Source organism: Elongatibacter sediminis (assembly GCF_037892215.1).
GTDB classification, from domain to species: Bacteria; Pseudomonadota; Gammaproteobacteria; order Xanthomonadales; family SZUA-36; genus Elongatibacter; species Elongatibacter sediminis.
In genome coordinates, this window is the sequence record NZ_JAZHOG010000009.1 from 1 (window position 1) to 44,604 (window position 44,604).

At 63.9% G+C, this 44,604-nt stretch carries 28 protein-coding genes; 7 read left to right on the forward strand and 21 right to left on the reverse strand.

Translation table 11 applies throughout. The features are described 5' to 3' along the window. The first annotated feature begins 80 nt into the window (after positions 1-80). Positions 81-281 carry a GIY-YIG domain-containing protein gene (locus V3330_RS19630; protein ID WP_494400659.1) on the forward strand — a complete coding sequence of 67 codons (201 nt, stop codon included), beginning with the start codon at positions 81-83 and terminating at the stop codon, positions 279-281. Next, complete coding sequence (locus tag V3330_RS13415; RefSeq protein ID WP_354695944.1) at positions 278-1,300, forward strand: hypothetical protein; 1,023 nt, start codon at positions 278-280, stop codon at positions 1,298-1,300. The genes V3330_RS19630 and V3330_RS13415 overlap by 4 nt, the downstream gene beginning before the upstream one ends. Positions 1,301-1,491: 191 nt before the next feature. Here V3330_RS13415 and V3330_RS13420 read toward each other — a convergent pair whose 3' ends face one another. The 15 genes from V3330_RS13420 to V3330_RS13490 all read right to left on the reverse strand — a co-directional run bounded on the left by V3330_RS13420 (position 1,492) and on the right by V3330_RS13490 (position 25,872). Next, the gene (locus V3330_RS13420; RefSeq protein ID WP_354695945.1) at positions 1,492-2,436 is read right to left on the reverse strand and encodes a hypothetical protein; all 945 of its coding nucleotides are present in this window, start codon (positions 2,434-2,436) and stop codon (positions 1,492-1,494) included. Positions 2,437-2,530: 94 nt separating this feature from the next. Continuing rightward, complete coding sequence (locus V3330_RS13425; protein WP_354695946.1) at positions 2,531-3,526, reverse strand: HNH endonuclease; 996 nt, start codon at positions 3,524-3,526, stop codon at positions 2,531-2,533. Between the two features lie 65 nt (positions 3,527-3,591). Further along, positions 3,592-4,176 carry a hypothetical protein gene (locus V3330_RS13430; RefSeq protein ID WP_354695947.1) on the reverse strand — a complete coding sequence of 195 codons (585 nt, stop codon included), beginning with the start codon at positions 4,174-4,176 and terminating at the stop codon, positions 3,592-3,594. Next, positions 4,173-7,331: a type I restriction endonuclease subunit R gene (locus tag V3330_RS13435; RefSeq protein ID WP_354695948.1), complete on the reverse strand. Its 3,159-nt coding sequence runs from the start codon at positions 7,329-7,331 to the stop codon at positions 4,173-4,175. The genes V3330_RS13430 and V3330_RS13435 overlap by 4 nt, the downstream gene beginning before the upstream one ends. Then, on the reverse strand, positions 7,324-8,223 hold the full coding sequence (locus tag V3330_RS13440) for a Kiwa anti-phage protein KwaB-like domain-containing protein (protein WP_354695949.1): 900 nt from the start codon (positions 8,221-8,223) through the stop codon (positions 7,324-7,326). The genes V3330_RS13435 and V3330_RS13440 overlap by 8 nt, the downstream gene beginning before the upstream one ends. Further along, entirely contained in the window at positions 8,220-8,738 is a 519-nt protein-coding gene (locus V3330_RS13445) for a KwaA family protein (protein WP_354695950.1), read from the reverse strand. The genes V3330_RS13440 and V3330_RS13445 overlap by 4 nt, the downstream gene beginning before the upstream one ends. A gap of 220 nt (positions 8,739-8,958) precedes the next feature. Beyond that, positions 8,959-10,107, reverse strand: coding sequence for an abortive infection family protein (locus tag V3330_RS13450; protein WP_354695951.1), 1,149 nt, complete (start codon positions 10,105-10,107; stop codon positions 8,959-8,961). Continuing rightward, on the reverse strand, positions 10,107-11,414 hold the full coding sequence (locus V3330_RS13455) for a restriction endonuclease subunit S (protein ID WP_354695952.1): 1,308 nt from the start codon (positions 11,412-11,414) through the stop codon (positions 10,107-10,109). The genes V3330_RS13450 and V3330_RS13455 overlap by 1 nt, the downstream gene beginning before the upstream one ends. Next, positions 11,404-12,966, reverse strand: a complete 1,563-nt coding sequence (locus tag V3330_RS13460; protein ID WP_354695953.1) for a class I SAM-dependent DNA methyltransferase — start codon at positions 12,964-12,966, stop codon at positions 11,404-11,406. The genes V3330_RS13455 and V3330_RS13460 overlap by 11 nt, the downstream gene beginning before the upstream one ends. A 67-nt stretch (positions 12,967-13,033) precedes the next feature. Next, positions 13,034-13,975, reverse strand: coding sequence for a hypothetical protein (locus V3330_RS13465; RefSeq protein ID WP_354695954.1), 942 nt, complete (start codon positions 13,973-13,975; stop codon positions 13,034-13,036). Between the two features lie 295 nt (positions 13,976-14,270). Continuing rightward, on the reverse strand, positions 14,271-14,810 hold the full coding sequence (locus tag V3330_RS13470; RefSeq protein WP_354695955.1) for a hypothetical protein: 540 nt from the start codon (positions 14,808-14,810) through the stop codon (positions 14,271-14,273). Positions 14,811-15,041: 231 nt separating this feature from the next. Then, entirely contained in the window at positions 15,042-18,773 is a 3,732-nt protein-coding gene (locus V3330_RS13475; protein ID WP_354695956.1) for a hypothetical protein, read from the reverse strand. A 466-nt stretch (positions 18,774-19,239) separates the two neighbouring features. Then, positions 19,240-22,161, reverse strand: a complete 2,922-nt coding sequence (locus tag V3330_RS13480) for a hypothetical protein (RefSeq protein ID WP_354695957.1) — start codon at positions 22,159-22,161, stop codon at positions 19,240-19,242. Then, positions 22,158-23,048 carry an RNA polymerase sigma factor gene (locus tag V3330_RS13485; protein WP_354695958.1) on the reverse strand — a complete coding sequence of 297 codons (891 nt, stop codon included), beginning with the start codon at positions 23,046-23,048 and terminating at the stop codon, positions 22,158-22,160. Before V3330_RS13485 ends, V3330_RS13480 begins: the two co-directional genes overlap by 4 nt. 268 nt (positions 23,049-23,316) lie before the next feature. Next, positions 23,317-25,872, reverse strand: a complete 2,556-nt coding sequence (locus tag V3330_RS13490) for a hypothetical protein (protein WP_354695959.1) — start codon at positions 25,870-25,872, stop codon at positions 23,317-23,319. A gap of 150 nt (positions 25,873-26,022) precedes the next feature. On the opposite strand from V3330_RS13490, the gene V3330_RS13495 reads away from it, so the two are divergent. The 3 genes from V3330_RS13495 (at position 26,023) to V3330_RS13505 (ending at position 30,321) form a co-directional block, all read left to right on the forward strand. Beyond that, positions 26,023-28,197: a hypothetical protein gene (locus V3330_RS13495; RefSeq protein WP_354695960.1), complete on the forward strand. Its 2,175-nt coding sequence runs from the start codon at positions 26,023-26,025 to the stop codon at positions 28,195-28,197. 130 nt (positions 28,198-28,327) lie between these two features. Continuing rightward, on the forward strand, positions 28,328-29,170 hold the full coding sequence (locus V3330_RS13500) for a class II glutamine amidotransferase (RefSeq protein WP_354695961.1): 843 nt from the start codon (positions 28,328-28,330) through the stop codon (positions 29,168-29,170). Between the two features lie 863 nt (positions 29,171-30,033). After that, the gene (locus tag V3330_RS13505) at positions 30,034-30,321 is read left to right on the forward strand and encodes a GIY-YIG nuclease family protein (protein WP_354695962.1); all 288 of its coding nucleotides are present in this window, start codon (positions 30,034-30,036) and stop codon (positions 30,319-30,321) included. Positions 30,322-31,150: 829 nt separating this feature from the next. Here the strand turns inward: V3330_RS13505 and V3330_RS13510 are convergent. From V3330_RS13510 to V3330_RS13525, 4 genes are all read right to left on the reverse strand, one after another. Continuing rightward, complete coding sequence (locus tag V3330_RS13510) at positions 31,151-33,112, reverse strand: NAD(P)-binding protein (protein WP_354695963.1); 1,962 nt, start codon at positions 33,110-33,112, stop codon at positions 31,151-31,153. After that, the gene (locus V3330_RS13515) at positions 33,109-33,672 is read right to left on the reverse strand and encodes a hypothetical protein (protein WP_354695964.1); all 564 of its coding nucleotides are present in this window, start codon (positions 33,670-33,672) and stop codon (positions 33,109-33,111) included. Before V3330_RS13515 ends, V3330_RS13510 begins: the two co-directional genes overlap by 4 nt. A 78-nt stretch (positions 33,673-33,750) precedes the next feature. Beyond that, complete coding sequence (locus V3330_RS13520; RefSeq protein ID WP_354695965.1) at positions 33,751-35,589, reverse strand: tetratricopeptide repeat protein; 1,839 nt, start codon at positions 35,587-35,589, stop codon at positions 33,751-33,753. 151 nt (positions 35,590-35,740) lie between these two features. Beyond that, complete coding sequence (locus tag V3330_RS13525) at positions 35,741-35,890, reverse strand: hypothetical protein (RefSeq protein ID WP_354695966.1); 150 nt, start codon at positions 35,888-35,890, stop codon at positions 35,741-35,743. A 456-nt stretch (positions 35,891-36,346) separates the two neighbouring features. On the opposite strand from V3330_RS13525, the gene V3330_RS13530 reads away from it, so the two are divergent. Both V3330_RS13530 and V3330_RS13535 read left to right on the forward strand, forming a co-directional pair. After that, positions 36,347-39,439 carry a DUF2339 domain-containing protein gene (locus tag V3330_RS13530; RefSeq protein ID WP_354695967.1) on the forward strand — a complete coding sequence of 1,031 codons (3,093 nt, stop codon included), beginning with the start codon at positions 36,347-36,349 and terminating at the stop codon, positions 39,437-39,439. Continuing rightward, complete coding sequence (locus tag V3330_RS13535) at positions 39,436-40,860, forward strand: DUF3999 family protein (RefSeq protein ID WP_354695968.1); 1,425 nt, start codon at positions 39,436-39,438, stop codon at positions 40,858-40,860. Before V3330_RS13530 ends, V3330_RS13535 begins: the two co-directional genes overlap by 4 nt. Here the strand turns inward: V3330_RS13535 and V3330_RS13540 are convergent. Together V3330_RS13540 and V3330_RS13545 are read right to left on the reverse strand one after the other, a co-directional pair. After that, positions 40,845-41,561 (reverse strand): SIMPL domain-containing protein, encoded by a 717-nt coding sequence (locus V3330_RS13540; RefSeq protein WP_354695969.1) that lies wholly within the window; start codon positions 41,559-41,561, stop codon positions 40,845-40,847. The two genes, V3330_RS13535 and V3330_RS13540, sit on opposite strands and share 16 nt — an antisense overlap. Positions 41,562-41,636: 75 nt before the next feature. Next, on the reverse strand, positions 41,637-43,730 hold the full coding sequence (locus V3330_RS13545) for a hypothetical protein (RefSeq protein ID WP_354695970.1): 2,094 nt from the start codon (positions 43,728-43,730) through the stop codon (positions 41,637-41,639). Positions 43,731-44,604 lie beyond the last annotated feature (874 nt).

Consider the following 44,604-nt stretch of genomic DNA (forward strand, 5'->3'; position numbering starts at 1 on the left):
CAAGGCATTGCGCTCTCCGATCACCGCGACAATGCCATCAAAAATAAGTGTTACCCATGTACCCGAACAAACTGTTACCTATGTCCCCGGTCTGTACACTTAGCAACTATGACCGCGACTCAATGGATCAACCTTCCGCCGGGTGGTTGGACCATTTTTGCGATCGAAACCGGGTCCGACATTCGGGACTGTGGAACTCCAATCACGTTGACGAGCGACATGATCCCGGTTTTCTCGACCAAATGGAGCAACTTGTTGCGAATGCAGGACTAAAGCAATGATGGTTGTGATTCAGTGCGCGGCAAGTAAACACCCGAACGCGGGATTCATGCGAACTGCGGCGGGCAAGCAAGCAATCTTTGTGGCTGATCCCCTCCAGGCACCGCCATACCGAAACACACTGTACGCGCGTCCGGATGACCCGGCGCAAGGCAGCCGAACCTGGCGCGATCTATTGGTCGAATACAACGCCACGAACACAGGGAATCCGTATGGCTTGCTTGAGGCCTACGAACTTTACCGCAACCCCGTCTACTCCGAGCTGGTCGAAAAATTTGGCCTGCATAGCACATTCATTTTGTCCGCCGGCTGGGGTTTGATTTCGGCTGATTTTCTCACCCCCCAGTACGACATCACCTTCAGTTCAGCGGCGGCTTCATACAAGCGACGCAGAAAATCTGACCGCTATCAGGATTTTTGCATGCTGCCTACTCAGAGCGCAGCAGACCTTTACTTCCTGGGGGGCAAGGACTACGTCCCGCTGTTCGCCAAGACTGCCTCAGAACACGGCGGCAAAAAAATTGTGTTCTATAACTCAGCAACTCCACCGCATGCTCCGGGATGCGAGCTAAGACGATTCGAGACGAGCACCCGCACGAACTGGCATTATGAATGTGCCCGCGCGATGATCTCTGGCGAACAAGAGCAATTGCTAGCGACAACCACTACTAATACTCCGCCGGCTCGTAAGTCCAATCTGTCCAGATTTCTTGAATCAAGACTTACAATTAAGCGGGCCGGCGAGACGGTGAAACCGAGCATCGAAACTGTCTGGGCCAGATTGCAAAAGCTCCAAGGTCAGTATTTTGAGACCAAAACCGGGAAAGCATTTACTTTCGAGATATCGGGGCGCGTATTGAAAACCAATCGAACCAACTTCAACTTGCCTCAATCCGAGTTTGCCAAGGCTCTAAATCACGTTCCCATTGAAGGCCCAGGGGAAATCAATAACTTGGTGCGCGGACCTTCATACATCTGGGCTATTCTTCACGATCCACGGGTGCGGCGGGGTGAGTGGTAGTCGGGTGTCCAGCCATGGCCATTCTCAATGGCCGAGGGAGGGCCCCATTAACTGCAGTCGTCTGGCATTACTTTCCATTCGAATCCAGTCAAAATGCGTAACTGTGCAAAACACAAGTGACTCCGCAAAAGAGTTGGCACAGATTTCGCGTTTCCCCGGGAACGTCACCCAAATGGGTGAGCTAAAACCAACTATTCGCTTACCCCATCGAGCGTCTTGCAATAGCCCACCAAATCAGGAGCCAACCTTTGGATCGGAACTTGGCCTTGTTCACCAATCGAAGGAAGATCGAATGAGATCTGTCCGGACTCACAGTTCGAAAACTCCACAGTGATTGTGCCCCCAGCACTTTGGCTAGGCTTGGGATTGGGGGCATTAAAAACTCCGCCTTTTGTGAGCTCAACGTCGAGCACGGCCTGACTTCCATCATACGGTCCAAAGGCTGTCAACCAACGGTGCCCAGGATCTGCGAGATGCGCTTGAACATTTGCCGGCGGCCGTTCGGTGTCAAAAGTAAACCAAGCTAGAAACATCATTCTGATTTCTGGAAATACATTGACGAAGAACCCCTGGCCACTTGTTGAGGGGTTATACCAGGCATCGTTTAACCCTTCGTTTATTCTAAATAAAGAATCTCCGAATATCGTGTACTTATTCGGGTCGTAGGCAAACATTTCGAATTGCTCGTCTACTCTGCCCGTGTCCCAATGCACAACAAAGCGCTCTTGAAATGCTATGGGGGAGTCGTCCGTTCGGGGTATTAACGCAAAACTGGTTGGTCGGACAAGCGCTTGGCACCAGGACGGTTGACTGTTGTATGGATCCTCAGTCAGTTCCGGCGAATCATCCAGGTTGGTGTCACCCTGCGTCAAAATGATTTGGGCAGAGCAAACAAATGGATCGGCCTTATCAAGCGGCACCACGGTCATAACTACGTAGCTGAATTCCTGGCTACAAGGGTATCGCCACGCTGTTACTTGATACATATCGTCATACCACGCCCAAGTATTCACAATTTGAGGGCCAAAGGGACGAGTTGGCAGTGGCAACGGATCACAGGCTTGTTCCTGTGCCAAAACTTCTTGGCAAGCGAGAAAACTGATTATTATCGCGCTAAGCAGATGTTGTGCCTTCATATGCTTGTTCCTAATGGGTATTAGTTGCCACATAATCTCACACTTGGATTTTTGATAGGACCGGCAAATCTAGCCCGCACCATCCGTGCACTAGTCATCGCGCAACCTTCGCCTGCAGAAACACCTGATCCCGATGAAATTCCATGTATGCCCTTTGATCATCACCGAATTGACCGACATTAACGACTCGTGTTGTGTCAATACCCATACGCTGCAGCGATTGCGAATGCGCAACAGGTGAGACCAACAGCTCACCGTTGTTCTCAAATGAGATAAATCCGCGATCAAACAAGTGATCAATGGAAGGTGTCAGAAGTAGTCCATTACTGCCATCCAGCCGCTGTCGATGATCCTCGCAATCGCGCCAGGGCTTGATGTGACTGGCCCTTAAGTGCTCGATGCGGTCCACGCCGGTAATGCGGCAGCGACGCTCCTGCTGCATTACCGCCTCTTTGAACTTGCCCTGACCCCGGCGCGCCACGATGATGGCCTCGCGTTCGGTTTCAGGCACGCTTTCATCGTTACGGATTTGGGCCGACAAGTGCTCTTCCCACTCGACCTGGCCGACAGCCACGTCGCGCGTGCCTGCCTCGTTTTCCACCAGCAGTCCGGACCGGACCGAGGCAACGAGATGGTGGGCTTCCGTGCCAATCAGTTCGACCAGGACACGCGCGAGATTGTCCCTGACCGCCGTTAGGTAAACCCCCTGGTTGCCGCGCCCCGATGCCTGCAACGGTGAGTAGCGTTCAGGCAACACGCGTCGTAGCAGATGCATATGATCGGCCGGCCGAATCTGCCGGCTCAGCGGATAGAAGTGAACATCCACACGCCAGCCAATGTGACTCCAGTTCGGCCCCGCAGCTCCGAACTCTCGCGGCTTGGGCGCCTCATAGGCGGTGGAGCGTGCAACACCTATGGCGCGAATGTAGGTGCCCTGGAATGAGAACACCAGGTCGCCCGGCGCCACTTCGCGCATGAATTCGTAAAAGGGGTTGCGGCCGCCGTGGGCGTTGCGTTTTGGAGACCACAGGTAACCGCCTTCAGTCTCTTGCTGAAAGGTTTGGTTTTGATTGACCCACCAGTAGTTCATTCACACTTACCGTAGTACGTATGGTTCAGTATCTGCCGGTTGTTGACCAACACCTTTCGACAGATCTAATCACCAGAAACTTTTGTGCAGTTCGGGCCTGCTAGTGGTTTCCAGCCAAGCTCTTGTTCAATCATCGAGCGCAAAGTTGTTCGAATTTGAGATGGTGCTCCACGAATGTATTCTTCAGCCGCCCCAGATCTCCCATTTTCCTTGAGATCTCTCAGGTAGTTGAGACGGGCTTCGTAGTCCCATTCCCCCTGGTGGCCCTCAGGGCGCTTTGATCCCAACCCTGTCCAGACAGCGCCATCGAGCCCCTTAACCAACGCCCAGTCCCACACAGTCTTTGCGACGCCAAGTGCCGGTGGCTCAGAATTCGAATCGACAGCAATGAAATGAATGTAACGCGATGCTGTTCCTTCACGTTCTCTAAGGTTTTCTTTCGCTAACTCCATAGTCGCTGTTGATGAAAGCGCCCACAGTACCTGTAGGATTTTCGCCCCCTCTTCGAGGATCAAAGTAAGCCGATCTCCCATTGAAACACGTCCAAACTCAACTGGAAGTTTGGGCCCGTCCAATTGCCACTGCGATTGAATTGCAAGGTTTCTTGAATCCCATATCAATGACCCCCAACCAAGCACTGCGATCTTCATGGTTGCGCGCCCTCCACCCACTGCTCGGACAGCACCTCCGCCTGCTCCAACACCGTCTGAGTTGCCTTTTCTTGCTTGTCAGGTGGATACCCGTGCTTGCGGAGAATGCGTTTGATGTACACGCGCAATTGTGCGCGGACGCTTTCGCGAATAGTCCAGTCAATTGTGATGTTGTTCCTGACGGTATCTACTAACTCTCTTGCGATGGTTCTGAGAGTCTCATCCCCTAGCACTTCAACCGCGCTCTCGTTTACACCAAGCGCATCATAGAACGCCACCTCATCATCGCTCAGTCCGAGTTCTTCACCGCGATGCGCTGCTGCACGGAGATCCTTCGCTAGCTGGATAAGTTCCTCGATGACCTGCGCAGTTTCTATTGCACGACTCTGATATCGGCGCACGGACTGCTCTAACATCTCGGAGAAGGAGCGTGCCTGGACAACGTTGCGCTGACGCCGATTCTTTATTTCGCCCTTGAGCAGCTTTTGAAGCAGCTCAACGGCCAGGTTTCGGTGAGGCATACCGCGCACCTCAGCAAGAAACTCATCGGAGAGGATGGAAATGTCTGGTTTCTGCAATCCGGCGGCGGCAAAGATATCCACGACTTCATCGGAAACCACCGCTCGTGAAACAATTTGCCGAATCGCGTGTTCGAGCTCTTCGTCTGTTCTTCTCTGTCCCAGCGTGCCCTTCGCAAGTACCGCACGGACGGCTTGGTAGAAGGCCACTTCGTCGCGGACCGCCAAAGCATCCGGATGCGGCACGGACAGTGCGAAAGCCTTGGACAACTCAGTCACGTGTTGCAGCAGCCGAGACTTTCCGTCCTCCTGAGTCAGAACATGCTCCTGGGCTGCAGGGAGTACCGCGAGTCGCTCTTGCGGATTGCCATCGGCCCAGTGATGCCAATCGAACCCGTGGAACAAGCCGCGGCAGATTTCCAGTTTCTCCAGCATCACCGCGACCGCTTCAGCCTGGTTGAATGCGGCCGAGCCCTTTCCGCCCGCCTCTGTGTAGGTTGCCAGAGCCTTCTTTAGTTGATCCGCGAGCCCCAGGTAGTCAACAACCAATCCGCCCGGCTTGTCTTTGAATACCCGATTCACCCGAGCTATGGCCTGCATCAAACCGTGACCCTGCATGGGCTTGTCGATGTACATCGTGTGCAGGCTCGGCGCATCAAATCCCGTCAGCCACATGTCCCGAACGATGACCATCCGAAACGGATCGTCCGGCTTTCGAAACCGCTTGGCCAGTTCCTCTCGTCGAGGCTTGTTGCGGATGTGCGATTGCCACTCCAGAGGGTCAGAGGCGGAGCCGGTCATCACAACTTTCAATGCGCCTAGTTCATCATCGTCCTTCGCCCACTCAGGGCGAAGTAACGCAATTTCTTTGTAGAGGTCAACGGCAATTCGACGGCTCATCACTACCACCATCGCTTTACCTTCCAATGCCTCGCAGCGCTTTTCGTAGTGCTCCACCAGGTCACGGGCAATCAACTTTAACCGCTTCTCGGTGCCAACAACGGCCTCGAGCTGGGCCCACTTGCTCTTCAGCTTGTCTTTTCGATCCGCTTCCTCTCCTTCAGTCGCTTCCTCAAATTCGGGATCGATAAGCGGCTTCTCTTGTTCCGACAGTTCCACGCGAGCCAGTCGGCTCTCATAGTAGATAGGCACCGTTGCACGATCGGCTACAGCACGTTGGATGTCGTAGACACTGATGTATTCGCCAAAGACGGCACGCGTATTCGCGTCGGTCTTTTCGATCGGAGTGCCGGTAAAGCCGATGAAGGAGGCATTGGGCAGGGCGTCGCGCATGTGGCGCGCAAATCCGTCGACAAAGTCGTACTGGCTGCGATGGGCCTCATCGGCGATGACAACGATGTTGCGCCGCTCCGAAAGTATCGGGTGTTGATCGCCTTTTTCCTCGGGAAAGAACTTTTGGATCGTCGTGAACACCACGCCCCCGGAGGCGACTTTCAACTTATCTCGCAGATCTGAGCGGTCAGCGGCCTGGACCGGCGGCTGGCGCAGCAAATCTCGGCAGCGCGCAAAGGTACCAAAGAGCTGGTCATCCAGGTCATTGCGGTCGGTAAGAACCACCAACGTGGGGTTTTCCATCGCGGGGTGCAAAATCACGCGGCCAGCGTAGAAGGCCATGCTCAGGCTCTTACCGGATCCCTGTGTGTGCCAGACCACGCCCACGCGGCGGTCTCCAGGCTCGCCGCCCGCGCGCTTTCGAGTGGCGTAGCGCCCATCCTCATCCGCGACCGGGCCGCTCGCGCCGATTCGTGCTGCCCTAAGTGTTTCCTCGACCGCTGCGTTGACCGCATGGAACTGATGGTAGCCCGCCATCTTTTTGACCACCTTGCCCCCGCCTTCATCCTCAAAGACGATAAAATGGCGGATAAGATCGAGGAAACGGCGCTTATGAAATGCCCCCTCAAGGACGACCTGGAGCTGAGACATTGATGTCGGTGCGTCACCCTCGCCAGAAATCGTGCGCCATGGCTTGAACCATTCCTTACCCGCGCCCAACGCACCGATGCGTGCCTCAACACCATCAGAAACGACCAACGCAGCATTGGTGGTAAACAATGAAGGTATCTGCGCTTGGTAGGTCTGCAACTGCCGCCATGCGGACCAGACGGTAGCATTCTCACTCGCCGCATTCTTGAGCTCGATCACCGCTAGCGGGAGCCCGTTCACAAACAACACGACATCTGGTCGGCGGGTGTGTTGCCCTTGCGACACTGTGAACTGATTGACGGCTAACCAGTCGTTGTTGACGGGGTTGTCGAAATCGATGATTCGCGCCTGGTCGCCTGCGATCGTTCCGTCTGGCCGGCGGTATTCCACAGTTACACCATCCACCAACATACGGTGAGCTAAGCGGTTGCTCTCGATAAGTGATGGCGCCGTAAGCTGGACAATTTTTTTGAAAGCATCGTCCAAAGCCTCTGGCGGAATCGTGGGATTGAGCAATTCAATCGCCTGCCGGAGGCGGCCCTCAAGCAATATGTCTCGATAGTTAGGGTCGCATCTCTCTGAGCTAGGCGCGCCTGCGGCAATGTCGGGACCGTGTTTTACTTCAAAGCCTGCCGCGTGGAGCCACGCTAAAGTGGCATCCTCTACAATGCTCTCAGTAAACGAGTTAGCCACGGATCTTGGTTCGACTGGCCGCACGGTATTGTTCTGGCGCTTCTGCTACAAGAGTCACCTCATACCGACGTCGGTCCAAAACCTCTAAGAAGCCCATTTCGTGGCCATCGCCTACCGACAGTTTTCCGCCCGATTCCTGGACCTCCACTCCAGTTTTTCTACATAGATTTGCCAATCGAGCCTTATCGATATTCTTCGTTTCAGATTGCCCACGTACGGATGCCAAGTAGCGGGCCGCTCGGGGGCGCTTCACTGCATACGCTTCAATGTTGTCAAAATCGACGAAGGGGAGATCCTGACGAATTGCCTTAATATTCTCTGGCACCGCCTCCAATATGGCCTGCTGGAGCTTCCCTGCAAACTCGAATCCGCTCGGTCGAAGGATGTGAACGATTTCAGAATCAATGAGTAAATCAAAATCGTTGTCCAGCTTGAAAACTGTGTCTCCCACAATCTTCATCGTATCGTCCAACATTCGGAGCAGCCGCTTTTTGAGCACGCCTTTGAACTGAGTTGCCCTCCGCAAAGCGGTTAAGCGACGGCCTTGGCCATCTGTAAGCCGACAGAAGTAGCAAAAAATGGAAGAAGGGTCATAGCATGTAGCAATCTGTAAATTTGTTGCGTCGTGCAAGGCTCGAACTGCAGCCGCCAAGTCATCGATAATCGGGAGGTAGAGATACTCTGTGCTGCCATGCTTTTCAGAGGGTTCGTATTTTGTTGGGCCTTCTTCGTCTCGCTCTAGCATTTCCCAAGTTGATCGCACCATCTCGAGCAGTGCTTGTTGTACGTCTTGATCAACTGGAATCGAAAAAAACGTCTGCCCATCGCCATCGTCGATGCCGACACCAAACTCCGTAACCTTCACATCTTCAACAGAAAACTCGAGATTCATTCACTGACCTCCAAGTAAACGGTATCGCTCAGTCGATAAGCAACGATTCGGTCTCCCGAGCTGAAATTGACGCGGCGAGTGATCACAGCATGGCGTGATTTTCCCGAAAGTGGGTTGCTGTCAAGCGGCGGATATACGGTGAAAACGCGGTAATTAAATGCAGCAAAAAATAGATTCATGTAGTGCAGATTGAGGTGCCAGAACAGGAAAACGATGAAAGCCAATGCACCCACGGTTGCTGCCAGGTCTCGCCAGGTTTCAATGGCCTCGGAGTAGAAAGGAAGCAGCATGGCGAATAGATAAACAAGAATATGATCTCGATGATCTTCCGCATGTCCAACTGCAATTTCGCGCTTGTCAGATCGTTTCTTAGCAATCCTTATGCGAATCCAAAGAAAAAGGTTTGGGAGAACGACCATCGCGAGACAAACTGTCGCGAACCAGCGATCGGGAATTAGGCTATTACCTCGGATGGCCCATAGGATGAATAGAGGCGAAATGCTGCTGAGCACCATTAATAGCCTGGAAATCCTCAGCCCTTCCCGATGCGGTTTACCCCGTGTAGTCACGCCATCACCTCTTACTTACACTGCACTTCAGGTCCTTGAGAAAGGCGCCAAACAATGGAGTGATTCGGCACAACGAAGTATTGGCTCGCGGACGATAGGTTGAGCCAAACGCACGTTGGAGCTATGAGAACCGCTTCATCAATATGGGGAGTAACCATGTAGTCACCTAAGCAACGTCGGCTGGCACTTCCGCTTCCGCTAATCGACTTCCCGCTTGTACTCGAAGCCACACCATCAGGCGACCGGCGATCTCGTCTGCCTGGGGAGCATCCAATCCAAAATGTACAAAGGCCCGTTTGCAGGCCACCTTAAGACGCGCCTGAATCCGCGCCCTCTCCGTCCAGTCAAGGCCGGCATTTTGGTCGATAGTCGCAAGCAGTGAGTCGACCAGAAAATTCCCATCAGAATCCTCCTGCCGGGGCGAAACCTTCTCTCCTTTAAGAAAATCAACCAGGCCTTCTCGGTGTAGCTCTAGTCGGCCCGTGTACTTAGAAACGAACACCACCTGCGGTCCGGGTTCCGTAGTGACCCAGGGGATCTCCACGATCTTTGTTGCTTGGGTAGACTCGATGTCGGATATCTCGTCTTCATCCTCCGCTTCGGAAGCTGCGAGATCGGCACTCTTAAGAACTTCGATGTATGCCTCCCGATCGATTCCATAAAGAAGACGGCTGGGCTCCACCCGAAGTTCGATCACCTCCCCGCGCGGTCCCATCGCGACAGAGAACACTACGACGGCCCGATCTCCGTCCTCATCCACCCTCGCCACCACGCTCACAGCTCGGTCGATCCGTTCGTTCAAGTGTGGAAAGCTCTCGTAGGGCTCCCGGGTCGCGCTGAGATCCGGTTCCCGTCCCTCGAGCGCATTGAGCAAGAGACCCACGATTGCATCACCCACCGCGAGGAATGCCCGCGCGTGGTCCGTCCTCACAGCGTCGAGAAAGCCATCCTTCCCGTGCGCGACGGGTCCGGTCTCATTTCGCATATCGGCTAACGCGTCTGCCAGTCGGTTAAAGCCAGATAAAACCTTGTCGAGTTTGCTCGAACCCTTTGTGTTCCGCAGTCCCAGCGGGCCGAGCGCCGCGACGAGTAGTTCAGTCGTTGAGGGCGCCGAAGAGGGCATTGGCTCTCGCAGCTCCCCCATAATCGTTACGCAGACACTCTCGAGGAACGACTTCACGTGCTCGACTAGACCGAACCCCCCTCCTACAAAGCAGCTGGCTAGCGCGTTATAGTGTTGCGCAAGGCTTGGCGCGTCCGGCCACCTTCGCTGGGCGCGTCGGTAGTTCGGGGTGAGTTCGTCGAGCTCAGCCATCACTCAACCCCGGAGAGGAACCGCCCCGCGTCCTCGATGCGCAGCTCGCCCGAGATGAGCTTGGGGAGTAGGGCATCGCGGAGGGAGACGAGTGTGCGGCACTGCACATCGTTTGCAACAGTTCGATCCACCAATCCAGAGAACAATGGGCTCGCAGCAACTAGTAGGTCGTCGCCAGGTACGACGCACAATGCGCTCGTTAGGTGGTGGCGCTGAATATGTCCCATCGTCGTGGCTTTGCCGGCCGCTATCCGCTGAAACTCAGGCAAATGGAACAGAATCGCGTCCAGGTAGAACCACCGCGGGTAATCCTCAGACGTGACCTTGAAAAGGTGCTGGTTCAAAGCAGCGCGACCGCCGCACCAGATCCTGACGAGAAGGCTTCCAGACCACGAAAAGACAATGTCGCCATCGTCGATCACGCACTCAGGTTTCAGTTTTGCTGTCGCCCATTCTCCACTGTCCGCTTGACCACTTCGCAACTGAGCAATCTTGACGACCGGCAGCCGTGCCTCTCCCACCCTGGGGCGGTACTTCTGCAGGGCAAGACCGTTTTGAAAGTGCGCGATCTCATCGAGAGGCTTCACCTCCCACCCTTTCGGAATCCTGCCCAGCTCCGAGTCCTCGAAGGAGTCGGGGAAGAGGTTGGCAAGGGGTTTGGGGAGACCGGGGTCACGGCCTTCGGCTTTGGCGCGGACGGGGTCGAAGCTCACGAACCACGACTTGAAGAGCGCCCGCGTCATCGCCTCCAAGGTCTCGCTCATCCGCCGGTTCAGCTCGATCTTGTCGTCCAACGTGCCGAGGATGCGGGCGATGGCGCGTTGTTCGGCAGGGCTTGGCAAAGTAATGTGCATTCGCCGCTGGTCAGTAAGGCTGACGTATTCCGCCATGTCAGTCTGCCCTGCAACGCCTTTGAACTGGACAAAAAACTCGCGGCCAAACATCCAGTAATAGAGGAAGCGAGAATGGATCAACTCTTTATCACATGATCGCCAAAAGCACAGCTGTGGTGAGTAGACGAAGCGGGGGGTTTCCGGACGAACAAATGCGAAACGGCCGACGGTGCCTTTGGAGGTGAAAACTACATCGCCAGGCTGGCTCACCTTGTTGCCGACACGAGGCAATTCTTCAGCTGGAAAGCAGTCGCCACTCAAAAACTGGAATCCATCGTTGATATTGCCAGCACGAGCGAATGGCAAACCGTCACGAGCCAATTCGCTGATCTTGGCCCTGTACCCATCGCCGACGATGAGCTTTCCTTCGCTAATAAGCTCGCTCACCTCATGGCGGTGCCAGTCAGCGGGCATACCCAAGCTCCTTAAGGTTGGCGGCTATGGCGGCATCCAGCTTTGCTGCCTCGTTCTGCTGCGCGCGCAATGTAGTGATGAGCCGCTGCATTTTCTCCTCGAACGGCTCGCTGTCGTCCTCGACTTCCTCGGCGCCGACGTAGCGGCCCGGCGTGAGCACGTGCCCATGCTCGCGGATGTCCCCCAGCGGCGCGCTCTTGCAGTACCCGGGTATGTCCTCGTACGCGCCCACGCCTTTGTCGCCTCGCCAGGCGTGATAGGTGCCGGTAATCCTCTGGATGTCCTCCTCAGTCAGCTCGCGATGCGTGCGGTCCACCATAGTGCCGAGCTTGCGGGCGTCAAGGAAAAGCGTCTCGCCGCGGCGATCACGGAAGCGACCATTCTTCTTCTCACGCGCGAGGAACCAAAGGCAGACGGGGATTTGCGTCGAGTAGAAGAGCTGGCCGGGCAGAGCGACCATGCAGTCCACAAGGTCTGCCTCGATGATGGTCTTGCGGATCTCACCCTCACCGGACTGGTTGGACGACATTGATCCGTTGGCGAGCACGAACCCGGCAATGCCGTTGGGCGCCAGGTGGTGAAGGAAGTGCTGTACCCAAGCGAAGTTGGCATTTCCCGCTGGCGGGGTGCCGTAGGCCCAGCGCTTGTCGTCCTTCAGCAGCTCACCGCGCCAGTCACTGCTATTGAACGGCGGGTTGGCTAGGACGTAGTCGGCTTTCAGGTCCGGGTGCAGATCGTTATGAAAGGTGTCGCCATGCGCGATTTGTGCGTCAATCCCTCGAATCGCAAGATTCATTTTCGCCAGGCGCCAAGTGGTGTAGTTGGACTCCTGACCAAAGATTGAGATGTCACCCAAGCGCCCCGAGTGGGCTTCGATAAACCGCTCGCTCTGCACGAACATGCCGCCCGATCCGCAGCACGGGTCGTAAACACGGCCTTTGTAAGGTGCCAGCATCTCCACCAGGACGCGCACGACGTGGGTTGGTGTGTAGAACTGCCCGCCTTTCTTGCCCTCTGCGCTGGCGAACTGTGAGAGAAAATATTCGTAGACTCGACCCAGCGTGTCCTTGGCGCGTTCGGCGGGATCGCCTAGCGCGATGTCGCTGACCAGGTTGATGAGTTGCCCCAGGCGCTCCTTGTCGAGGCCCGGACGGGCGTACTCCTTTGGCAATACGCCTTTCAGCGACGGGTTGTCCCCTTCGATGGCGGCCATCGCTTCATCCACGATTTTACCGATCGTCGGCTGCGGGGCATTAGCTTTGAGGTGCGCCCAACGTGCTTCCTTCGGCACCCAGAAGATGCTGACGGCTCGATACTCGTCGGGATCCTCGGGGTCTGCACCCTCTGCACGCTGCGCGTCAAGTTCGGCGTGCTTGGCTTCAAAGGCGTCCGAAATGTATTTGAGGAAGATCAGACCGAGAACAACATGCTTGTACTCGGCTGCGTCCATGTTGTTCCGAAGCGCATCGGCTGCTGCCCACAGTTTTGCTTCGAATCCGATGGTGCCGGTGCTGGACGACTTCTTAGCTATGGCTTTCTTCTTTCTGGGCATCTCGATTATTGGCTCGCTGTTCATCAAAGTTGGCCGGTCATTTTAGCCAACGTTCCGGAAACCGGAGTTATCGGCACATTTGCCGCATTGGGTAGTAGAAATCTTGATCGCTGACCGGGCAGCCATCTTCAATAGCTTCACGCCGGAATCGGCAGTAACTTTTCCGCCAAGTGCTCTCGTATGGAACATCCGCCGCCGCCAAGTCACGCTCTATTTCCAAAGCCTTGCCCACCGGGAACTTGCATTCAGCGGGCAGGCCGGGAGGTGGTGGTTTGCCTGTCAGACGGAGGTTGGGTTTTTCTGGGGGCTTCGACTGGGCGAGCTGTCGGTTTGAGCGGCTGTTGCCCGCCTGGTTCTGTGGGCTCTGGTACGCGGCGTTGCCGTACTGCGCCTGGCCCGGATTGATGGGGACAGGCTGGGCGTAGGACATGCGGTTGGCGAGGTCGGCGCCTTCGCAGGTGGCGGCGTTGGTGTAGTACTCGCCCATTTCCGGGTCGTGGCAGCGCAGGATGGTGCGGGTTCGGGGGGCTGCGGGTTGGGGTTTGGGCCGGGTGGATCCCGGATCGCCGCTGCGCGGCGTCCGGGATGACGGGTATTGGGGGTGTTGCGGCGTCCGGGATGACAGGTGCTGTGTGTACTGCGACGTCCCGGATGATGGGTATTGGGGGTGTTGCGGCGGCCGGGATGACGGGTGTTGTGTGTACTGCGAGGTCCCGGATGACGGGTATTGGGTGTACTGCAGCGTCCCGGATGACGGGTGTTGGGGGTATTGCGGCGTTTGGGATGCCGGGTTGTTCAGGGGGGTTGGGGTGCCTTTATTTGTTGGGTTTGAGTTTTTGGGGGGCACGGCTGCGCTGGTGGCTTTTTCGCCGGCCACGGGCTTGGCCGGGCGGATGACACCTGCATAGTAGGTGCCGCCGAACAGGGCGGCTGTGATGAGGATGGCGAACACGAGCGCGGCTGTATTGTTTTGCATGACCCCTTTTGGCCGCATTCCCTTGCGGCGCAATTCATTCTATCTAGTCTATTGGTAGTGCGGCTTCGAAGCAATATCTCTCACCTGCGGGCGAAATCAGTTGAGCAACGTCACATTGCGCAACAAGTCGAGTGTCGGGTTCTTCCAGGCTGAGGCCGGGAAGCACTACACGAAGTACCAGCAGTTGATCAGGGATTTACTAGGCGCCTACACCCACACGCACAGCAGGCAGAATCGGCGACGGTGAACGGAACGGGGTGTACAGGCCACTTATGCCGGGACTGGATTGCCGGGCGGCTTTTGCTTCTGATCATCCTCGGCTGGTCGTTTAGTCCGAGCGGCTGTTGCCGGCGTCCTGCTCGGGGGTGGTGTAGTTCTGGCCGCTGTAGGTGTTCTCCGCGGAGTGGGTCACCAGTGGCTCGGCGATGGTGATGCGGTTGTGTGGATCGGCGGCGGCGCAGGTGGGGGCGTTGGTGTAGAAGTCGCCGATTTCGGGGTCGTGGCAGCGGAGGATGGTTTCGGGGTTGGGGGTGGTGCGGGGTGATGGGCTGGTGGATTCCGGATCGCCGCTTTGCGGCGTCCGGAATGACGGGTTGGTGGTTGGCGGTGCCTGCGATGATGGGTTGGTGGTTGGCGGCGCCTGCGATGACGGGTTGGTAGTTGGCGTCGTTTGGGATGATGTCGAGCCGGGTTTGAGGGTGGTCCAGGTGGCTTCGGCCGGGTCGTGCGGTGTGGGGGCGCGCTCGTTGGCGACGTACCAGGTGCCGGCCAGCAGGGCCGCAGTGAGCAGGACGGCGCTCAGGAGGGTCAGTTGCTGGCGGCGGTCCGGTTTCTTGCGGCGCAGTCTGTAGGTGCGGATCAGCGGCATGGTGATTTCGCCTGGGTGTCTGGGGTTCAGGGTAATCCCTGGGAGCGGAAGTTTCCATTCGCGGCCGGGATTCTCAGCCACTGCGCCATTTGCGCCAATTCCCCGGCCAATAATTGGGGTCAGAGTAAAAATTTAGATCAAATTTTTACTCTGACCCCAATTATTTCTGCTGGCCGATGTCGTGGCGAGCCGGGATCTCGATGACGACATCGTTCGCGAGGGCATCGTGGCCTAGGCGCGTATTCTCCTCCAGTTTGTCCAGCCCACCAGGCCGAGCCCGATGGCTAGCGACAGAATCGAGGGCGGCAGGGTGCTGGCGCTCAAGGTGGTCAGCGATACCGTGAGCGCGATGGCGCCGGCCGTGAGCAGGAGCCAGGGGGTGGCGGCCGGGCTGTTCGAGCTCAGGGCGGAGAGCCGTTCCGCGTTGTCACTCTGGCCCAAACTCTGGCCCGAGCCGTGGTCCAATCTCTGGCCCGAGCTATCGCACTCAGCCCGCATCGCGTTGCGGACCCACAGCAGGGCGATGCCGGCCCAGATGGCGAGGGTGGCCAGCAGGCTGAGCCACAGGCCGGCGAAGCCGGCGGTGGGGTGCACGTAGCGCAGGCGGAAGCGGGCGTCCTCGGGGGACTGGTTGGCGTAGAGCTTGGCGAAGCGGTAGCGGATGCCCTGGGTGGGCAGTTCGATGTGCAGGGGCTCGCCGGTGATGACGCTTTTCAGGGCGCCGTCAACGGCGCCGCGCAGCAGTTCGGCCGAGGCGTCGCGCAGGGTGGCGGCGACGCCGGCGGTGATCAGGTCCATGTTGGTCTTCGGTGCCGCGTAGCGCGGGTCGGCCGGCACGTACACGTCCCAACTGGTGCGGGTGACGATCATGTCCGGGCGCGGCAGGCGGCCTTCCAGCGCGCCGAAGGCGTGCATGCCCTCGCCGCGGGTGGCGTAGACCAGTTCCACCGGGAAGGGGGTGGATGAGTTGATCATGCGAATCAGCACGTCGGTGGAGGCGTCGCCGTTGGGCCGTTGCGTGACGTTGGTCTTGCCGCGGGTCACATCTCTCTCGCTCGCTGGCATGTCAGGGCTGGCCGGCATGCCGGGATGCGTGCCCGGTGCGGCGCCGGAATCCCTGGCGTAGGCCGGCTTTTCGGCTTCGCCGTTGACGAATACCGACCACACTTCCGAGCCGGGCGGCAGGGCCAGGCGCAGGAACTGGCGGCGGGCGTTGCGCACTTCGAAGCGCACCCGGGTCACGGCCAGGCCGTCGGCGGTGTACAGGGTCTGGTAGTGGGCGCTGTCGATGGCGGCCACCTGCACGTCGATCTCGCGGTGGCGGGTGATGCGCAGCCGCAGGTCGATGGGGGTGTCGGTGCGCACGTAGCGGTAGGCCAGCAGGATGGGGTTGGTGGTTTTCAGCACCAGTTGGCGCGGCAGTTCGGCGATGTCCAGGGTGGAGAGCTGGGTGGTGGTGGCCGGCTGCACTTCCAGCGCGGCCAGGGCTTCGATGGCGATGCGGCCCTGCACCACGTCGGCGCCCTCCACGTCCACGCGCGGCACGGCCACCGGGGCGGTGTCGGCCTCGGCGGCGCCGTCGATCAGGATGCGCTCGTAGTTCAGTTCGATGCGGAAGCGGCCGTCCATCTCGCGGGTGAATTCGATGTCGACGGCCTGGCGGCCGTTGTCCTGCGTCACCGCGTGGTTGCGGATCGACGGACCGCTCACGCCCAGGATGTTGAGGTCGGCCGGCAGCCACAGGCGCAGTTCGCGCAGCACGCCGGATTTCACGTCGTTGTCGATGGCCACCTGGCCCTTGAGGGTGACCTCGCCAATGGAGACCAGGGTGTCGACCTGGGCGTTGAACTTGCCCTGGCGGCGCTCGGGGGTGACCGTCGCGACGCTGAGCCGGGCCCGGTCGCTGTGGTATTTGAAGGTGTGCGAAACGGTCTGCGCCAGGCGGTTGCGGAAGAACCCCGGGAGCTGGTTCTCGCCCACTTCCGACATGTCCGGGTGCGCGGCCGGGGCCAGCGCCAGATCGGTGTTCGCCAGCAGGGCGATCATGCCTTTCTGGCGGGTCACGCCCAGCGCGCGCAGCAACGGAGCGGTGATAGGGGGTGATGCGGGTGGGGCGCCGGGGGTCGCGCCGGGCGGCGTTGCCGGCTCCTCGCTGGCGGCCTGCGGCGCGGTCCTTGCGCGGTCTTCCAGCAACTGCTCGTAGGTCACGTCGAGCACGAACTCACCGCTGACGTCGCGGTTGAGGAACACCCGGATACGGTTCTGGCCGGAACTTGCGGATTCCTGTTCGACGGGTTCCACGATCCAGTCGGCGATCGCGTCGCTGGCCGTGGTCACCCGGTTCACCTGGGCCGCCGCCGGCAGCGTGAAGGCCAGTTCGCGCGTCGCGCCACGGGTGATTTCGTAGCGGATGGCGGCCTGGCCGTACAGCACGCCCTCGGCGGCGTGCAGGGCCTGGTAGACCACCGCGTTGGCGCGGCGCTCGACGTCCACGTCGGCCGGGATGGCTTCCATCCAGCTCAGCGCCAGGCGCCGGCTCATCGGCACGTGGAAGGTGGCGTGGGTGACGCCATCCTCGTGGCGGGTGACCACGCTGGCGGCGATACGCTGGCCGGGTGCCGGCTCAATCGGCAGGCCCATGTCCGGCGGCGTGCCGCCCGGGCGGATAAGTTCGGGATGGCCGGTGGGCGGGGTGGCGATGGCGCCCGCCGCGGTGCTGGCCAGCGCCTGCACCACCTTGTCGCCGGGCAGGCTGAGTTCAAAGCGCGACACCGGCACGTCGGGGATGTCGAAGCCGCTGGTGGGCACGCCGTCAGGGGCGATGACGGCGCTGAGGAAACGCAGCGTAATGCGATGGCGGCCGGCGCCGGCAATGCGCACGGCAAAGCGGTGCTGGCCGTCGAAACGGTCGTCGAACACCGAGGCCGGGGCGCCGTCGACGTCCACGCCGATCAGGGTGGTGGCGGCCGCGACCAGCGGCACGGTGACTTCGCCGTCGATCAGCACCTCGGCATCGATGTCGGCCTGCCAGGTGATGGCGCCGCTGGTGGTGCCGCTGTTGCTGCCGTGGCTGATGCCGCTGGCGCCGCCCGTGCCCGACCCGCCCGCCGATCTGGCACCGGAACCCGATCCGGTTCCACCGCTGATCGGCCGCATCAGGGCCGGCTGCCATTCGCCGCGATACTCGGCGCGGCTGAGCACGTAGGGGCGTTCGATGGCGGTGCGCCAGGAAATCATCACCGCCGGGCTGGTCGGCAGGGTGCCGGTGGCCACGGTGTGGCCGCCGCGTTCGCTGAGTGCGAGGTTGGCCGAGGGCGCGACGGCGAGGTCGATGCCGGTTGCCGGCACTTTCAGGGTGAAACGGCTGGCCGCGGCCGGCGGCACCGGCAGGCTGGCCACCCAGGCGCGCTCGCCGGCGCGGGCGTCGGCATGGTAGGTGAGGCGCAGGCGGGCCCGGCTGCGGCCTTCGGCCAGCCAGAACAGACCTTCGGGGCGCTGCACCAGTTGCACCGGCTGGCCGTCGACGGTGGCGGCGCCCAGCGCGGCGCCGGGGCCGAGTACCGGCACCAGGGTCCAGTCGTCGGCGAAGGTTTCGATCTGGAGGTCGGCGGTGACGGTGGCGGCGATGCGCTGATCGCGGCGTACGAACACGATGTCCAGTACTGCCTGGCCGACCGCGTAGCTCGACGGCGAGGGCAATGGCTGGGTGGCGGCCAGTTGCAGCAGGCGCTGGTAGTCGTCCAGTGGCAGCGTGACCTGGCCGCCGGCGGTGTCGCCCGCTGGCGGGACGGTGGCTTCGGTGGCATGGGCCGGAACGGCCAGCAACAGCATGGTAAGCAGCAGTGCGGTGAGCAGCAGGCGGGCCAGCAGCAGGGGCTGCGCGAAGGGTCTTGCGGCCGTGCGGGTCGGGAACGGAAAAGGGCGGCTGTTCGAGCCACGCGGGCGGCGGGGTGAATCGGTCATTTCAGTGACTCCTTGGCGCATGTCGTGTACCGGCAGCGATCAGGCGCGGTGTTCTGGCGGGATCTCCGCGTGTGTCGGTCGCTGGGGTTCATGCGGTTTGTCTGCCTTGCTTACTAAAGGCTTACACCGCTCGCCGGGGATAGTTTCAAAAGGGCATCGAATCGGAATCGCGGGCCGCCACCCGAAGCACCTGGGTTGCAGCAAGCGCTGTCCGGAATTCGCGCCAGGCATGTTTTTCCAGGGCGGGACAGCGAACTGCGTAGAGCGGGGATCAATGGCCGTTTTTCGGGGCTCCTCTCAATGGGTCGACGGCCCCGGCCCGGGGATTACCGCAATGCGAATGGCGGGGAGGACCACGATGGGTACGGAGCGGTATTGCACCGGTTCGCGGTCGATCGTGGTTTGCATCGCCGCACTCATCGCCCACTACACGGCCGCACAGGCCTGCGGCACTCGTGTGGATTCGTCAGTGCCAGTCTTCCGGCTGGCCGTGCTGTTTGGCCCAGGCGGCCAGGCGCAGGGAGTCGGCCACCAGGTCCGGCCGGGCGCTCGCCTGCGGGGATTCCAGCACGGCGATGTAGCGCTGCAGCAGGGCCTGGTCGGCTTCGAGGTCCGGGTCGTCGGCCCAGGCCGGCAGGTCGCGGCGGGCCTGCTCGAGGGTGGCGTCGAGGTCGCGCAGCAGCGCGGCGGCGCGGGCGAAGTGACCTTGGCCCACGGCATCGGCCGCGGCTTCGGTTACTTCGGAAAAGTGCCAGGCCAGCAGGTTTTTCAGCACGGTCCGTTCGGCCGGGCCGCGTTCCACCGGCTGGCCGGCGGACGCCTCCACGGCCGGCAGGTCGAGCGTGGCGCTGAGCGCGCCGTTGCGGCGGTAGACGAGGTCTTTGTAACGCAGGCTGACTTCGGCCACCGGACCGGGCTGCTCGGCCACGAGGTCCAGCAGCACGGTGGCACTGTCGCCGGCGTGGATGGCGGGGATGACGATCTGGATGCCGTCCTCGTCGTCGCCGCGGTCGGCCTGGATGCCCAGCTCGGCGGCCAGGCGGCGGTCGAGGGCGTTTTCGATGTCGCGCACGCGTTGGGCCTGTGGCGCGTCGAGGCGGTGCGAGCCGATCACGTCGACCAGCTTCACGCCGGGCGCCAGGCGGATGGACAATCGCGCGGCGCGGGCGACGGCGCGGCTGGCGGCGTGCAGTTCGTCCTGCACCAGGCGTTTGGCTTCGGGCGGGTCGTCCAGCACGCGGCGGCTGCCGAGGCCGGCCAGTACCAGTTGTTCGGACTGTGCCGCCGACGCCGCGCCCAGCGGCACCACGCTGGTGGTGATGCCGTCTTCGGCGAGGTCGTGGGCTGTGGCCACCAGGGCGTCGAAGCCGGGCAGTTCGCGGGCGGTGATCAGCACGATGGCGCGGGTGCCCAGGGGGGCGTCGGCGCTGCTATCCCCTTCGACGAGGTCGGCGGCCTGCTGGTAGGCCGTGGCCAGGTCGAGCGCGGGCAGCCGGCGGGTGCCCGGCGGGCCTTCGGTCCCTGGCAGGGCGTCGGCGGCGTTAGAGGCGGCCGCGCCGGCGATGTGGTCGCGCGCCAGTTGCAACGGGCCGTGGTGGAAGGCTTCAGGTTCGATGACCAGCCCGGAGCCGTCCGCGCCGGTCAGCACCAGGCCGAAACGGTCGCCGGCCTGGCGGCTTTCCAGCAGTGCGTCGACGAGGGCACGGGCGCCGATGCGGGCGGCATCGCCGGCGCTGGGCGGCAGGTCGATCAGCACCGCCAGGTTCATCGCCGGGCGCTGGCCGCGACGATGCTCGATGCCCTGCAGGCCCACCTGCAGACGCAGCCGGGTGGCCTGACCGGCGCCATCGGCGGCGACGCGGATGCCGGGCGCGTCGCTCATCAGGCTGAGCGACAGCGCATGGTTGTCGGGGGCGTCGAAGGGTTGCAGCACCGGGCGCACCGCGCGCTCCAGTTCATCGGCGCCGGGCAGGCCGGCCCGGTCGACCTGCGCCAGGCGTGCATTGAGCAAACGGATGGCCGGGTCGCCGGGCACGTGGGTGTTGGCCCAGTAGCCGGTGGCCGGCTGGAACCGCAGTCCGTCCGTCACGTCGTAATGGCTCAGGAAGTCGAAGCTGCGCACGGCGGTCTCCTCGCCGGGAAACACGTTGGCGCGGACCAGGCCGGAGTCGTCTCCTTCCGGTGACACGGCACGTTGTTGTTCTGCCAACCGAGCTGGCGCTGCGGTCGATGACGCCGTGGTCGGTTCCGCTGCGCTGCTCCGTGCGCCGGTTACAGCGATGTCGTCCACCTTGTCGCTCGACCGAGGACGGGCTGCGGCCCCTGGTTCGGCAGGGGCGAGCTGACCATCGCGGTCGGTTCGCGGATCCGCGCCTGCCACTCCGGCGCGCTCGTTCTTGTGCCGGTTGCGGTCATCGCGTGCGTAGGCGCCCGCTTCGGTCACGCTTTCCTCGCTCATCAGCGGCTCGGGTGGTGGCGCGGGCGGCGGCGCGGATGACGCTGCCGCCACATCGCCCTCGAACCTGCCGCTCTCGATGGACGCCGGGCTGTCGCGCATCACGATGGGCTCGTCGACCGCCTTCTCCTTCACCTGGCGCTGTTCGCGGGCGACTTCCAGATCAGGCCGCAGGTCGTGGTAGGTGGGCGGGCTGTTCGGCGCCGGGGGCTTTTGCGGTGCCCGCTGGCGTTTCATCATCGTGTTGGCCTCCTGCTCCAGTTCGGAAGGCCGGTAAGCAAACGATTCCGCGGCCTCATCTTCGGGGCCTGCCATGACTGGCGCAGGGCGGTCGGACGCCGCCTGGTTATGGCCGAATTTGCGTTCCTGGAACCGGTCGGCCGCGGCCTGCTCCGCGGCCGCGCGCCGCGACACTGCGCCTTCGGTGGCGATACTCCGCGCGACGTTATCGCCCAGTTCCGGTGCGGACGATTGCACCTCGGATGGAGTGTCGGATTTGGCGGGCGATCGAGCCGCCGTGGAGAATCCATTGAGCTCCTGGCTGGCGCTCGGCAGTGGCACGCGGGGGGCCTCGCGCAGCAGCAGTTCGCGCGACAGTCCGACGGCGGCCAGCAGGATGGCGGCGGTGGCCAGCGACGGCGCCAGGTAGCGGCGCCGCGTCGGGCGCGCCGGATTCGGGGCGGCCGGATCGGCGGCATCCGCCGGGCGTGCGGCCACGGTCTCGCGCACCCGTTCGACCAGTGCTTCGTCCGGGGTGTGCTCGGGCAGTTCTTCGAGCAGTTCCGGCACGGCATTCCAGGCCGACAGCAGGCGCTGGCAGGCCGCGCAGCCGTCGACGTGCGCCGCCAGTTCGGGGTGCGCGTCGCGGTCGAAGCGGCCGTGTTCGACGAGCCGGTCCTTGAGTTGATCACAGGGGGTGTGCGGGGCGTTCATGCGGACTCTCCGGTCTCTCCGCCCGATTCGCCGGCGGCGGGGGTGATGGCGGTCGTGGGCTGGTCACGTTCGGCCAGGGCTTCGGCCAGGGCCAGGCGGGCGCGGCGGAGATGGGTCTTGACGGTATTTTCGGGCAGTTGCAGCGCGGCGGCGATCTCCTTCATACGCAAGCCTTTGACGGTGGCGAAGACCAGCACGTCGCGCTGCGGCCGCGGCAACTCGCCGATGCGTTGTTCCAGCCAGGCGGCCGTGGCCTGCCGTTCGGCCCGGGCTTCAGGGCTTTCGGCTGCTTCGCCGTGCGGCAGCAGCGGGGCCGGGAGCGGTGCGGAATCGAAAAGGGACGATCCCGGTCGTTCGGGGCCAGAAGTCGCAGACTCGGAAGAAGCGGGCCGGAATTGATCGGCATCGGCAGAGGCCGCCTCGGCAGGGCCGGATGTCGACCGGCGTGGTGAGCGCGCGGGCGGGCTGGCCTGTCGCTCGGCGGTCGCGGTTGTTCCGGTGCCGCCAGTGACGCTGGCGGTGTGTGCGATGGCGCCGGCCTCCAGGCGGTTCATCGCGTGGCGGTGGCGGCCGCTGTCACGGCGGTGGTTGCGCACCGTGTTGAGCACGATGCTCACCAACCAGGGTTTGAGCGGCTCGCCGGGGCGGTAGCTGGCGGCGGCCAGGTGGATTTTCAGGAACACGTCCTGAAACACATCGTCGCGGTGCTGCGGCGGCACGCCCCAGCGCACCAGCAAGGTCAGCACCAGGGTGCGATAGGCCGCCAGCAGTTCGTCGAACGCGCCGGCCTCGCCGCGTGCATGGCGGGGTAGCCAGTTGCGTTCCTTGAGGTCGACGATCCCCGATGACGGGGGGCTCGCCGAGGGTGTGTCGGCCGCGGGCTTCATGGGGTCCGGCTGCGGTCCCTTCGTGGTTGCTTACTTAATGCTTACACCATTGTGAGCGGAAAGTTTCAGATATTTGGGGTCGGAGAGAGTTTTTCTCTTTCGCGGGTGGAGTGAAGGTGAAAGAGCAATGAGAGGAATGGGGTCGGAGTCAATTTTCGGAATTGGTGTCCGAATGGGGGCGCTGGGGAGGGCCGATCTCCTTCGATTCCAGTGCGGGTGAGAAAATTGACTCAGACCCCGGTCGTCCTCGGGAGAAAAGTTGGGGTGCTCAGGGGTCGAGGCCGGCGCGGCAGAGCATGTAGGGGCGCTGGCAGGGGGTCATGCAGGCCATCATGCGGCTGGACATTTTCATCATGGCCTTGTCGTCGCCCTGTTGCTTGAGCTGCTCGGCGCGTTCGTCGAAGGCAGCCAGTTCCTCGCAGGTGCATTCGCAAGGCGCGCCCGCATCCAGGGTTCCCCCGCTGCCGGCCGAACTGCTCGCGCCACCGGAACCGGCGCCGGCCGCCGCACCCGCATCACCCGGTCCGCCACCGCCCGCCCCGGTGTCGCCGCCCTCGCCGGGCTGGCCCCAGGCCCCCGACAGCACCATGGGCACCCGGCGGGCGTGGCGGGCGATCATCACTTCCATGCCGGGGGTGACGAGGTCGGCCGGTGCCGAGCCCGGATCGTAGCGCCAACCGAAGGGCAGTCGCAGTCGGGCCTGCACCCGGTCGACCACCGGAAAACGGCCGTCCGCCGGGGGCGGCATGGTCATCTTGCACAGTTCGGCGTCGATATCGATCCACAGGTGGTCGCGGTCGAAACGCACGATTTCGCCGACCACGCCATCGCGGTGCCGCTCGCACAGCATCGAGGCCACCATTTCCGCCGAACCCTTGCTCTGCGGGGCGGTCACCGACCCTTTGAACGGCCCGGTATAGCCGCGCGCCGGCGGCTCACCCATCCAGCTCACGCCGTATTGCCCCTCGCCGCCGGCCAGCGGAATGCCGAAGTTCAACAGCATCATGGCCGGCGTGGGCGACTCGGTGATGCCGTACTGGGCCTCGTCGGTGAATCCGGCCATCGGGTTGCCCATGCCCTTGAAGGCGCTGTAGGGCGGGTCGTAGGCGCGGCCGTCGCGGGACTCGGTATCGGCGATGCCCACCCGCACCACCAGCGGCGCATCATCGGGGAACGGGCGGGTGCGCCGGGCATCGACGGCGACGTTGCTGATGGCCATCAGGCGGCGGCCCCGGCCGGTGAACGGCACGTCGAATTCGTCCCAGCGCTTGGTGTAGGTGAGCGGTTGCGCGCCACTGCTGAGAAAGGGTTTTTCGTGGGTGCAGGTCCACAGGGGCTCGGCGTAATGGGGGCGCACCGCGTTGTAGCAGTTCATCTCCGCGCCATCCATGTCCTGGTGGATCAGGCCCAGGTTGACCTGGTCGATCAGACGCAGCGAGGCGTGTTCGGCCTCGATGTACAGCTCGAACGGGCCTTCGAAACCAGCCCAGCGGATGTCGAGACAGCTGGCCGAGAACCGCGCCAGGGTGAAGCGTACCTCGGTGGGGCCTGGATCGGTCGGCTGCAGCCACACGGTCTGGCATGAACCGAGAATCCGTTGTGCCCAGTACAGCCGCCACTCCGCTTCGGTGCCGGGGCGCTGCCGGTCTTCGGGCTGTCCGGTATCGGTGTCGAACTCGATTACCCGGCCCGGTCCAAAGCCCGGGATTTCATCGAACGAAAAGCGCGAACCGATCTGGCCGGCGAACTCGGCGACAAAATGCGGATAAAGGGTGTAGAGACCGTCCAATCGGGGATCCCAGCTGCGCAGGGCGCCATCGATCCACTCGGCCAGCGACGGCCAGTCGCCATGTGCCAGCGGCCGGCGCAGCAGGTGGTCGACGAAAGTGATGCCGTAGCGATCCAGCAGGTTGAACCAGAATGAACCGGCCGTGTAGGCCGCCAGCCGACGCTCATCGGCGGTGGCACGACTGAGGTCGAGGAAGGAACGGTCGTAGCGCCGCACGCCGACGACGCTCTCGTCGATGTAGCCGGTGGCGCCGTTGAACCGCACCAGTTCGGCGATCTCTTCGCCGGCGCTGTCCTGGTATTGAACGGTGCGGCTGTATTCGCGGTAGTACTTCGGCCAGCGGCGCTGCGCCAGCATCGCGGCGATGGCCTCGGCGGTGCCTTCGGTGACAGACTGGTAGTCGTTGGTGTTCGCCGCACAGCCATTCAGGGCGGTGTCGCTGGCGGGATAGCTGGCCTGGATGGCATGGAACAGTTCATGCGCCAGCACCTGGTAGAGATAGGCCTCCCGCGAGGACGTCAGAGGCACGAAGGAATCCGCCGATATGCCGAACCAGTTGCCGGTGGCGATGCCGACGTCGCCACAGTTCGTCACGCTGTGATACACGCCCTCGTTGCCGTCCAGCGACGCTTCCCGGCTTTTGTCCACCAACTGCACCCGGTAGAACTCATTGCCCGCGTCGTCGCGGTAAACCGGCAGGTTGGGGGGTTCGTAAGCTTCCGCCTGCAGGGCTTCGGCGATCTCCGCCAGGTAGTTCTCGAACACCATCGCCAGCGCGTCGTAGGCCCGCTGGCGGTTGCCGAACACGTCCAGCGGATCGTCATCCGCACCGGCCGGCGGCATGGTGCTGCGGCCACGGTCGGAGCGCACCGGTGCCTGCGGATGGGGGGTGTCGGTGCCGGCCCGGGGCGGAGCGAAGTCGACCTGGAAGCGGGTGGTTGGCCAGGCTGCCCAGGCGTCGGCCGCGAACACGAGCAGGGCCGCGAACAGGGCTGCGAGCCGGCATGAAAATGTCAGTGGCCGGGACGGGCGCATGGCGCAGAACCCTGGGTGTTCGAAGCAACGGGTGTGATGGCGTGGGCGTTCGTTCTGGTTCAATTCATCCATCCTGGATTCACAGGCCCGGAACCGGCCGGGCGGGCGATTCGACTTCACAAACCATAGCGCTTTTCTTAAGCTGCCGTCATGAACCCGTCAACGTTCGATCACGCTTCTCACCCACAACCCGCTCCCTCATCCGGCCCGGCGTCCGCGCTGACACCCGCCCAAACAGCGGCCGAACGAAGCACCCGGACCCGCTCCGGACGCATTCTGTCGGCCTTGATGGCCTGCCTGACGCCGGCCATCGCCGCTGCCAGCGCGGGACTGCACATACCGCCCGACACCAACAGCCGGGTGCTGCTGCTCAATGCCCGCCCGGCCGGCGACACGACCCGGGTGCTGTACGCGACCTATCCCGATCGCGGTGACGCGCGTTTCGGCGAGCGCTGCGCGGTCGCCGCCCACGTGGCGACGGTTCCGCCGGCGCTGGAGCCGGTTGCCGCGGAAACGGTGAGCACGAACCTGTGCGACATGCTCGGCCTGAGCGGCACGCTGCTGGCCAACGGCGAGGCGGTGCTGGTGAACGCCGACGGCATCGGCCGCTGGCGCGACGGGGGGTCACCGGAATGGCTGAATTTCTCCGCGCTTCCGGCATTGCGCGGCGTGGAGGTGGATCCCGCCAACGCCGGGCACCGGATCGACATTAACCGGAACGGCGAACTGCTCGTGGCCTGGGTGGATTATTCCGGCGCGGGCGGCCGCGATGCCGATACCACGGTGCGCGCGGTGCGCACGGCTTCGGTGGCCGGCCTGCCCGGCCCGGAATCGTGGCGCGCCGAGTCGAGCCAGCCCGGCATCCGGCTCAGCCTGCTGGGCGCCTGGATCGGGGAGGCGGGTGGCGCGCTGACCCACATCAACCAGGCCCCCAACGACGGCAGCAGTATCGCGCTCAATGAGGCCCTGGTACCGTTCGACGCCGGTGGCCAGGCCGGCGAACCCATCGTGATCGCGGCCGACCGGCAGCCCACCCTGGAGCAGCAGACGGCGGTCGGGGGCGACCTGCAGAAACTGCAGGCGCTGCTCAAGGATTCCTATTCGGAATCCATCCGCCAACTCACCACCCGGGCCCGGGCCGGCGGCGGCTTCGACGTGTTGTTCGATCGCAGCAGCGGCAAGGATTCGCACGAAGGGCATTTTCTGCTGCGTATCGGGCCCGACGGAGCGGTGACCGCCGAGCACAACCTGACGGCCGCCATCGTTCCGCACGGCCTCGACGACTGGAAGGATTTCCGCATCGATCGCGACGCACTGATCCTGCTGTCACGCGTTTCGGCCACCCAGGCCGGCATCACGGGCCGGCGCAGCCAGTATCCGCAGAACGTGGTGAGCTGGATACCGCTGGCGGGGGGTGCGCCGGTCAGCCGCCTGCTGCCGCTGAATCGGCAGTACCTGCAGGCCGTCATGGCCGCCCGCGACGAAGAACTGCAGAACCTGGCTGACCGTCCGGGCGGCCCGCCGCTGGCGCTGAGCGTACTGAACGGGCAGCCGCTGGCGATTTCGGAAACCTATCGGTCGCGGCGGTTCGCGCTGCAGTTCGACACGGCTGCGGACGACCTGCCGCAATACACCGAAGCGTACGACGACTTGCAGGCCAAACAGGCCAAAGCGCAGGCGCGAGCGGCACGCAAGGCCGACCGTGAGGCGCGCTCGGAGGCCATGAACGCCAAACTGGCGGAAGCCTCGGGCATGTCCCCGGAAGAGTTCGCGCAGCTCAGCAATCGGGAGCGCAAGGAACAAATGCTGCGGCACGGCGACATGGACGCCATCATGGCCGCCGCGATGGAGCAGATGGCCGCGGTGCAGCAGGCCATGGGGGCCAACGGCCAGGCGGCAGCCGGCATGTCGCCGGAAGCCGCTGCCGCGATGCAGCAGGCCATGGCGGCGATGGCGCAGGGGATGGCTCCCGGCATGGCCGGAAATGCCGCCGCATCCGGAAATGCCGTGGCGGGCACCGCCACCGCGACGCCCGGTGCGAACACGGCCGGCACGGCGGCAGCCGACGAAAACCGGCTCGAGGTGGGCGCCAATGGCCGGGCGTTCATCGAATACGACAGCCCGGATGGCCAGCCGCTCACCCTGCTGATCGAGGATCGCAACGACAACCGCGAGTTGCTGCGGCGGCTTTATGCCGACGGTTCCATTTATGAGAACATCGACTTCAATACGTTTGGCGTGCCGCTGGAGCGCATCGCCGTAAAATACGTCGACGCCTCGGGCGCCACGTTGCGGGATCTCACACCGCACCGCGCCGGGCGCTGAAGCGCGCGGCCGTCAGCGCGTCGTCATCGGACCATCTACGGACCATCCAGGAACCATCAACGGGGCGCTCCGGCCATCTTTTCGGCCCGCGTTCCCGGCCCAATCCAACTGATACACAAGGAGCAATTCCATGTGCCGCTGGCTCGCCTACTCCGGACCGCCCATCTACCTCGAAGAGCTGATCGTCAAACCCAGCCGCAGCCTGCTGGTACAGAGCCGGTTCGCGCGTGAGAATTACGTCTGGGACATCGAAGGCCTGCCGGACGGGGCGTTTCCGACCAATGGCGACGGGTTCGGCATCGGCTGGTATTCGGATCGTTCGCTGCCCGGCGTGTACCGCGATCTGCGCCCGGCCTGGTCGGACGAGAACCTGCTGAACCTGGCCGGCCACCTGCGCTCGCACCTGTTCATGGCGCACCTGCGCGCCGCGTATCACGGCATTGTGCAACGCACCAACAGTCACCCGTTCGCGTACCGCAACTGGCTGTTCCAGCACAACGGCGAGATCACCGATTTCGAGCTGATCAAACGCGAGCTGTGTCTGCGCATCCGGCCCGACCTGTTCCCATTGATCCGGGGCACCACCGACTCGGAAGTGGCGTTCTATCTGGCGGTATCGCGGGGCCTGGAAGACGACCCGAAAGGCGCCATCGAGGCCATGATCGGGGAAATTGAGGAGGTGCGGGTCGCGGCCGGCATCGCAGGCCCCTTGCGCTTTACCTGTGCGCTGACCGACGGCGAGCGGATCTACGCGCTGCGGTATTCATCCGACCAGCGCTCCAAGTCCCTGTACGTGAACCGGGGGCGGAGCGGAATGCGCGAACTCCTCGGCGGCGCCGCACCCGATCGCCCGGCACACATCGTACTGTCGGAACCGCTGGACGACTGCAGCGATCACTGGGAGCCCATCCCCGAATCCAGCTTCATCACCGTGTGCGACGGCGAACTCACCATCGAGAATTTCCAACCCTGAGGTCGCCGCACCACCAAACCCGTTCCGCCACGCCGTCATACCGGGCTCGACCCGATCTCCACCGGCCCACACGACCCCAAGCCCAAACCATCCCCGTCATACCGGGCTCGACCCACCACTCCGTCATGCCGGGCTTGACCCGGTACCCACTGGGCCACACGCCCCCAAGCCCAACCACCCCGTCATGCCGGGCTCGACCCGGTATCCACCCCGTCACACGGCCCCAAGCCCAACCACTCCGTCATACCGGGCTCGACCCGGTATCCACCCGACCACACGACCCAAGCCCAACCACCCCGTCATACCGGGCTCGACCCGGTATCCACAGGATCGCAAGAGAAAAGACTCGAACGCCGGATGGATCCCGGATCACGGCTACGCCGCGTCCGGGATGACGGCAAGGTGTGAGGCACCGCGTCCGGGATAACCGGGATGTAATACGACGCCTCGGGAAGCTCCGCAACGCCGTCATACCACGCTCGACCCGATCTCCACCGGCCCACACGACCCCAAGCCCAAACCATCCCCGTCATACCGGGCTCGACCCGGTATCCACCCGGCCACACGCCCCCAAGCCCAACCACCCCGTCATGCCGGGCTCGACCCGGTATCCACCCGGCCACACGACCCAAGCCCAACCACTCCGTCATACCGGGCTCGACCCGGTATCCATGAGAACGCACTGCCACGAATTGCCGGGGTACCCTGGCCCTCCAGGTCAAACAGCATCGCGTGGAGCATGTGATGCGATCACGCCTAGCGGGTTGCTTGCCCCCGCGCCGAAGCAACGAGCCGATTACCTACAAGACTTTTCGCAAAATACCTCTGCCGACAAAAGCACCAGCCTGAAAAGATGCGCCAAGATGCGTCGGCCATACGTCTACATCCTGACCAATCACTGCCACGGAACCTTGTACGTGGGTGTTACTTCGCACCTCATTCGACGTATTCACCAGCACCGCTGCAGTGCCGTTCCCGGTTTTACTCAGCGATATGGTCTCAAACGCCTGGTCTGGTTTGAGCCGTGCGATCGGATGATCGATGCCATCGCATACGAAAAGCGTCTCAAGAACTGGAAGCGTTCCTGGAAGATCAAGTTGATCGAGTCCAAAAACCCGTGTTGGGACGATCTGTACGAACGGCTCGTATGAGCTGGACGCCGCGAGAAGTTCCCTAATCCCGTCATGCCGGGCTCGATCCACCACGCCGTCATACCGGGCTTGACCCACCACGCCGTCATACCGGGCTCGACCCGCCACTCCGTCATGCCGGGCTCGACCCACCACCCCGTCATGCCGGGCTTGACCCGGTATCCACGAGTTAACGCAGCGAATATTTCATGCGGCGGATGGATCCCGGATCGCGGTTGCACCGCGTCCGGGATGACGGGGGTCTGGTTAGACTCGGCGTGCGGGCGAACCGCCACGCCGTCACACCGGGTTCGGCCCACTACTTCGTCATACCGGGCTCGACCCACCACGCCGTCATACCGGGTTCGGCCCACCACCCAGTCATACCGGGCTCGACCCGCCACGCCGTCATACCGGGTTCGGCCCACCACGCCGTCATACCGGGCTTGACCCGGTATCCACGAGTTAACGCAGCGAATATTTCATGCGGCGGGTGGATCCCGGATCGCGGTTGCACCGCGTCCGGGATGACGGGGGTCTGGTTAGACTCGGCGTGCGGGCGAACCGCCACGCCGTCATACCGGGTTCGGCCCGCCACGCTGTCATGCCAGGTTGGGCCCACCACTCCTTCATACCGGGCTCGACTCACCACTCCGTCATGCCGGGCTTGACCCGGTACCCACTGAGCCACACGACCCCATGTCCAACCGCCCCGTCATACCGGGCTCGACCCGGTATCCACCCGGCCACACGCCCCCAAGCCCAACCACCCCGTCATGCCGGGCTCGACCCGGTATCCATGCCGTCCGGTATTGGAAGCCCGCCGACCGACGATGCCGTTCCCGAGACCCTACGACGCGGCCAGGGCTTCGGTCATGGCGCGGCGGCCTTCGTCGGCGGCGGGGCCCCAGTGCTGGGTGCCGTCGCGGTGCAGTTCGGAATGACCGAAGGCGATGCGGCCGTAGGGGCGGCGGGCGATCCGGGCCGGACCCGGGCCGCCGCCGGCGCCGCCGTAGAAGCCGGGGAAGGGTACCGAGAAGGCATGGCCCCAGCGGTTCAGGATGATGCCGGCGACATCGCGTTCGGGCCGGAAGCCCGCGTCCGCGAACAGCCGGTTCATCTGGCTGATGATGCGGCGCTCGTAGTCAGCGTAGGAGGTGGCCAGCAGTTCGGCCCGGCCACGGGCGAGTTGTTCGTCGAGCGGGCTTCCCGGGTAGAAGAACGGCGTGTAGAACGACAGCACCGTGGGCCGGTCGGGATGCAATGGCGGCCGATATTCACCCACGTGCATCGGCTGGCGGATGTTGCAGGTGATGCCGAACTCGTGCTCGCCGGAATTCCAGATCGCCGCGGAAATGCCCAGGCGCTCCAGAAAGCGCCAGTTGGTCAGCGCGACGTTGGCCACCAGGAAGGGCGCGTGGCGAAAGCGGGCCGTCGCCTCCTGATGCGCTTCGGGCAGATCCGCCACCACGTAACGATTGATCCAGGCGCCCGAGGCCATCACCACGGCCCGCGCACGCACCGCCCGCAGGCGGCCCTGCTGTGAATAGGTCACGGTCACGTGGTCGGCCTGATCAGGACTGCCCGCGTGAGCGACGTGCACGGCGGTGGAGTCGAGCCGGATGCGCACCGGCTGGCCCGGGCGGTCCAGCGCGTCGAGCCTGATACCGCCGGTGATGATGTCCTCGAAGCGTGCCGCGCCGGCGATCGCATCCGGAATCAGCGCCTTGAGAAAGTAACGCGCGAAACCGGAATTGCCGCCCGGAAACGAGGCGCGGCGGAGATCGGGGTCGGGGGTCTCGAAGAGGCCGGGCATGGGAAAAGTACGCGCGGCCCAGGCGGAGGTCACGTCGCTGCCCAGACCGCAGGCGGAGGCCAGGAACAGGCCGGCGTAGTCGGCGCCTTCCGGACCCAGCCCCAACTCGTTGATCAGAAAATCGCGGTAAGACATCGAGTCGAGAAAGCGCCGGGCCTGTTCCTCGTCCCCGAAGTCCCGCAAGCGGTCGCCGGCCGCATACCAGTCCATCAGCGCGGCGCGCTGCCGGGGGCTGAGCGGCGTGTCGGCCAGGCCATTGCGGAACATGTCGACCGCCCACTGCCCGCCGCCGTCTCCGTCCGCGAAGAAATGCCCGACGCTGGTGTTGTCCTGCAGGCCGCGGACCAGGTAACCGTAGTTGTCGCGGCAGAAGCGGATCGGTGCTTCGTCAGTGGCTTCACCGGGCGCTCTGTTCGACCCTTCATCCCGCGCCCATTCCGCCCAGTCGAAGCGGCGCGGAATGCCCAGCTCGCTGTAGTAGCGCGGGTCGCCCGACGCCTGCGACCAGTCGGGCGCTTCCGGCGGCACGAAGAAGCCGTTGGCGCCCTGCGGCGCGAGCAGGCGCTGGCCGTCGACCTCGAAGGCGTTTTCCTTGGCCTCGCCGCCGAAAATCGGGTGGTTGTCGAGGATCAGGCAGCGCTGGCCGTCGCCGCGCCGCTTGGTGAATTCCAGCGCCGCGCCCAGGCCCGCCATGCCGGCGCCGACGATCACCACATCGTAGTCCTCGTCGGCGTTTACGCTGGCCAGGCGGTCTGCGAACGCACCATCGCGCACCCCGTGCGCGGCCCGTACCACGCCGGGCGAATTGCCGTGCGACAGGCGGTAATCCCCCACCCCGCCGTAGCCGTACCAGCTCTCGTCGGGCCAGGCGGCGGTAGCCGCCAGCCCCGGCGCCGGACGTCCCAGCAGCGCGGCGCCCACGCCCGCCGCGACGCCGTTGACGAAATCGCGGCGGGTGATTTTGAGCGTCCGCTTCGGTCCGTGGGGGTGGGTCACGATTCAGGCTCCGGGTTGGGCGGAGCCGGGTTCGGCTGTTGGGTATCGCGCCGGTCGAGGTCCGTGTGTTGGGTTTCCTGCTGTTCGGGTTCCGGCTCGGCCGATGAAGCTGACAGGTTTTCGGTGACCCTGTCCGGCCCGGGAGCTGCCGCGGAATCCAGGGCTTCCTGGGCTTTCGGATCGGGGGTCTCGCCAATGCCTTCTCCGGACGCCCGTTCGGGCATGACCCGGTCGGCCAGCAGGATGGCAACGACGGCCGCCAGCGCCGCCATGATCAGGCGGTCGAGCCGGCGGTGGGCGCGCGGCGGGGCGGCGGATGATTGCCCGAACGGGGGCTCGCGCCGAACGCCTTCCGAGGTGAAGGCAAACAGCCAGGAGAGGATCAGCGCCAGTGGCAGACCGGCCACGGCGACGAACCGGAGCACGTCCAGCAGACGCGGCGGCCCGGCGACGATCTGCAGCGCGAAATCCATGCCCTGCAGCGCGAGCCACGCCACCAACGCGTAGGCCAGGCCTACGCGGAGGACATTGCGGCGGATGAGTTCGCGGAAAAAACTCACGAAATTGCGTCCCCGATTTCACGCCGGCCGACGGCCGGCCTGACGGAGATTATGACACGCGGACCCGGCACTTGAAGCTCACGGCCACAGGTTCATTTTCTTCAGCATGGCCTGGAAGCGGGGCTCGTCGCGCAGCGGGTCGTAGATCACCATCCGGTTCATGTGGGTGGCATAGGGATCGCCCGCATTAAAACCGCGCTCCAGGCTGTCCAGCGCGGCCGCCTCATCGCCCAGCATCATCAGGAAGACGGCGCGATCCTGAGCCCCATCCTGCATATCCTCGCGAGCCAGTATCGCCTGCACGGTTTGCGGCCGCAGAGCCGGATTTTCCATCGCATCAATAAATCGCAGCGAGGGTTCGGCATCCAAGTTGAGCAGCTGGCCCCACTCGCGCGCATAGCCGCGTGCGGCCTCGAAATTTCCGAGTTTCGTTTCAATTAAAACCAGGTTGCCCGGCATGGACGCCATTTCAGGCGCCATGGGTCGGGCGATAGCATATTGGGCACGCGCTTCGTCGTAGCGGCCAGCACCGAGCAGAATCCACGCCTTGACGTGGGCGATGATCGCCGAAAGCGGGTCGACCCGCGCGGCCTGATCGAGCGCCTCGATCGCTTCGTCGGTGCGCAGCAGCACCGCCAGCAACTCGCCATACCACTGGTGGGCAGTGGCATAGGTCGGCTCGAGTTCGAGCGCGCGGCGGTAGTCGGCCAGGGCGCCTTCGATGTCGTACTCGTACATCGCCTTGATATAGGCCCGGGCGGTCAGGGCACGGGCCGAGTCCGGATCGAGTTGCAGCGCCCGCTCCGCCGCGTCTCGTCCCAGTGGCACATACTCGGCAATCGATCCGGCGTTGTATTCCGGGATCAGCGCAAAGGTGTCGGCCAGGGCCGCCCAGGCACGTTCGAAGGTCGGATCCATCTCGACCGCTTCGCGCAAAGGCGCCACGGCCGCCAACAGGGATTTAGGCGAGCGGTCGTTCCACAGGTGACGGCCCAGCAGGAACTTGTTGTAGGCCTCCACATTCTCGGTCGGCGTGCTGTCGAGAGCCTTCTGCCCGGACCCGCCCAGGGTGACTTCGAGCGCGCCGACGATGGCTCGTGCGATCTCGTCCTGCACCTCGAAAATATCGTCCAGTTCGCGGGTATAGGTATCCGACCACAGGTGCGTGTCGGTGTTGACGTCGATCAGCTGCGCCGTTACGCGCACGCGGTTGCCGGACTTGCGCACGCTGCCTTCCAGCACGTGGTCGACGTTCAACTCGCGGCCAATCTCGGCCACTTTTTTGCCGCTGTCCTTGAACGTGAACGACGAGGTACGTGAAGGCACGCGCAAACCCTCGAAGCGCACCAGTACATTGAGCAACTCTTCGGAAATGCCGTCGGAAAAATACTCCTGATCCGGATCAGATGACATATTCACGAACGGCAGCACCGCGACCGAGCGCTCGTGGCCGGATGAGGATGCCGGCGTTTCGGGTTCACGGTCCGAAACCGTCGGATCATTGTCCAGGGGTGACGGGGTCGCGAGGGCCGCACTCGGTGCCGGTGCAGGTGTGGGTTCGGGTTCGGGGTCACCGCTTACGAACCGCTCGGCCAGCAAGACGACCACAGCCAGGCCCAGCGCGAGAATGATCAGCCGATCGAGCTTGTGGCCAGTCTGCGGTGTGATGGACTGAGTGCGGTCGATTTGCGACTCGCGCTTGACGCCTTCCGGGGTCAGTTCGAACAACCAGGAGAAAATCAGGGTGATGGGCAAGCCGACCGCGGCCGCCAGCACGAAAACCTGCAGAATCCAGCCGGGCGCGTCGATCACCTCGAGGGTGAAGTCCACGCCCTGCAGCAGCAACCAGGCGACCAGCAGATAAGCCACGCCCATGCGAACGACATTGCGGCGTTTGAGTTCGGTGATAAACCCCATTAATTGAATCCCTGCTGCCTGACCCGCGCGGCTGCGCATCCGCCCGGCCTCCTTAAGAGACAGTGCCGGAATCCCGGAGCGCGGACTGGTGGCTACGCTTACACCTGGCGCGGCACTACCGAAACTCCGGATCGCGGGCTGGAAGCTATTCTTACACAATCCGCAGCACGGCCGCTGAATCCCCCCGCACCACCATCATGCCGGGCTTGACCCACACTACCGTCATGCCGGGCTTGCCCAACACCACCGTCATGCCGGGCTTGACCCACACCACCGTCATTCCGGGCTTGACCCACACCACCGTCATGCCGGGCTTGACCCGGCATCCATGGAGGATCGCACGGCAGTGAGTTTTGGCGCCGGGTGGATCCCGGATCGCGGCTGCGCCGCGTCCGGGATGACGGAGGTGAGGTGTACGGGATGACGGAGGTGGGGTGTACGGGATGACGGAGGTGGCGCGTCCGGGAGGACGGAGGTGAGGTGTACGGGATGACGGAGGTGGGGTGTACGGGATGACGGAGGTGGCGCGTCCGGGGGGACGGAGGTGGCGCGTCCGGGATGACGGAGGTGAGGTGTACGGGATGACGGAGGTGGCGCGTCCGGGATGACGGAGGTGGCGTGTACGGGATGACGGAGGTGGGGTGTACGGGCTGATGGGGAGGCCACGCCCCGGATGACGGAGAGACCACGCCCCGGGGTGACGGGGAGGCCACGGCCCGGATGACGGGGGTGGGGCGATTTCGGCTAGACTCGTATCATGCAGGCCGGGTATATCATTCTTGGTTTTGTCATTGGCGGCGTGGTCGCCGGCGGCGGTTCCTGGGTCATGCTGGGCGCCGTCGGCGGGGCCATCATCGGCGGTTTGCTGGGACGCCTGATCCAGGCTGAACGGCGCGTCGATGCATTGGAAAGCCGGCTGCAGGGCCTGGAATTCGAGCGGACGCGAGCGAGCGGCGTGCGGTCCGCCGCCGCGCCAGCGGCCCCGGTGGCCCACGGCCATCTTCCCGGCTCGGACGAACCACCCGGGCCCGGCCTCGAGCACGGCCCGGATCGGGATCCGGAAGCCTTGCGGCGCCGCGGGGCGGATCAAAGTGCCGAAGTAGCGGGGGGCTACGGCCCGAAGCAAGGGCCGGGGGCGTCGACAGCGGATGCTCCGATCGCCGATGAGGCCGGCACGGACGAGGCCTGGCCACCCGGGCACACTCAGCCAGGGCATCGGGCTCCCGGCCGGAGTCGACCCCCAACCCGCGAGGCATCCCCCACACGATCTTCGGGCCCCGGCGCGCTCACGGAAGACTCGACCGCCGTGGCCGGCGCGGGTGTGTCTGCGCACCGGGCCGCGGCCCATGGCGCGCCCGCGAGCCGCGCAGCGGACAGCCCATCATCGGGCCGGCCGCCGTCGCGACCCTCGCTGCTGGAAACCGGCCTGAAACGCGCCGCCCACTGGTTCACCACGGGCAACGTGCCGGTCAAGGTGGGTGTGATTCTGTCCTTCATCGGCGTGTCGTTCCTGCTCAAGTACGCCATCGACCGGCAGATGCTGAGCGTGCCGATCGAATTCCGCCTGCTGGGCGTGGCGGCGGGCGCGGTGGTGATGCTGGTGGTGGGCTGGCGGCTGCGCACCCGGATGGCGGTGTACGCGCTCAGCCTGCAGGGCGGCGGCGCGGGCATTCTGTTCCTGACGATATTCGCGGCGTTTCGCATCTGGGGACTGCTGCCAGCCCCCCTGGCCTTCGCATTGCTGGTCGTGCTGGCGGCCGGCACCGGCGCGCTGGCCGTGCTGCAGTCCTCGCGCACCCTGATCGTGCTCGGCGCCACCGGCGGCTTCCTCGCCCCGGTGCTGGCATCCACCGGGCAGGGCAGCCACGTGGCGCTGTTCAGCTACTACCTGGTGCTCAATGCCACCATCCTGGGCGTGGCCTGGTTCCGCGCCTGGCGCGGGCTGAACCTGCTGGGCTTTTTCTTTACCTTCGTCATCGGCAGCCTGTGGGGCTACCGCTACTACCGGCCCGACCTGTTCGCCAGCACCGAGCCGTTCCTGGTGCTGTACTTCCTGTTCTACAACGCCATCGCGCTGCTGTACGCGGTACGGCGGGCGCCCAGCCGCGTGGGCGTGGTCGACGGCACCCTGGTATTCGGCACCCCGGTCATCGCCTTCGGGCTGCAGGCGGCCCTGATGCGGGGCAGCGAGTACGGGCTGGCGATCAGCGCGGCGGTGCTGGCGCTGTTCTACATCGCCGTGGCGGTGGTGCTGTTCCGGCGGGTGGCCGAGCCGCAGCGCGGCTACCTGCGCACCCTCACCGAGTCCTTCATCGCGCTGGCCGTGGCGTTTGCCACCCTGGCCATTCCGCTGGCGCTGGATGCGCGCTGGACCTCGGCGGCCTGGGCGCTGGAGGGCGCGGCGCTGGTGTGGGTGGGTACCCGGCAGGGCCGCCACCTGGCCGCGCTGGCCGGCGCGACGCTGATGTTCTTCAGCGGCATCGCCTTCTTCGAACACGGCTGGCGTTACCGCGAGGGCTGGCCGGTGCTGAACGCCAACGTGATCGGCGGCGTCCTGATCGCACTCAGCAGCCTGTTCGCGGCGCGGCGTCTGGAAGCGCTGAAACTGCCACTGGCGGAACGCATCCCGATTCTGCGCCACCTGTACCCACTGCTCGCCATCGCGCTTTTCGGGTGGGGCGCGCTGTGGTGGCTGGGCACCGGCGCCGCGGAGATCGGTGAGCGGGCCCGCAGCAGCCGCGAGCCACACCTGCTGCTGCTTTTCTTTGCCGCCAGCGCCTGGGCCACAGCCTGGATCGGGCAACGGCTGGACTGGTCCAAGGCCCGCCGCTTGAGCGTGCTCTACCTGCCCGGCCTGCTGCTGATGGCCCTGCTGTACCAGGTCTCGCGGCCACACCATTTTCTGCACGGTTTCGGCTGGCTGGCCTGGCCGGCGGCCTTTGCGGTGCAAGCCTGGGTGCTGGTCCGGCTGGATGCCGCCGGTTCCCGCATCGCCGGCGCCTGGCACGCGGGCAGCGTGCTGCTGGCGACTGGTCTGCTGGGGCTGGAAGCCGCCTGGCAGACCGACCAGGCGCTGGCCGGTGACTGGGACGGCGCCGCCGCATCGGTGCTGCCGGGGCTGGTCGCCCTGCTCATCCTGCGCCTGCGGCATCGGCCGGCGTGGCCGGTGCCGGCTCATCCGATGACCTATCGCGGCACGGCCGGCGTGCTGGTCGCGGCCCAGGTCGTGTTCCTGGCCGGACTCAGCATCGATCAGCCCGGCGACCCGGCGCCGCTGGCTTACCTGCCGGTACTGAACCCGTTCGACCTGGCCCTGCTGTTCGCGGCACTGGTGACCTGGATCGCGGTCGGGTTCGCCCGACGGGAAAGCGATCGAATCACCGACGGGCCGCTCGCAGCCTGGATGCGGCCCTGGCAGGTGCTGCTGGGGCTGGGGTTCTTCGTGCTGACGACGGCGGCGCTGGTGCGCGGCGTGCATCATGTCGCGGAGGTACGCTGGGATGGTGACGCCTTGTTCCGATCGGAACGAGTGCAGACCGCGCTGTCGATTTACTGGGGCCTGCTGGGCTTTTGCGGCATGGTGGTCGGCGCGCGGCGGTCGTTGCGGCTGGTGTGGCTGGCCGGCGCCGGCTTCATGGCGCTGGTGGTGCTCAAGCTGTTCCTGATCGACCTCGGCAACTCGGGCACGGTCGAGCGCATCGTGTCCTTCATCGGCATCGGCGTGCTGCTGCTGGTGGTGGGCTACTTCGCCCCGGTGCCGCCACGCCGGCCCGACGGCGACGGGTCCGGGGAAACACCAGCGGACGAACCGCCGCCCGACCCCACCCCCCCGGAGGAGCGTTCCGCATGAACCGCCGTGAAAGCCCACTCGCACGACGATTTACCCACCTGCTCGCGGCCGCGACGGCCACCGCGGTAATCAGCGCGGCCTGGGCGCAGTCCCTGCCGGATCGCGAGGGTTATGCCTGGCGCTTCCCGATCGAAACCCGCTCTGAGACCGAGTACCACCGGGTCGTCCTCAGCCCGGAGGTCTATCGTTCGGTCACCGACACCGGCCTGCGCGATATCGGCGTGTACAACGCCGACGGCGAGGCGGTACCGCGCATCGTGCGCGCGCCCGACGCACCTCCCGACGCGCCGGACCGGTCGTTCGCACTGACCGCAGTGCCGCTGCACGGACCGCCGGCGGCGCAGCGCGAGCAACTCCGCCTGCTGATGCAGCAGGGTGAGGCCGGCACCACGCTGTCGCTGGACACCGCGACCGACGGTGAACGCCCCGGTTCCCAGGCGCCCCGCATCGCCGCCTGGATCGTCGATCTGCGGGAAGTGGAAGAATCTTTCGACGGACTGCGCGTGGCCTGGAACGATGGGCTCGAAGGCTTCATCGGATCGCTGCGGGTGCAGACCGGCGACGACCTGCGGCAGTGGCGACGGCTGGGCCAGGGCACCCTGGCCGAACTGATCCACGAGGACACGCGTATCGTTCGCGACAAAGTCACCTTGTCCGGCACCCCCGGCGACTTCCTGCGCCTGACCGGCGCGGATCTGCCGACCGGCTGGACCCTGACCGGGCTGGAAGCGCTGCAGTCCAGCGGCCCGGCCGAGGTCGAACGCGACACCGTGAGCGTAGCGCCCGTCGCGGACTACGAGGACGGGCGCGGCTGGGTCTACGATACCGGTGGCGCGCCGCCGGTCGACCGAATTGCCCTGGACCTGCCGGATGGAAACGTGGTGATCCGGGCACGCATTGATTTTCGGGTGGACGAAGACAGCCCGTGGCGCACCGCGACCGAGGACGTGTTCTACCGGGTACGCCGCGACGGCCTGAGCGTGGCCTCGGAGCCGGTCGCGATTCGGCCGACGCGCACGGCGCACTGGCGCGTGGTGGTGGCGTCCGGCACGGTCTCCGCACCGGTGGGGCTGACGCTCGCATGGCGCCCGGAATCGCTGTGGTTCCTGGCCCAGGGCCAGGGCCCCTACGAACTGGTCGCCGGCCGCGGCCGCGCACACGACGAGGACTTCCCGCAACTACGGCTGCTGGGCGACCGCGCCTTGTTCAGCACCCTGGAGCACGCCGGCCCGCCCGGCACGGCCAGCCTGGGGGCGCGGGCTTCGCTGGCCGGTCCGCAAGCCCTGGCTCCGGATCCACGCCCGCACTGGCGCACCGTGCTGGTCTGGGCCGGACTGATCGGCGCCGTGCTGCTGGTAGCCTGGCTGGTGCTGTCGCTGATGCGCGAGATGAGCGCTGGCGGGGATCAGTCGGAGAGGTAGTACTCCACCGTGGAGACCACCCGTACTTTCTTGATGTGCGGGTTATTCGTGTCGCGCGGCTCGATCGAGAACTGGCCTTGCGACGCGGTGCGGATTTTGCCCAGGCGGCTGCGCGAATCCTCGGCGAACTTTTCGCCGATCTCGCGGGCCGCGGTGGTCGCTTCCTCGATCATTTCGGGTTTCACCTCGTTCAGGCGGGTGAACAGATATTCGACACGACTGCCATACATGTCCGAACCGATCACGATGCCGCGCTTGCCCAGTTCCACCAGCCCGCTCATCGCGGCGCGCACGGTCGCGACATCTTCGGAGTAGACCGTGACCGTCTGGTTGGCGACGTAGCGCAATTCGGCCTGGCTTTCGCTCCAGTTCTGTGCCGACTTGTCGGTGATCGACGGAGCAGAAACGGTGATGGCCGCGTCATCGATGCCGCGCGAGTGCAGGTAATCGCGAATGTGGCCGGCACTGGTTTCGAGCTGGCCGTAGACCGAGCCGAGATCGTTGCCGGCCTCGGTGAAGGCGATGGGCCAGATGACGATGTCCGCCGGGTACTCGCGTTCCGACAGTCCCTTGACGGTGACAGTGCGTTCATACGCCTTGAAGCGGAGAGCCGCGTCGCCAAGCTGCCAGCCGAGCGCGGCCAGGCCGAGCAGGATGAAGAAACCCAGAGCCAGGGCCGGAGCGGTTTTACCGGTATTCATGGAATGCACTCTCGAGGATTCGTGGAATGATGGCTATCAGACCACGGTGGCTGGATTTTGGTTCTCGCCGTCGGCTCAGGGCACGCAGGTCAAGCCCATCAGGTTGCTCAGGCGCACCATGTTCAGCGTACCGCTGCCGAAGCCGGCGCTGGACTCATAATCCAACCGAACCTCGCCGCAACCGGTGAAGGTCAGGACCAGGCGGCCCCAATCCGCGCTCGTAACGTCGGCGGCATCGAAGGCCGGCCCCCAGTTGGTACCCGACGTGGTGAACAGGTCCTCGACGGTCAGGGTCGTGCCGTCGAAACTGCCGATGCCCTGGATCCACATCTGGTTACCGGAGCCGTCGTAGGTGAACCACTGCACCAGCGCACGGCCGTCCTCGAGCACCTGCAGGATGATGCCCTCGCCCTCGTGCGAGGGATCGAACCAGGATCCGGACAGGGTCTTGTTGACCGAGCCAGCCCCGGTTTCGCAGTCGACCAGCACGCTGAGTTGGCGGTAGTTATGCGACTCCAGCATCGCGTAATTGGTGATGCCTTCGGGGTAGATGAACAAACTGCCCTTCTCCTCGCTGGTGCGGCAGGTGGGCAGGTGGAAAGCGAGTGAGCCGAAGTCCTCGAGCACCACGTCGTCCGGATCGAAGCCGGCACCGAAAGTCGCACCGGTCGGGCGCAGCAACTCGTGGATGATAATGCCCTCGCCGACCTGTTCGCCGACGCCGATCATCCAGGCCTGACCGGAGCCGGTGCGCGGGTAGGAGAACATGTAGACCACCGCCCGTCCGTTGTCGAGCAGTTCCACGAATATGCCTTCGCCGGCACGGTCCGGATCGAAGAACGCCGCGCTCTGGGCCGGCAGCAGGATCTGGTCGGCTTCCAGTTCGTTGATCGGTCCGGTGCTCACCTCCATCCGCGACACTCTCATGCTGCCCAGATGGGTCTGTGGTTTGCCGCCACTGGCCTGCGTCGAGCTCGGTGCGTCCTGCGGCACGATTTCCAGCAGGTTGGAACCGGGCGCGAGCCAGGTGAACGGTATCGGCAGTTGCACCAGGCCGGTCGTGTCGCCCCCGGGAAAAGGAAGACTCCAGCCGTTGAGCATGAAGTTCCAATTGGAACAACCATCACATTCGGTAAGGTGGAGGTCGAGGCTCGGTGTGGGCATTTCCGGTGTCGGCGAGAAGTAATTGCCGAACAGTCCTTCGAACCAGCCGTCCGGGACCTCGACCGTGAAGCTCTCAGGATCCTGGAACAAGTGGTTGGCGATGGTGCCGAACGCCTCATCCATGTCGAAGCTGCTGCCGCCGTGGTCGTCGATGTAGAGCACCAGCTGGGTGTTTTCGTCCAGCCGCTCGATGGCCGCTTGCAGGGCATCGAACAAATCCTGCTTCGAGCCGCCGTCAATCGCCTGGATGGTGTGCGGCGCCGAACCCCAGGTGTTCTCCAGCGCGGTTTTCATGTTGGCGATGTTGTTGTTGTGCCGGGGATTGGTCTGCAGCCCACCGAACACCACCGCTTCGTGCTTGGCGCCTTCCATGTTCCATTGGATCTTGTCGCCGCCATTGCCGGAAGCGACGTGGGGTGTTTCCAGCTTCAATCCATTCGGACCCGTCGCATCGTTCTGCCCGGTGGCCTGCAGATCCTGCAGCACGTTGTTGCCCGAACTGCCATTGCGGATCACGCCATTCGCGCTGTTCTTGTTGAGCGTGCTCAGACCGGCCAGGCCATCGGTCCAGGAGGAGCCCAGTTTTTCGTCCGGGAATTTGTTGACCAGCTTGTCGCTCCATCCCCTGGCTGTTTCTTCCGGCCCGCTTGCCGTGGCGCCCACCCAGGGGATGTCCTCGCACCCGACAGCCGAGCTGAATGCGCGTTCCATGTCATCGAGCAAGCCGCCCCCGTAGCAGGAGTTCACCATCAGCTTGACGTCCTTGACCTTGCCGCCGTTGACGAAAATCAGGTCACAGATGAACTCGACCAGTTCGTCGTCCCGAATGGGGCCGGTCGTGGTTGCAATCGTCGAATGATTGCCGACCTTCTGCGTGGGCGCCGCAACATCATCCGCGAGGGCGATGGCCGGCCATGAGAAAACGGTCAACAGGGCACACAGGTAAATTCTGAAACGGACGAAACGGTGACGTCCGGTACCGCATGGATTCCGGTGGTAACTCATGGCAGATCTCCCTCTCGCCCGGCCAGACCCTGCCATCACGGCACGGCGCATTGTGGACGCTTACGGATACTGAACCGTTCAAACCGTACTACGCCGAAGCGGGCTTGGCAAAAAACCCGGACGAAGCGGGAGCGCGGTGGAAATGCGATGGTCGAGCTGCGGGAGTGCGGTAGGGTGGAAAGGGGGATCGGCGTGCTGCGGGAGTGCGGTAGGAGTGCTGCGGGAATTAAGTGGAAAGGGGGATCGGTGTGCTGCGGGAGAGTGGAGGGGGGACGGTGGTCATCGGAAACGGGTCAGTCCCTGGTCCCGTCATGCCGGGCTTGACCCGGCATCCATTGAATCTCGCACGGCAGTAACTTTTGGCGCCGGGTGGATCCCGGATCGCGGTTGCACCGCGTCCGGGATGACGGCCTTGAGACAGAGCACCGTCCGGGATGACGGCCCTGGGGTAGAGCCGTGTCCGGGGTGACGGCCCTGGGGTAGAGCCCTGTCCGGAATGACAGTGCGGGAGAGCTGTGTCCGGGATGACGGTACGAGAGGGCGGTGGAAGGACGTCGGTGATCGGAAACGGGTCAGTCCCTGGTCCCGTCATGCCGGGCTTGACCCGGCATCCATTGAATCTCGCACGGCAGTCACTTTTGGCGCCGGGTGGATCCCGGATCGCGGTTGCACCGCGTCCGGGATGACGGCCTTGAGATAGAGCACCGTCCGGGATGACGGCCCTGGGGTAGAGCCGTGTCCGGGGTGACGGCCCTGGGGTAGAGCCCTGTCCGGAATGACAGTGCGGGAGAGCTGTGTCCGGGATGACGGTACGAGAGGGCGGTGGAAGGACGTCGGTGATCGGAAACGGGTCAGTCCCTGGTCCCGTCATGCA

What these genes read in the sequence shown, in the direction of transcription:
- V3330_RS13470 (WP_354695955.1), bottom strand. Translation starts at nt 14,810, where the DNA reads ATGCCGCTGATCCGCACCTACAGACTGCGCCGCAAGAAACCGGACCGC.
- V3330_RS13540 (WP_354695969.1), bottom strand. Translation starts at nt 41,561, where the DNA reads ATGAATACCGGTAAAACCGCTCCGGCCCTGGCTCTGGGTTTCTTCATC.
- V3330_RS13450 (WP_354695951.1), bottom strand. Translation starts at nt 10,107, where the DNA reads ATGGCTGAGCTCGACGAACTCACCCCGAACTACCGACGCGCCCAGCGA.
- V3330_RS13505 (WP_354695962.1), top strand. Translation starts at nt 30,034, where the DNA reads ATGCGTCGGCCATACGTCTACATCCTGACCAATCACTGCCACGGAACC.
- V3330_RS13495 (WP_354695960.1), top strand. Translation starts at nt 26,023, where the DNA reads ATGAACCCGTCAACGTTCGATCACGCTTCTCACCCACAACCCGCTCCC.
- V3330_RS13485 (WP_354695958.1), bottom strand. Translation starts at nt 23,048, where the DNA reads ATGAAGCCCGCGGCCGACACACCCTCGGCGAGCCCCCCGTCATCGGGG.
- V3330_RS13430 (WP_354695947.1), bottom strand. Translation starts at nt 4,176, where the DNA reads ATGAAGATCGCAGTGCTTGGTTGGGGGTCATTGATATGGGATTCAAGA.
- V3330_RS13520 (WP_354695965.1), bottom strand. Translation starts at nt 35,589, where the DNA reads ATGGGGTTTATCACCGAACTCAAACGCCGCAATGTCGTTCGCATGGGC.
- V3330_RS13455 (WP_354695952.1), bottom strand. Translation starts at nt 11,414, where the DNA reads ATGCCCGCTGACTGGCACCGCCATGAGGTGAGCGAGCTTATTAGCGAA.
- V3330_RS13500 (WP_354695961.1), top strand. Translation starts at nt 28,328, where the DNA reads ATGTGCCGCTGGCTCGCCTACTCCGGACCGCCCATCTACCTCGAAGAG.
- V3330_RS13535 (WP_354695968.1), top strand. Translation starts at nt 39,436, where the DNA reads ATGAACCGCCGTGAAAGCCCACTCGCACGACGATTTACCCACCTGCTC.
- V3330_RS13490 (WP_354695959.1), bottom strand. Translation starts at nt 25,872, where the DNA reads ATGCGCCCGTCCCGGCCACTGACATTTTCATGCCGGCTCGCAGCCCTG.
- V3330_RS13480 (WP_354695957.1), bottom strand. Translation starts at nt 22,161, where the DNA reads ATGAACGCCCCGCACACCCCCTGTGATCAACTCAAGGACCGGCTCGTC.
- V3330_RS13420 (WP_354695945.1), bottom strand. Translation starts at nt 2,436, where the DNA reads ATGAAGGCACAACATCTGCTTAGCGCGATAATAATCAGTTTTCTCGCT.
- V3330_RS13530 (WP_354695967.1), top strand. Translation starts at nt 36,347, where the DNA reads ATGCAGGCCGGGTATATCATTCTTGGTTTTGTCATTGGCGGCGTGGTC.
- V3330_RS13475 (WP_354695956.1), bottom strand. Translation starts at nt 18,773, where the DNA reads ATGACCGATTCACCCCGCCGCCCGCGTGGCTCGAACAGCCGCCCTTTT.
- V3330_RS13440 (WP_354695949.1), bottom strand. Translation starts at nt 8,223, where the DNA reads ATGAATCTCGAGTTTTCTGTTGAAGATGTGAAGGTTACGGAGTTTGGT.
- V3330_RS13425 (WP_354695946.1), bottom strand. Translation starts at nt 3,526, where the DNA reads ATGAACTACTGGTGGGTCAATCAAAACCAAACCTTTCAGCAAGAGACT.
- V3330_RS13415 (WP_354695944.1), top strand. Translation starts at nt 278, where the DNA reads ATGATGGTTGTGATTCAGTGCGCGGCAAGTAAACACCCGAACGCGGGA.
- V3330_RS13545 (WP_354695970.1), bottom strand. Translation starts at nt 43,730, where the DNA reads ATGAGTTACCACCGGAATCCATGCGGTACCGGACGTCACCGTTTCGTC.
- V3330_RS13460 (WP_354695953.1), bottom strand. Translation starts at nt 12,966, where the DNA reads ATGCCCAGAAAGAAGAAAGCCATAGCTAAGAAGTCGTCCAGCACCGGC.
- V3330_RS13445 (WP_354695950.1), bottom strand. Translation starts at nt 8,738, where the DNA reads ATGGTGCTCAGCAGCATTTCGCCTCTATTCATCCTATGGGCCATCCGA.
- V3330_RS19630 (WP_494400659.1), top strand. Translation starts at nt 81, where the DNA reads ATGTCCCCGGTCTGTACACTTAGCAACTATGACCGCGACTCAATGGAT.